Annotated in this window: 49 protein-coding genes and 4 tRNA genes; 48 read left to right on the top strand and 5 right to left on the bottom strand. The window is 48.2% G+C overall.

Annotated elements, in window-relative coordinates; all coding sequences use genetic code 11:
* The 10 genes from HP568_RS25565 to spoVG form a co-directional block, all read left to right on the top strand.
* The coding region (locus HP568_RS25565) for a TatD family hydrolase (RefSeq protein WP_173630570.1) at positions 1–275 on the top strand (275 nt) is incomplete at its 5' end.
* 358 nt (positions 276–633) lie between these two features.
* A complete protein-coding gene (locus HP568_RS25560) occupies positions 634–1,731 on the top strand; it encodes a resuscitation-promoting factor (protein WP_048035561.1) in 1,098 nt (365 codons plus the stop codon).
* A gap of 171 nt (positions 1,732–1,902) precedes the next feature.
* Positions 1,903–2,451, top strand: coding sequence for a ribonuclease M5 (gene rnmV / locus HP568_RS25555; RefSeq protein WP_048035562.1), 549 nt, complete (start codon positions 1,903–1,905; stop codon positions 2,449–2,451).
* Positions 2,452–2,454: 3 nt separating this feature from the next.
* Entirely contained in the window at positions 2,455–3,348 is an 894-nt protein-coding gene (gene rsmA, locus HP568_RS25550; protein WP_173630569.1) for a 16S rRNA (adenine(1518)-N(6)/adenine(1519)-N(6))-dimethyltransferase RsmA, read from the top strand.
* 216 nt (positions 3,349–3,564) lie between these two features.
* Entirely contained in the window at positions 3,565–3,837 is a 273-nt protein-coding gene (gene veg, locus HP568_RS25545) for a biofilm formation stimulator Veg (RefSeq protein WP_005830485.1), read from the top strand.
* Positions 3,838–3,954: 117 nt separating this feature from the next.
* Entirely contained in the window at positions 3,955–4,134 is a 180-nt protein-coding gene (locus tag HP568_RS25540; protein WP_048035564.1) for a small, acid-soluble spore protein, alpha/beta type, read from the top strand.
* 215 nt (positions 4,135–4,349) lie between these two features.
* Complete coding sequence (ispE, locus tag HP568_RS25535) at positions 4,350–5,228, top strand: 4-(cytidine 5'-diphospho)-2-C-methyl-D-erythritol kinase (protein WP_048035565.1); 879 nt, start codon at positions 4,350–4,352, stop codon at positions 5,226–5,228.
* A gap of 55 nt (positions 5,229–5,283) precedes the next feature.
* Positions 5,284–6,117, top strand: coding sequence for a pur operon repressor (gene purR / locus HP568_RS25530; protein WP_007719934.1), 834 nt, complete (start codon positions 5,284–5,286; stop codon positions 6,115–6,117).
* A 6-nt stretch (positions 6,118–6,123) separates the two neighbouring features.
* Positions 6,124–6,504, top strand: a complete 381-nt coding sequence (locus tag HP568_RS25525) for a RidA family protein (RefSeq protein WP_007719935.1) — start codon at positions 6,124–6,126, stop codon at positions 6,502–6,504.
* Between the two features lie 191 nt (positions 6,505–6,695).
* Positions 6,696–6,983, top strand: a complete 288-nt coding sequence (spoVG, locus tag HP568_RS25520; RefSeq protein WP_007719936.1) for a septation regulator SpoVG — start codon at positions 6,696–6,698, stop codon at positions 6,981–6,983.
* Between the two features lie 48 nt (positions 6,984–7,031).
* Here the strand turns inward: spoVG and HP568_RS25515 are convergent, their stop codons facing one another.
* The gene (locus HP568_RS25515; protein WP_048035566.1) at positions 7,032–8,048 is read right to left on the bottom strand and encodes a CobW family GTP-binding protein; all 1,017 of its coding nucleotides are present in this window, start codon (positions 8,046–8,048) and stop codon (positions 7,032–7,034) included.
* Between the two features lie 195 nt (positions 8,049–8,243).
* Between HP568_RS25515 and glmU the strand changes: the two genes are divergently transcribed.
* The 27 genes from glmU to nadA all read left to right on the top strand — a co-directional run bounded on the left by glmU (position 8,244) and on the right by nadA (position 39,590).
* Positions 8,244–9,629 carry a bifunctional UDP-N-acetylglucosamine diphosphorylase/glucosamine-1-phosphate N-acetyltransferase GlmU gene (glmU, locus tag HP568_RS25510; RefSeq protein WP_048035567.1) on the top strand — a complete coding sequence of 462 codons (1,386 nt, stop codon included), beginning with the start codon at positions 8,244–8,246 and terminating at the stop codon, positions 9,627–9,629.
* Positions 9,630–9,650: 21 nt separating this feature from the next.
* Positions 9,651–10,601, top strand: coding sequence for a ribose-phosphate diphosphokinase (locus HP568_RS25505; protein ID WP_007726399.1), 951 nt, complete (start codon positions 9,651–9,653; stop codon positions 10,599–10,601).
* 92 nt (positions 10,602–10,693) lie between these two features.
* Positions 10,694–11,302 (top strand): 50S ribosomal protein L25, encoded by a 609-nt coding sequence (locus HP568_RS25500; protein WP_173630568.1) that lies wholly within the window; start codon positions 10,694–10,696, stop codon positions 11,300–11,302.
* Between the two features lie 106 nt (positions 11,303–11,408).
* Positions 11,409–11,978 (top strand): aminoacyl-tRNA hydrolase, encoded by a 570-nt coding sequence (gene pth, locus HP568_RS25495; RefSeq protein WP_056495933.1) that lies wholly within the window; start codon positions 11,409–11,411, stop codon positions 11,976–11,978.
* Positions 11,979–12,039: 61 nt separating this feature from the next.
* On the top strand, positions 12,040–12,270 hold the full coding sequence (locus HP568_RS25490) for an anti-sigma-F factor Fin (RefSeq protein WP_007726431.1): 231 nt from the start codon (positions 12,040–12,042) through the stop codon (positions 12,268–12,270).
* Positions 12,271–12,416: 146 nt separating this feature from the next.
* Positions 12,417–15,965 (top strand): transcription-repair coupling factor, encoded by a 3,549-nt coding sequence (mfd, locus tag HP568_RS25485; protein ID WP_048035570.1) that lies wholly within the window; start codon positions 12,417–12,419, stop codon positions 15,963–15,965.
* Positions 15,966–16,005: 40 nt separating this feature from the next.
* Positions 16,006–17,073, top strand: coding sequence for a peptidylprolyl isomerase (locus HP568_RS25480; RefSeq protein WP_048035571.1), 1,068 nt, complete (start codon positions 16,006–16,008; stop codon positions 17,071–17,073).
* Positions 17,074–17,308: 235 nt separating this feature from the next.
* The gene (gene spoVT / locus HP568_RS25475) at positions 17,309–17,851 is read left to right on the top strand and encodes a stage V sporulation protein T (protein WP_048035572.1); all 543 of its coding nucleotides are present in this window, start codon (positions 17,309–17,311) and stop codon (positions 17,849–17,851) included.
* Positions 17,852–17,959: 108 nt separating this feature from the next.
* Positions 17,960–19,624, top strand: a complete 1,665-nt coding sequence (locus HP568_RS25470) for a putative polysaccharide biosynthesis protein (RefSeq protein WP_048035573.1) — start codon at positions 17,960–17,962, stop codon at positions 19,622–19,624.
* Positions 19,625–19,633: 9 nt separating this feature from the next.
* Positions 19,634–21,106: a bifunctional methyltransferase/pyrophosphohydrolase YabN gene (yabN, locus tag HP568_RS25465; protein WP_048036018.1), complete on the top strand. Its 1,473-nt coding sequence runs from the start codon at positions 19,634–19,636 to the stop codon at positions 21,104–21,106.
* Positions 21,093–21,386, top strand: coding sequence for an RNA-binding S4 domain-containing protein (locus tag HP568_RS25460; RefSeq protein ID WP_012683879.1), 294 nt, complete (start codon positions 21,093–21,095; stop codon positions 21,384–21,386). Before yabN ends, HP568_RS25460 begins: the two co-directional genes overlap by 14 nt.
* 110 nt (positions 21,387–21,496) lie before the next feature.
* Positions 21,497–23,632, top strand: a complete 2,136-nt coding sequence (locus HP568_RS25455) for a GDYXXLXY domain-containing protein (RefSeq protein WP_173630567.1) — start codon at positions 21,497–21,499, stop codon at positions 23,630–23,632.
* A 178-nt stretch (positions 23,633–23,810) separates the two neighbouring features.
* Positions 23,811–25,844, top strand: a complete 2,034-nt coding sequence (locus HP568_RS25450; RefSeq protein WP_173630566.1) for a copper amine oxidase N-terminal domain-containing protein — start codon at positions 23,811–23,813, stop codon at positions 25,842–25,844.
* A gap of 103 nt (positions 25,845–25,947) precedes the next feature.
* Positions 25,948–26,232, top strand: a complete 285-nt coding sequence (yabP, locus tag HP568_RS25445) for a sporulation protein YabP (RefSeq protein WP_007726414.1) — start codon at positions 25,948–25,950, stop codon at positions 26,230–26,232.
* A complete protein-coding gene (gene yabQ / locus HP568_RS25440; RefSeq protein WP_173630565.1) occupies positions 26,229–26,801 on the top strand; it encodes a spore cortex biosynthesis protein YabQ in 573 nt (190 codons plus the stop codon). The genes yabP and yabQ overlap by 4 nt, the downstream gene beginning before the upstream one ends.
* Positions 26,802–26,819: 18 nt before the next feature.
* Positions 26,820–27,128, top strand: a complete 309-nt coding sequence (locus tag HP568_RS25435; RefSeq protein WP_007726411.1) for an FtsB family cell division protein — start codon at positions 26,820–26,822, stop codon at positions 27,126–27,128.
* 41 nt (positions 27,129–27,169) lie between these two features.
* Positions 27,170–27,541: a S1 RNA-binding domain-containing protein gene (locus HP568_RS25430; protein ID WP_048035577.1), complete on the top strand. Its 372-nt coding sequence runs from the start codon at positions 27,170–27,172 to the stop codon at positions 27,539–27,541.
* A 285-nt stretch (positions 27,542–27,826) separates the two neighbouring features.
* Entirely contained in the window at positions 27,827–30,301 is a 2,475-nt protein-coding gene (spoIIE, locus tag HP568_RS25425; protein WP_173630564.1) for a stage II sporulation protein E, read from the top strand.
* A 120-nt stretch (positions 30,302–30,421) separates the two neighbouring features.
* Entirely contained in the window at positions 30,422–31,183 is a 762-nt protein-coding gene (locus HP568_RS25420) for a vWA domain-containing protein (protein ID WP_048035579.1), read from the top strand.
* Entirely contained in the window at positions 31,173–32,108 is a 936-nt protein-coding gene (locus HP568_RS25415) for a serine/threonine protein kinase (RefSeq protein ID WP_235617713.1), read from the top strand. The genes HP568_RS25420 and HP568_RS25415 overlap by 11 nt, the downstream gene beginning before the upstream one ends.
* 15 nt (positions 32,109–32,123) lie before the next feature.
* The gene (locus tag HP568_RS25410) at positions 32,124–32,873 is read left to right on the top strand and encodes a threonine/serine exporter family protein (protein ID WP_048035581.1); all 750 of its coding nucleotides are present in this window, start codon (positions 32,124–32,126) and stop codon (positions 32,871–32,873) included.
* 5 nt (positions 32,874–32,878) lie between these two features.
* The gene (locus HP568_RS25405) at positions 32,879–33,331 is read left to right on the top strand and encodes a threonine/serine exporter family protein (protein ID WP_173630563.1); all 453 of its coding nucleotides are present in this window, start codon (positions 32,879–32,881) and stop codon (positions 33,329–33,331) included.
* Positions 33,303–34,730, top strand: a complete 1,428-nt coding sequence (gene tilS, locus HP568_RS25400) for a tRNA lysidine(34) synthetase TilS (protein WP_048035583.1) — start codon at positions 33,303–33,305, stop codon at positions 34,728–34,730. Before HP568_RS25405 ends, tilS begins: the two co-directional genes overlap by 29 nt.
* Complete coding sequence (hpt, locus tag HP568_RS25395; RefSeq protein ID WP_048035584.1) at positions 34,727–35,266, top strand: hypoxanthine phosphoribosyltransferase; 540 nt, start codon at positions 34,727–34,729, stop codon at positions 35,264–35,266. Before tilS ends, hpt begins: the two co-directional genes overlap by 4 nt.
* A gap of 69 nt (positions 35,267–35,335) precedes the next feature.
* The gene (gene ftsH, locus HP568_RS25390) at positions 35,336–37,288 is read left to right on the top strand and encodes an ATP-dependent zinc metalloprotease FtsH (protein WP_048035585.1); all 1,953 of its coding nucleotides are present in this window, start codon (positions 35,336–35,338) and stop codon (positions 37,286–37,288) included.
* 351 nt (positions 37,289–37,639) lie between these two features.
* Positions 37,640–38,509 (top strand): HAD family hydrolase, encoded by an 870-nt coding sequence (locus HP568_RS25385; RefSeq protein ID WP_173630562.1) that lies wholly within the window; start codon positions 37,640–37,642, stop codon positions 38,507–38,509.
* A gap of 136 nt (positions 38,510–38,645) precedes the next feature.
* A complete protein-coding gene (gene nadA / locus HP568_RS25380) occupies positions 38,646–39,590 on the top strand; it encodes a quinolinate synthase NadA (protein WP_017246967.1) in 945 nt (314 codons plus the stop codon).
* 60 nt (positions 39,591–39,650) lie between these two features.
* Here the strand turns inward: nadA and HP568_RS25375 are convergent, their stop codons facing one another.
* From HP568_RS25375 to HP568_RS25365, 3 genes are all read right to left on the bottom strand, one after another.
* Positions 39,651–40,943 (bottom strand): FtsW/RodA/SpoVE family cell cycle protein, encoded by a 1,293-nt coding sequence (locus HP568_RS25375; RefSeq protein ID WP_173630561.1) that lies wholly within the window; start codon positions 40,941–40,943, stop codon positions 39,651–39,653.
* On the bottom strand, positions 40,940–41,275 hold the full coding sequence (locus HP568_RS25370) for a PadR family transcriptional regulator (RefSeq protein WP_173630560.1): 336 nt from the start codon (positions 41,273–41,275) through the stop codon (positions 40,940–40,942). Before HP568_RS25370 ends, HP568_RS25375 begins: the two co-directional genes overlap by 4 nt.
* Positions 41,276–41,386: 111 nt before the next feature.
* Complete coding sequence (locus HP568_RS25365; RefSeq protein WP_048035589.1) at positions 41,387–41,878, bottom strand: PCYCGC domain-containing protein; 492 nt, start codon at positions 41,876–41,878, stop codon at positions 41,387–41,389.
* Positions 41,879–42,070: 192 nt separating this feature from the next.
* On the opposite strand from HP568_RS25365, the gene HP568_RS25360 reads away from it, so the two are divergent.
* From HP568_RS25360 to HP568_RS25330, 7 genes are all read left to right on the top strand, one after another.
* Positions 42,071–43,036, top strand: coding sequence for a metal ABC transporter substrate-binding protein (locus HP568_RS25360; RefSeq protein WP_173630559.1), 966 nt, complete (start codon positions 42,071–42,073; stop codon positions 43,034–43,036).
* Between the two features lie 132 nt (positions 43,037–43,168).
* Positions 43,169–43,939: a metal ABC transporter ATP-binding protein gene (locus HP568_RS25355; protein WP_007729940.1), complete on the top strand. Its 771-nt coding sequence runs from the start codon at positions 43,169–43,171 to the stop codon at positions 43,937–43,939.
* 35 nt (positions 43,940–43,974) lie between these two features.
* Positions 43,975–44,814 (top strand): metal ABC transporter permease, encoded by an 840-nt coding sequence (locus HP568_RS25350; protein ID WP_173630558.1) that lies wholly within the window; start codon positions 43,975–43,977, stop codon positions 44,812–44,814.
* Positions 44,815–44,853: 39 nt separating this feature from the next.
* Positions 44,854–45,279, top strand: a complete 426-nt coding sequence (locus HP568_RS25345) for a Fur family transcriptional regulator (RefSeq protein ID WP_016740938.1) — start codon at positions 44,854–44,856, stop codon at positions 45,277–45,279.
* 115 nt (positions 45,280–45,394) lie between these two features.
* A complete protein-coding gene (nadB, locus tag HP568_RS25340) occupies positions 45,395–47,017 on the top strand; it encodes an L-aspartate oxidase (RefSeq protein WP_173630557.1) in 1,623 nt (540 codons plus the stop codon).
* A complete protein-coding gene (gene nadC, locus HP568_RS25335) occupies positions 47,004–47,852 on the top strand; it encodes a carboxylating nicotinate-nucleotide diphosphorylase (protein ID WP_048035593.1) in 849 nt (282 codons plus the stop codon). Before nadB ends, nadC begins: the two co-directional genes overlap by 14 nt.
* Before the next feature lie 12 nt (positions 47,853–47,864).
* Positions 47,865–48,632, top strand: a complete 768-nt coding sequence (locus tag HP568_RS25330; protein ID WP_048035594.1) for a type III pantothenate kinase — start codon at positions 47,865–47,867, stop codon at positions 48,630–48,632.
* On the opposite strand, the gene HP568_RS25325 is transcribed toward HP568_RS25330, so the two are convergent.
* Positions 48,627–49,058, bottom strand: a complete 432-nt coding sequence (locus tag HP568_RS25325; protein WP_173630556.1) for a GNAT family N-acetyltransferase — start codon at positions 49,056–49,058, stop codon at positions 48,627–48,629. The genes HP568_RS25330 and HP568_RS25325 overlap by 6 nt on opposite strands.
* Before the next feature lie 757 nt (positions 49,059–49,815).
* Here HP568_RS25325 and HP568_RS25320 point away from each other — a divergent pair.
* From HP568_RS25320 to HP568_RS25305, 4 genes are all read left to right on the top strand, one after another.
* A tRNA-Ser gene (locus HP568_RS25320) sits at positions 49,816–49,908 on the top strand.
* 16 nt (positions 49,909–49,924) lie between these two features.
* Positions 49,925–49,998, top strand: a tRNA-Glu gene (locus HP568_RS25315).
* A gap of 33 nt (positions 49,999–50,031) precedes the next feature.
* A tRNA-Val gene (locus tag HP568_RS25310) sits at positions 50,032–50,107 on the top strand.
* Positions 50,108–50,184: 77 nt separating this feature from the next.
* Positions 50,185–50,261 (top strand) — tRNA-Met (locus tag HP568_RS25305).
* Positions 50,262–50,290: the final 29 nt, after the last annotated feature.

Below are 50,290 nucleotides of genomic sequence, written 5' to 3'. Positions count from 1 at the left end.
TCGATATGAATTTTTATATTTCGTTCGGTGGTCCGCTTACATTCAAAAATGCCAAGCAGCCAAAAGAAGTAGCAGCGAAGGTACCGCTAGACAAGCTGTTGATAGAGACAGATTGCCCATATCTCACTCCGCATCCTTTCCGTGGAAAGCGAAATGAGAGTGGATATGTGCGTTACGTCTGTGAAGAAATGGCGAACATTCATGGGTTGTCTTACGAGGAAATGGCACAAATTACCGCAGACAACGCCACACGTCTTTTTCGCATGAACGGTTAATAAAAACGGGAAATCACGATTCATCACGTGATTTCCCGTTTTTTTGTGTGAAGTAACCGGGTTCTACTCTATTTTGTCGACGCATACGATGAACAATGTGTCGAACGATTATTGTCCATCCGACATGGCTTCTCGACAGGTTTCTGCTACCATTCGCCACGCCTATTTTGCTAGTCTGATACCATTATCGTTTCAGCCAAGAGGGAGGGTAAATTTGACAAAGCCGGGAAAGTGAAATACAATCAAAGCCGACCTTGTGAAGTACCGGCCACTTCCAGAATATTAGTGCAATTACATCGACCCTTACCTGGCTAGACAAGAAGAGCCTTGCGCTTTTCTAGGAAAAGGAGTGTGGGAAATGGAGTTACGCGCGATATGGGAAAGGTATAAGAATCGGGGGCTAGTCATGTTTGGCTGCCTTGCTCTTGTGCTCGTTCCCATGATTGGCTATTTCTCTGCCCAGGCTACTCAGCCAAAACAGGTCACTTTTTCGTTGGACGGAGAAAGCAAGACGGTCGCTACAAAAGCCAAGACCGTTGAGCAGTTCTTAACCGAGCGGAACATTACGGTAACGGAAAAGGATTCCCTTCAACCGACACCTGAGACGAAGCTAAAAGACGGAGCACTCATTACTTTATATACGACCTGGTCCATACCAATCCAGGTTGACGGGCAGAAAAAAACGATAGAGACACTTAGTCGTGATGTTGCTGGTGCGTTGAAGGACGGCGGCATCGTGCTAGGTGAGAAGGACCGGGTAGAACCGGCATTGACCGCTACACTTACCAAGGACTCCTCGATCAGCGTAAAGCGGGTTGTTGAGAAAATGGTAAAAGTCGATGAGCGAGTCAACTTTCAAGAAATACGCAAAAATGATCCAGCGCTGGAAAAAGGTAAGACTCGCGTATTACAGAGCGGGCAAGAAGGTAAGGCAATTGCACACTATAAGCTAGTCATGGAAGATGGAAAAGAAGTCTCCCGTGATCTGGTCAAAAGAGATGTACTTGTACCGAAGAAAGATAATGTCGTAGCCGTGGGTACCGCAATCCCAACGTTGCAGAAAAAGGGTCAACCAGATCGGGTCCTGGTTGCTTCAGCAGCGGGTCCGGTCTCGCGTGGTGGAAAAGTGTTTAGGCCGAAAAAAGTACTGAACGGGGTTACCCTGACTGCATATACTCCTTCGGGAGGTGGCAAACACCCAAGCTCTCCAGGATATGGACGCACATCGACAGGGGTAAAAGCCAAGGCAGGTCACACAATCGCTGTAGATCCTAAAGTCATTCCGTATGGATGGTGGGTGTACATTGAAGGTGTTGGGTATCGTCGAGCTGAAGATACGGGTGGTGCCATGAAAGGTGGCAAAATCGACGTATTCGTAGGCACGGAATCCGAGGCGAGGAAATTCGGTCGTAAGCGAAACAAAACTGTATATATCATTGGACCACAGAAGCCTTAGGACAGGAGCGATTGCTCCTGTTCTTCTGTTTCCTCCATGGTTATTGTGATAAGCTGTTTGTTAGTTAGACGATCCTGTTTTACCAAATGTTACATGTATTTTTTGCTTTGGGTACGGTTTTTTTTGGAACACTAGTATCGTACCGACTTTGTACGAAAGTGGGAGCACATGATGAAGATCAAGGAAGTCATCGTGGTCGAAGGACGAGACGATACCGCAGCAATCAAACATGCGGTTAATGCCGATACGATTGAAACTGGCGGTTCTGCCATTCATAAAAGAACGATTGAAAAAATCAGGCTGGCGCAACAAAAACGCGGTGTTATTATTTTTACAGACCCCGATTATCAAGGGGAGCGCATCCGAAAAATTATCAGCAAGTCAGTTCCAGGCTGCAAGCACGCATTTATTACCCAGGAGGACGGGACCAAAAAGGGCGACATCGGCGTTGAGAACGCGACACCTGACGTGATTATTCGTGCGCTCTCAGAAGTACGTACCGAAATGGCGGAAACGGCTGGAGAGATTACCTCTGACGATCTGTTGGCAAATGGCCTGACGTCCGGAGTAGATGCCAAAGAACGCAGAATTAAGCTGGGAGAAGCATTGGGGATCGGATACGCCAACGCCAAGCAAATGCTGCAGCGGCTCAATGCCTTCCAAATCAGTCGAGCAGAATTCGAAGCGGCCATTACGGCCATCAACAAAGAGAGGGAGTAAGCCATGACCCAAATAGCGGGCAAGGATATTGCCACACCTACGCGCACAAAAGAAATATTGGAGAAGTACGGCTTTGCTTTTAAGAAGAGTTTGGGCCAGAACTTCCTGATAGACACCAATATTTTACATAACATTGTTTCAGAGGCAGACCTTACCAAGGAAAAGGGAGCGATTGAAATCGGGCCCGGTATCGGTGCGTTGACGGAGCAATTGGGACGAGCAGCCAAAAAAGTGATGGCGATCGAAATCGACCAGCGTCTTCTGCCTATTTTGCAGGACACGCTGTCACCCTATGAAAATATTGAAGTCGTTCATGGGGACGTACTGGAGCTGGATTTGAAGAAGTTAATAGAAGAAAAGATGACAGGAGTGGAAAAGCTGAGCGTAGTGGCGAATCTGCCTTACTATGTGACGACACCGATCCTGATGAAGCTGCTGGAAGAGAGATTGCCTCTCGAGAACATCGTGGTCATGATTCAAAAGGAAGTGGCAGAGAGAATTGCAGCCAAACCAGGAACGAAAGACTATGGCTCTCTTTCAGTCGCAGCTCAATTCTATGCAGACACAGAAGTAGCAATGATAGTGCCTGCAAGTGTGTTCATTCCGCGTCCGAATGTCGACTCGGCAGTGATTCGCTTAAAGGTAAGAGATCGTCCGCCAGTGGAAGTAGACGACCAGGATGTGTTTTTCCGGGTGGTACGCAGCTCGTTTGCACAGCGCCGTAAGACGTTGTTGAACAACCTAATGAACGGACTGTTTCCTAAAACCCAAAAGGATGAAGTAATACAGATGCTCACTGACATCGGGATCGATCCAACCCGGCGTGGTGAAACACTCAGTTTGGACGAATTTGCCCGCCTAGCGAACGAAGGTATGCGCCGCGGACTGATTACGTAAATCGTGTAGACAACCCCCTTATTTTTGGGCGTGATCCCCCAAGAATGGGGGTTTTTGCGTGTTTATGCCCTTTATGCATAACATTTGACAAATATCTACGTTTTTTATGAAAAAAACCCCGTTGACAAAATATCTGCAGGGTTGCTATAATTTTTTATTTCTTTGACAAAATATAAGGGAGCTGTTATAATAGATGTAAGCGAGGTGGATGGAACAATGGCAAGAAACGCGTTACTTGACATTAAACGCAGTTTAGACGGACACATTGGTGAGCGCATCCTGCTGAAGGCTAATGGCGGTCGCCGCAAAACCGTTGAACGTAGTGGCATCCTCGAAGAAACTTACCCATCTGTGTTTGTGGTAAAGCTGGATGACGATCAACTCTTTGAGCGGGTATCTTACAGCTATGCTGACATCTTGACGGAAACAGTAGAATTGACGGTGTGCCGCGAAAACGAGCACATCCGCATCACATTTGTACAACAGTAGAGCCCTTTTGGGTTCTACTGTTTTGTTTTTTATATCGAAAAGCTCTGAACATTTGGTTGAGGCAATAAAAAGAACGGTATAGAGCACACTAAGTCTGTCAACGAGAAGGAGGGTGCTATGGGTCGCAAACGAGGACTGATGTCAGAGCAGTTTAAGATGGAACTGGCCAAAGAGCTTGGGTTTTACGATACGGTAAAAGCCGAGGGTTGGGGAGGCATCACGACACGGGACGCGGGTAACATGGTCAAGCGCGCTGTTCAGCTTGCTGAGGAAGCATTAGCCGCTAAGCGATTGTAGCGTTTGGTTTGATCGTACAGGCGTTTCTCACCATATAAACACTCGTTGACAAGGCCGGGGCATCCCCGGCTTTTTTCTATAAAGAGAGCTGAATTTTCGAAATACCCATAATGATCTCGATCCTATTCTTTTTAATTGATCAAGTGGCATGGGTGAGTTTGCCTATGCTACAATAAGAGACTAGGAAATTTAGAAAGTAGGCAGAGGTGAACTACGTGCGTATCTCGGTCAAAGCTCCGGCCAAAATTAATTTGACTCTTGACGTGCTTGCCAAACGGCCGGACGGTTATCACGAAGTAGAAATGGTGATGACAACCGTAGACTTGGCAGATCGTGTGGACATGACTCTACGCGAAGATGGTGAGATTACGCTGGACTGTTCTGCCAGCTTCGTACCGGATGATATCCGTAACCACGCATATAAAGCGGCAACGCTCATGAAAGAAAAATTTCAAGTACGCCAGGGCGTACACTTGTATATCGATAAGCAAATTCCGGTTGCGGCTGGATTGGCAGGTGGCAGTAGTGATGCAGCGGCAACACTACGCGGCTTGAACCAATTGTGGAATCTCGGGTTGACCAGAGATGAGCTGGCTAAAATCGGCGCGGAGATTGGCTCTGATGTGCCATTTTGCGTTTATGGAGGAACAGCACTGGCGACGGGGCGTGGCGAACAGATTGCGCATCTGGGAGCTCCTGCACCGTGCTGGGTCATTCTAGCCAAGCCGCCTATCGGAGTATCTACCCCGGATGTATACGGAAACCTGCGTGTGGCTCAGATCGATAATCATCCCGATACCAAACAAATGCTGCAAGCCATCGCTACCCAAGACTTTTCACTCATGTGCCAATCTCTTGGGAATGTGCTGGAGAACGTCACGCTCTCGCTCCATCCACAAGTAAAACAGATCAAGGATCTCATGATCGCTTCGGGGGCAGATGGTGTCCTGATGTCTGGCAGTGGCCCTACTGTGTTTGCTCTTGTGCAAAAGGAAGCGAAAGTACATCGGATTTACAATGCGTTGCGAGGTTTTGTCAAAGATGTGTTTGTTGTCCGAATGTTAGGCGCTCAAGATGGGGAAATACTTGCATAAACCCGTATGGAAATGATACATTAACAGCATAATATTCGGTTTTGGAGGAAGAGCCATGAAGAAATTGCGCAGAAGTGCACGTCTGGTTGACATGACGCAGCACTTGCTCGCCCATCCCCATACGCTGACTCCTCTCACTCTGTTCGCGGAACAATACGGCGCAGCGAAATCATCCATCAGTGAAGACTTGTCTATCATCAAAGAGGCTTTTGAAGTCCAAGGGGTAGGCTTGTTGAAAACGGTGGCGGGAGCGGCAGGCGGAGTGAAGTATATTCCACAGGTCAAAACGGAAGAGGCCCTTCACTTCATGCGCGAACTGATCGGTCAACTCGCTAATCCAGAGAGACTTTTGCCAGGTGGATACTTGTACATGTCCGACATTCTCGGAAATCCACAAACGATGGCGAAGATCGGAAAGCTCTTTGCAACCGCTTATGCGGATAAAAATGTGGATGTCGTCATGACGGTGGAAACAAAGGGGATTCCACTTGCGTATGCGACGGCTATGTTTTTGAATGTGCCTGTTGTGATTGTGCGCCGTGACAACAAGGTGACGGAAGGTTCAGTAGTGAGCATTAACTATGTATCGGGTTCCAGTAAACGAATTCAAACCATGTCACTCGCTCGCCGCGGTTTGGCCGAGCAGTCTCGTGTCCTCATTGTGGACGACTTTATGAAAGCTGGCGGGACATTGCGGGGCATGATTGATCTGTTGCAGGAATTCCGTGCAACCGTAGTAGGATGCGGCGTACTGGTAGAAACGACGGCGGATGTTTCTGAGCGTTTGGTAGATGAGTATGTATCGCTTGCAAAACTTCAGGATGTAGACTTCAAGGGCAAGCAAATTGAAATAGAGCTGGGCAGTTTTTTTGAAAATAGAGGGGAGTAGATAAGCATGGCAATCTCTTTTGTTTCAACTGACAAGGCTCCTGCCGCTATTGGTCCTTACAGCCAAGCTGCGAAGGTAGGTCCATTTCTTTTTGCATCGGGTCAAATTCCGCTTCGTGCAGACGGCACTTTGGTAGAAGGTGACGTCGTGGAGCAAACCCATCAGGTTTTTTCCAACATTCAAGCGGTACTGGCAGAAGCCGGTGGCAACCTGACGAACGTAGTGAAGGCGACTGTATTCATCAAGGATATGAATGATTTTGGTCAACTGAACGAAGTGTACGGCCAATATTTTGGCGATCACAAGCCAGCTCGTTCCACTGTAGAAGTGGCACGTCTGCCGCGTGATGTAAAAGTCGAAATCGAAATCGTAGCTTATATCGAATAGAAAAAAATGGAAAACAGCCTGATGCCACGCGCATTGGGCTGTTTTTTGTACTTGCGGAAAATGTTTCCAAAAAATGACATATAAACATATTTATATATTTTTTCAAAAATTGCATAATGATAAGCAGGAATATTTACCCAGCGGGTGGAAATAATCCTAAACGCGTTACATAGATAAAGGGAGTGAACTAGATGGAAGTAACAGACGTAAGACTTCGCCGAGTGAATACGGATGGTAGGATGAAAGCGATTGCATCCATTACAATCGACCATGAATTTGTGGTTCATGATATCCGTGTCATTGACGGAAACAATGGTATGTTTGTAGCTATGCCGAGCAAGCGTACACCAGATGGAGAATTCCGTGATATTGCACATCCGATTTCTTCAACTACCCGTGAAAAAATCCAGGCAGCAGTACTCACAGAATACGACCGCGTAGGTCAAGAGGAAGAAAGCACTATCGAAGCTGGTGCTTAAAAACACACAAAGCACCCTGTCACTTGCGGCAGGGTGCTTCGGCGTCCGTTAACCATAACATTTTTTTAGATCGTTTAAAATAATTTCTCGGTCCATTCCTTCCCCGATGAAGACAGCTACCATTTTCGGTCCGAAATTTTCAAAAGGGAACAGGAGCACCTGATTATCGGTATGCTGAAACGAGATCAGCTCGGGCTTTCCGTGGAATTGAACGTAGCCTTTTGCTCGATAGACGTTTTTGGGGAGATCGTATAGAAAGTCCTCGAATTTTTTCGCGTCTACGGGTCCGGTGAATACATAGGAAAACGTTTCGATACTATTGTAGAGAGAGGGCTGGCTTGTTTTTAGGCCAAGGGATTGCTTGAGCCTGTCCATCGTGGACATTCGGCCGATGCTTTTCTGTACGGCAATGGGGCGGTTTGGTTCGTTGTCTGGCGATCGCTCATGAACGGTGCGTTTGACAGACAAAAGCCGGGAGACTTCTATTTCAGCCTGAACAGTAGCGTGTATGGATGCAGTTGGATTGATTTCACTGAGCTTTTGACGAACCCGCTCTATGACATCAGGACTGGTCAAATCGGTTTTGTTCAAAAGAAGCAGGTCTGCGTAACGCACTTGGTTTCGAATCGTTTTGACCAGAGTGGAAGTCGAGGAGAATCGTGAGTTGAGATCCAGAAAGCGAGAGGCGTCGACAACACTAATGGTCCCTTTTAACTCCAGTCGATCATACAGCTCTGGATGAGTAATCGTATCGATGACATCAAGTGGATCGGCTACGCCAGTAGTCTCGATGAGGATTCGGTCTGGCGCAATGGCGTTCATAATATCTTTCAAGCCCTCCGTTAGCTCGCCCTTGATCGAGCAGCAGATGCAGCCATCGAGCATTTTTTTGACAGGAAAGCCGAAGCCTTGCAATTGTTCCCCGTCAATATCTTCCTCCCCCATTTCATTCATCAAGACGACGACTTTCTGGTCTGTGATGCGCAAATGAGTCAGCCACTTTTGCAAAAGGGTGGTTTTTCCACTACCTAAATACCCAGTCAGCAAGTATACCTCCGCGCTCATCTTATCCTACCTCCTTCAAATAACCCCTTTCGCCCAACAATATATCACATTTCTGTCAGAAAATTAAATGTTGTCTGCCATGTGTCTAACTACTGGCAATGCAAGGAATCAGGGATAATCCTGTATCGATTGTCTTGAAATTCACATATGAATTAGGATATAGTCATTGTGGAACTTCTACGATGGAGGGTTGACATGTCTAAGATCCATGCCGTGGTTCTGGCTGCTGGTCAGGGTACGCGGATGAAATCGAAGCTGTACAAAGTCCTGCACCCTGTGTGCGGAAAGCCTATGGTTCAGCATGTAGTCGATACGATGGCGTCCATGCAGGTTCAGGATATCGTTGTCGTCGTAGGTCATGGTGCTGACGCTGTCCGTGCCAAGCTAGGCGAGGACGTTACTTATGCACTGCAAGAAGAACAGTTGGGAACGGCACATGCCGTTTCGCAAGCAGCGCCGTTTTTACAGGATAAAGAAGGAACTACGTTTCTTTTATATGGAGACGTTCCCCTCTTGTCAGCGACTACGTTGTCGGCCTTGCTGACCTATCACGAGGAGCAGCAAGCGGCTGCAACTGTATTAACCGCCGTATTACCTGATGCAACAGGTTATGGGCGTATCGTGCGCAATGAGGCGGGCGAAGTATTGCGAATCGTGGAACATAAGGACGCTACGGAAGCGGAACGGGCGATCAGAGAAATTAATACGGGCATATACTGCTATGACAACCGAAAATTATGGAAAGCCTTGGCGGAAGTGAAAAATGACAACGCACAAGGCGAATACTATGTAACAGACGTTGTCGGTATTTTGCGTGATGCAGGTGAAAAGGTAGTTGCATACGAAGCGATTGATCCAGAGGAAACAATGGGTGTGAACGATCGTGTACAGCTATCGGAAGCAGAAGCCTACATGAAAAAACGTATTATGACTGGTCACATGCGAAATGGTGTGACAATCATTGATCCAGCTTCTACGTACATCGAAGCTGATGTGAAGATTGAGGCAGATACCGTGATCCACCCAGGCTCTTTCCTGCGTGGACAAACAACCGTTGGAGCTGATTGTGTAATCGGCCCCCAAGCAGATCTGACGAATGTGGAAGTAGCGAGTGGCGTGACCATTTCTTACTCAGTGATGGTTGATTCAAGTGTGGAAAGCGATTCATCTGTAGGGCCATTTGCTTATGTTCGACCAGGATCGCAGATTGGAAGCAATGCCAAAATCGGTGATTTCGTGGAATTGAAAAATGCGAAAATTGGTGACGGTACGAAGGTTCCTCATCTCAGCTATGTAGGGGATGCGGAGATCGGAGACGGAGTCAATATTGGCTGTGGAACGATTACCGTCAACTACGATGGCGCAGTGAAGCATAAAACAACAGTAAAAGATGGAGCATTCATCGGATGCAACAGTAATCTGGTTGCGCCTGTTACAGTTGGACAAAATGCTTATGTAGCTGCAGGATCGACTATTAATCAAGATGTGCCAGATAATGCGCTTGCGATCGCACGTGAGCGTCAAGTAAATAAAATCGATTACGCGAACAAAATGCCTCGCAAGGGCAAAAAGCAATCATAACGGGAGGTTCTTGAGAAGATCATGGCTAACTACCGCGACCCAAAACTGAAGGTATTTACGTGCAACGCAAACCCGGAACTGGCAAAAGAAATCGCCGAACACATCGGTGTACCACTCGGAAACGCACAAGTAGTGCGCTTTAGTGATGGCGAATGCCAACTCAAACTCAATGAAAGCGTTCGCGGTTGTGACGTATTTGTCATTCAGCCAACATCTGCTCCCGTTAATGAGCATCTGATGGAGCTTTTGGTCATGGTCGATGCATTGAAACGCGCTTCGGCTAAGAGTATTAACGTAGTAATTCCTTACTACGGTTACGCTCGTCAAGATCGTAAAGCACGTGCACGTGATCCAATTACGGCCAAGCTGGTTGCAAACCTGATCGAGACTGCAGGTGCACAACGTGTGATTACGATGGATCTGCACGCAACACAAATCCAAGGCTTCTTCGATATTCCAGTGGATCATCTGCTGGGTGTGCCTATCTTGGGTAAACACTTCTCTGAAAAAGGTCTGAAAGATATCGTTGTCGTATCCCCAGACCACGGTGGAGTAACTCGTGCTCGTAAATTGGCAGAACGTCTGGAAGCGCCTATTGCCATTATTGACAAACGTCGCCCAGAACCAAACGTAGCCGAAGTAATGAACATCGTAGGTAACATCGAAGGCAAAACAGCGATCATCATCGACGATATTATCGATACCGCTGGAACGATCACACTGGCTGCAAGTGCACTTGTAGAAGCAGGCGCACGTGAAGTATATGCATGCTGCACGCACCCGGTTCTGTCCGGTCCTGCTATCGAGCGTATTGCTAACTCGAAGATCAAGGAACTGATTGTGACCAACTCGATCCCGCTGACCGAAGAACAAATTATCGATAAGATTACCGTTCTTTCCGTAGCGCCAATCATTGGTGAAGCAATCATTCGTGTTCACGAAGAGCTTTCCGTAAGCAAATTGTTCGATTAAAATACCAATCCCCCTATTAGGGGATTGAACTAAACCTCCGATGGACAAGCTAGAGAGGAAACTTTTACTAGCGGTCCGAAGGAGGTTTTTTTGTGGAGCAATTACAGGCACAGTCTCGTGAAAAAAAGACAGGTAATGCTGTAAAGGTACTGCGCAAGGAAGGTTGGGTTCCTGGTATTATGTACGGCAGCGAAGTGGGCAATCAGCCGATTCAGCTCAAAGGAAGAGAGCTGGATGCTGCCCTGCGTCACCAGACGACGAACAAGCCATTCCGGTTGAGTGTAGACGGGGACACGCACGATGTCATGGTATATGAGCTGCAACGGCATCCTTTACAGGGGAACATTTTGCATGCAGATTTTAAGAAGATCAATATGAATGAAAAAATACACACGTCCGTTCCTGTCCTCATGACAGGAGATCCAGAGCTGGGTGTAGCTACCCTTATCCGCCACAGTGTGGAAGTGACGTGCTTGCCAGGTAATATACCAGAGTCGTTCCTGGTAGATGTCGACGGGTTCAATATCGGCGATGTCGTTTTGGTAGCGGATCTGACGGTCCCACCAGGAGTGGAGCTGGGGCTTGATTCCACGGAAGTGCTGATCAGTGTCTTGCCGGTTAAGGCCAAGTCCGAAGAATCGATTGATGCGGAGCAAGAAGCAGAAGCAGTGGCCGAAAAAGCAGGAACCGCTAACGAATAAAATCATGGCAGGAAAAAGAAAGGGCGAGGTGATTTCATCTCTGCCCTTTTCCTTTTGTTCAGGTGACCATTCGAGTACAATGGGAAGAGAGTAGGAGGGAATAAGCGTGAAAGTCATAATCGGATTGGGTAATCCAGGCAAAAAATATGAAGACACCAGACATAATGCTGGCTTTATGGCCATAGATAAGATTAGCGACAAATGGGGAATTCCTGTTACGCAAAACAAATTTCGTGCACTCGTGGGCGAAGGCCGAATCGAAGGCGAGAAGGTACTGCTTGTGAAGCCGCAGACGTACATGAACCTCTCCGGTGAATCCGTAGCGGAAGTCCTCAAGTTTTACAAGCTGATTCCGGACGATCTCGTCGTCATCTACGATGATCTTGATTTGCCGACTGGACATCTTCGTCTGCGAGAAAAAGGCAGCGCTGGTGGGCACAACGGCATCAAGTCGATGATTCAGCATTTGGGCACACAGGAGTTTAAACGAATCAAGGTCGGAATCAGTCGTCCTGAACCAGGGCGTAGCGTCAGCGACTATGTTTTGAATACGTTTCCAGTGGCGGAAAGATCCGACATTCAAGAAGCAGTGAGCTTGGCTGCTGATGCATGCGCCATGTGGACAAGAGAGTCGTTTTTAAAGGTCATGAACCATTACAACAGCTTGAAGAAGTAGTATGATTTCCCACCCAATCGTCCATACTAACCGATAGGAACAGTATGGGGGTGGTATGTGCATGAGCATACGCTATACATGTCGTTGCTGCGGCATGAAGATTGCAGAATTTGACGAATCGCAAGTAACAGAAGCGCAGCTCGGGTTTGATTCCTTGACCCCGGAGGAACGTGCTCTTATAATATCGAGAGAACAAAGTGGAGATACGGTCGTCAGCATCACGTGCGACTATTGCCGTGAAGCGCTGATTCAGCATCCAGAGCTTTCACTAGTCGGAAACCCACTTCAATAAGTGGATACGCATTAGGAAGGCTTGCACTGACAAGGCCTTAGCTTGGGGAGCTAAGGCTTCTTTTCGCATGGCTGACCTACGGTTGTTGTGAACGTAAGCGAGGCTCTGATTTTAGTTGACAGAAGAATTAGAGAGGGGATTAGTGAATGCAAGTCATCATTAACCCGATGAAACAGGACACGAACGTCGGGACAATCGTGGCTGGTTTGGAGAAGGGGCTACATGAGCAGCTTGTCTCTGGCTTAGCTGGTTCCGCCCGGCAAGTATTGATGGCGTCATTGCAACAAATGGCAGATCGTCCGGTCTGCGTAGTGACGCATAACATGTACCAAGCACAAAAAGTATACGAAGATTTGATCGAGTTGGTTCCCTCTGATCAGGTGTTGCTTTATCCCGGTAATGAGCTGATTGGCTCTGAGCTTGCCATTGCCAGCCCGGAAATGCTGGCGCAGCGAATCCATGTATTCAACCGTCTGGCCCAAGGCTTTACGGGTTTTTTGGTTGCACCATTTGCTGGCTTGCGTCGCTTGGTCGTTCCCCCGCAGGTATGGAAGGAAGCGCAAATTCAGTTGTCCGTCGGTGATGAGCTCGATATCGAATCCTTTTTACTCCGATGTATTGAGCTTGGCTATGAGCGAGTGGACATGGTTGAGCGCAAGGGAGAAATGAGTATTCGCGGTGGAATTATCGATCTGTATCCGATCGATTCGGAGTGGCCAGTTCGGATTGAGCTTTTCGATGTGGAGATCGACTCGATCCGTACGTTTGACATGCTCTCCCAACGATCATTGGAATCCGTTCAGACGTATATTCTCGGTCCGGCAAAAGAAATGATCGCTTCAACGCCGTTATTGCAGGAATCGGCTGTTCGCTTAGAACAAAAGCTGGGGGAAACCCTCGCCAATTTGAAGGATGGGGCTGCCAAGGAAAAAGTCATGGAGCGAATCGGCTCTGATGCGGAGAGAATGAAGCAGGGACAGCGTTTTGCACAGCTTTATTCATACATCTCTGTCATTTACCCGACCGGTGATACATTATTGTCCTATATGCCTTCCGATACCTTGTTGATCGTTGATGAGCCTTCCCGTGTGTTGGATACGGCAGCACAATTGCAAAAAGAAGAAGGGGAATGGCTGACAGGACGCATCATCCAGGGCGAATATATGTCCAATCTCAGCCTGTCGCGCACGTACGACGAGATCGTGTCGACGAAAAAGCGCCAGATCGTTTACCTCTCCCTATTTTTGAGACAATCACCGAAGACCCAGCCGCAAAACATCGTAAATCTGACTTGTCGTACCATGCAAAACTTCCACGGGCAGATGAACGTACTAAAAACAGAACTGGCTCGTTGGAAGAAGTCCCAGGATCAGATCGTCTTTGTCGCAGCTGATTTGGAGCGTGCGAAGCGACTGGAGCGTGTCCTGCATGACTACGAAATGGAAGCGGATGTTTTAACAGAAGCAGTGGAAACGGTGCCTCCTGGGCGTCCTACAATCATTTTAGGAAACCTCCAGACAGGCTTTGAGCTGCCGCTAAACAAGCTGGTTGTTATTACGGAAGGTGAAGTATTTACCGCGAAACAGCGCAAGGCACGCAAAGTTCAACAGACGATGAACAACGCGGAGCGTATCAAAAACTACCTCGAACTCAAGCCTGGTGATTTCGTCGTCCACGTCAATCACGGGATTGGAAAATACCTCGGAATTGAAACCAAGGAAATTCTCGGAATTCATAAAGATTACCTTCATATTCAATACGCCGCAGGAGACAGTCTGTTTGTTCCGATTGATCAAATCGACCATGTGCAAAAGTACGTGGCGAGCGAAGAGGCACAGCCGAAGATATACAGCTTGGGTGGCAGCGAGTGGAAACGCGTCAAAAACAAAGTCCAGTCATCTGTAAAGGATATCGCCGAAGATTTGATCAAACTGTACGCAGCCCGCGAATCGGCTGTCGGTCATACATTCTCTCCAGACACGACGGAGCAGCGTGAATTTGAGGCGATGTTCCCGTATCAGGAAACGCAAGACCAGCTCCGCGCGATTTCGGAAGTGAAAGCGGACATGGAGCGTAAACGTCCGATGGATCGCCTCGTTTGTGGGGACGTGGGTTACGGGAAGACAGAGGTTGCGATTCGTGCTGCCTTCAAGGCTGTCATGGACGGAAAACAGGTAGCCGTTTTGGTTCCTACTACGATTCTGGCTCAGCAGCATTACGAGACGTTCCGTGAGCGTTTTGCGGAATATCCGATCCGCGTGGAGGTATTGAGTCGATTCCGTTCGCGCAAAGAGCAGAATGCCACACTAAAAGGACTGAAGGAAGGCACAGTCGATGTCGTCATCGGTACGCACCGTCTGCTTTCCAAAGACCTGACATTCCGCGAGCTTGGTCTGTTAATCGTAGACGAGGAACAGCGCTTCGGTGTGAGCCACAAGGAAAAGCTGAAGCAGATCAAAACGAATGTGGATGTCATGACTCTGACCGCTACGCCGATTCCACGTACCTTGCACATGTCGATGCTCGGTGTGCGTGATTTGTCTGTCATCGAAACGCCGCCAGAAAATCGTTTTCCGGTGCAGACGTATGTGATGGATTACAGCCCTGCTCTCGTTCGCGAAGCGATTGAGCGTGAGATGGCTCGTGATGGGCAAGTGTTCTTCCTCTACAACCAAGTACAAGGAATCGAACAGATGGCGGAGCAGATATCTATGCTCGTTCCTGACGCACGCATCGCTGTAGCCCATGGGCAGATGAACGAAAGCGAGCTGGAAGGCGTCATTCTCGACTTTTTGGAAGGGAATTTTGACGTATTGGTCAGCACGACAATTATTGAGACTGGGGTGGACATCCCGAACGTCAATACGCTGATTATTTACAATGCAGATAAGATGGGCTTGTCCCAGCTATATCAGTTGCGTGGACGTGTAGGTCGTTCCAATCGAATTGCGTACGCTTACTTTACGTATCAACGGGACAAGGTGCTGACAGAGGTAGCGGAAAAACGTCTGCAAGCCATCAAGGAATTTACCGAGCTCGGCTCTGGTTTCAAGATCGCGATGCGAGACTTGTCCATTCGTGGAGCAGGTAATTTGCTGGGGGCCGAGCAGCATGGTTTTATTAATACGGTCGGATTCGACTTGTACAGCCAGATGCTGAAAGAGGCCATTGATGAGCTGAAGGGCGAAGTCAAACAAGAAATTGTCACACCTGTGGAGATCAATCTGCAACTGGATGCCTATATTCCGTCGATGTACATTACAGACAGCCGACAAAAAATCGAGATGTACAAAAAGTTTGTCGCGGTGTCTACCTTGGAAGACGTCGACGATTTGGCGGAGGAGCTGCTAGACCGTTTTGGACCAGTTCCGAAGCCGGTTGATAATCTGTTGACCATTTCCCGTTTGCGTGTGTATGCCCTGAAGCACCACATCACTGAAATTAGCCAAAAGAATCCAGACGAGATTAAATTGTTCCTGCACCCTAGTCAGAACAACAACATCGATGGTGGAGCTCTGTTTGCGCTTACCAGTAACTGGAGCAAGAGGGTTGGGCTGTCGGGTGGACAACAGATCACGATTGCTGTTAAAGTAAAGGGGTTAAAAGAAGATGAGGGCGTGCAGTTGGTTGAAAAGCTGCTGCGTCAATTTCACCAGGTGCGAAGAGACACCGGTACGGAGAGCCCTGTGTCTTAACTGACAAAATGGGCTTGCCCGGGAAGGGAGAACCTTATTTATGAAACGTTCTGTAGCGATTCTATCTTCGGCTGTTCTGGTCGTGGCACTCATGACTGGTTGCGGCGGAAAAGCAGAAGAAGCGAAACAAGACTCAAAAACTCCAGCGAATCAGACAGATGGCAGCAATCAAGCTGCTAATGATCCTTTGGTACAATTCCCTAAACTCACTCTGCCTTACACAGCCGACCAGAAAGCTGTCATTGTAGAGTATCAGGGGGGAACTGTAACAGGAAAAGAGTTCGAAGAGTTCCTGCGTGTTATTAACTTCATGAACCCACAACAAGGCACCATGATTGAAATGGCTGATAGCAACACACTGAAAGCTTATTCGCGTGAGTATACAGCTACCAAGGTTTTGGCTGGCCGTTCTGACGATGCCATGAAAAAAGAGTCCAAAGAACTCGCTGAGAAAACCTTCGAGAAAATCAAAACGCAGTACATGGGCTTTTTGGGCAAGGATGAAGCTCAGTTCAACAAGCTCATGGAAGGCCAAGGCGTAACGAAGGACATGATCGTCAATCAGATGGACCTGATCAACCAGTCCATCAATGTGATGAAAAAGAATATCGACGATGCTACGCTGAAGCAAACCTATGATCAAATGGACAAAGCTTCCCGTACCGTTGCTTCTGTTCGCCACATCCTGATCTCTACCGAAAAGCGCACACCAGAAGAGGCGTTAAAAATCTCCAACGACTTGGTAGCACGCCTCAAAAAGGGTGAAGACTTCGCGAAGCTGGCAACAGAGTTCACAGATGACCCAGGCAGCAAGCAGTCTGGGGGCTTGTACGAAAATGCGGATGTAACGCAATGGGTACCAGAATTTAAAGAAGCATCCCTGACGCAAAAAGTCGGTGAAGTTGGCCCGCCAGTAAAAACTGATTTTGGTTACCATATTATTAAGGTCGAGAATCGCAAAGAAAAGACCTTTGATGAGATGAAAGAACAGCTCCGCGCGAGTTCTTTGGAGAAAGCCTACGATGCTTTCGCCAAGAATGAGCTGGACAAGCTGATTACGAAATTCAACATCCCGCAGTCCAAAAATGATGCTCCGGCGAAGAAATAACAAGTCCGAAGAAAAACAGGGAATTCGTTTCCCTGTTTTTTCGTTTTCTCGCATATTCTTCAAACATGGGCAAATACTATTATCACTCGCTACCACCCGGGGGAGAGTAATTAAAGTAACTGGTAAAAATTGATACCATCACCCATAGTTAAAATTAGAATTTGAGGAAAAAATACAACTAACCTACCACCATCTATTCACTACCCACTTCTCAGGGAAAGCGAGGCAACAAGACATGAAAGCAACTGGTATCGTTCGTCGAATTGACGACCTCGGTCGGGTCGTGATTCCTAAGGAGATTCGTCGTACACTGCGCATTCGTGAGGGCGACCCGCTTGAGATTTTTGTGGATCGTGACGGAGAAGTCATTCTCAAAAAGTATTCACCGATTGGCGAATTGGGTGATTTTGCAAAAGAGTACGCGGACTCTTTGTATGAAAGCATGAATCATACCGTACTGATTTCAGACAGGGATAGTGTCATTGCTGTGGCGGGGGCCTCCAAAAAGGAATACTTGGAGAAACCAATTGGCAGTATTGTTGAGAAATGCTTGGAGGAAAGAAAGACCCGACTGGAGAAAAACACAGGCTCTTATGAAATTTGTCGTGACATGAACGAGACATATGGCTCGTTCGTCGTCGCACCGATTGTAGCAGGAGGCGATCCAATCGGGTCCGTGATCCTCCTCAACAAAAACGAGTCAACCAAGATGAGTGATTTGGAGATCAAAATGTCGGAAACAGCGGCCGGTTTCCTGGCAAAGCAGATGGAGCAGTAGAATCGATCAGCAAAAACAGCCTCGTACCCCGGGGCTGTTTTTCTTGTGCCTATGGCCTTGTGGTATAATGAACGAAGTTTTAGGTTGGAGAGGAGAAATTTCACGCACATGGCTCAAGAAAAAGCTTCCGTTCAATTTGTGAAAGGCGCGGCGATACTTGGAATTGCCGGTCTTGTCTCCAAGCTTTTAGGCGCTGTATACCGCATCCCATACCAAAACATTGCCGGAGATATCGGCTTGTACGTATATATGCAAGTATACCCGCTGTACACCGCGTTGTTGATTCTAGCGACGGCGGGTTTCCCCATTGCCATCTCCAAGATCGTTTCAGAGCGCGTCGCTGTCGGGGATGCGATCGGGGCGCGCAGGGCGTTTCGAGTAGCCAGTATATCGCTGGTCGTTCTCGGGATCTTTTTCTTCTTACTGTTATATGGTGGGGCACCTGTTATTGCCCGTATGATGGGTGATGAGCATTTGATTACCCCGCTCCGAGCGGTAGCTTGGTCACTGCCGTTGGTGCCGATGGTTGCGATCTTGCGCGGCTATTTTCAAGGGCATCAAAATATGATGCCGACTGGCGTCTCTCAGGTTGCTGAGCAGTTCATTCGCGTGATTTTCATTCTGGCTGCTGCATTCTGGGCGATGAACGTGTATCAGGACCCTTACCTGGCTGGTACAGGTGCCGTTTTTGCTGCTTTTCCAGGTGCCATTGCTGCTATTCTCGTCTTGCTTTGGTATTGGAGAGCGGACAAGAAGATGGGGCATCTGTCCATCGGTCACGTTGAGCAATCGGCAGCGCAATCATGGACCAATCGTCAAATTTTACGTCATCTCTTGACCTATGCCGTTCCGATTTGTATGGGCGCACTGGTTCTGCCGCTTGTTCCGCTTGTAGACTCGATGACCGTCGTCAATATGCTGCAATGGAGCGGTACCCCGGAGGACTTGGCCAAGCTATTGAAGGGTGCATTTGACCGTGGTCAGCCACTCATTCAGTTTGGTACGTTTTTCGCCACGTCCTTGTCGTTGGCATTAGTGCCTGCGATCAGTGAAGCTGTTGCCCAGCGTCAGCATCAATTGATCTCTCATCGTTCCGAAGTCGCCATTCGACTGACCTTCCTGTTGGGATTGCCTGCTTCCTTTGGACTGGCTCTGTTGGCGGAGCCGATCAACGTCATGCTCTACGGAGACAGCAACGGTACCGAGGCCCTCGCTGTACAGTCCTTCACAATTATTTTCGCCACAGTGAGTATTGCCAGCGCGGGGATTTTGCAAGGCTTGGGACGCGTAATGCGACCTGCCCGCAACCTGTTTATTGGTGTATTGGTGAAGCTCATCCTCAATCTGGCGCTTGTTCCGTTCTGGGGTATCTCTGGTGCAGCAGTGTCCACTGTTTTAGCTTATATGGTCGCTATGGGACTAAACGTTCTTGCGGTAATCAAATACACGGGAGCACACATTGGATTCCGCCAAACGGTGAAAAAGCCATTTGTGTCCGTCGTGGTGATGTCGATTGTCGTGCTGATTGTGGAGTGGCTCGCGAATACTGTGCTCGGCGGTGCCGGACTTTCAAATCGCTTGTTCTATACGCTGGTAGGTTTGATTGCTGTTGGTTCAGGGGCATTGGTCTATTTGCTGGCGCTTTTGAAAACGGGTGGACTCACGAGAAACGATATTCAATTTTTGCCAAAAGGAAAGCGAATTGCTTCACTGTTAACGAAATATAAGCTCCTCCCAGCGGAGAAAGCAAGAATGAACGAAAAGGAGGCGTGACGAGTGGAAATGAAGAATAAGACCATTACCGTAGTCGGTCTTGGTGCCGGAGATTTGGACCAGCTCCCTTATGGCATCTATCGTACGTTAAAAGCTGCCAAACAGCTATATTTGCGCACGAAAGAGCATCCGGTCGTAGCCGAGTTGATAGCAGAAGGCATCGCGATTGAGTCCTTTGATGATGTATATGAGCAGCACGATACGTTTTCCGACGTATACACCGATATTGTGGAGCGGCTTTTTTCACAGGTAAACGAAGCAGGCAGTCTTGTCTATGCTGTGCCTGGTCATCCTTTGGTGGCGGAACGTACTGTGCAGCTCTTGTTGGCAGAGGGACCAAACCGTGGCGTAGAAATCGAAATTGGCGGTGGACAGAGCTTTATCGATCCGTTGTTTGCCCGCCTACATATTGACCCGATCGAGGGATTCTCTTTGCTGGATGGGACGGCGCTCGCTGCTCATCAAGTATCTCCGGGTCTGCATACGATTATCGCGCAAGTGTACGATGCTTTTGTGGCTTCTGATGTGAAGCTGACCTTGATGGAAGTGCTGCCGGACGATTACGAGGTGACGGTAGCGACAGCCGTAGGGGTAGCGGGGCAAGAAATCATTGAGACAGTGCCGTTGTATGAACTGGACAGACTCGATCATTTCGGGAATTTGTCTTTGGTGTATGTACCGCCGACGAAGGACGAGAAGGTATCGTACCGCCAATTCTCCTACTTGAAGGAGATCGTGGCGATCCTGCGCAGTCCGGATGGATGCCCGTGGGATCGCGAGCAGACACATCAAAGCATCCGCAAAAACTTGATTGAAGAGACGTACGAGGTTTTGGAGACGATCGACGACGATGATCCAGATGCGATGTGTGAGGAGCTGGGTGATTTGTTGATGCAAATCATGCTGCATTCGCAGATGGCAGCCGAAGACGGATATTTTTCGGTAGATGATGTTGTTGCGACGTTGAATGAAAAGCTGGTTCGCCGTCACCCTCATGTATTCGGGGAAAAGAGCGCGAATGATTCCGAGGAAGCGCTGGCGAATTGGCAGGAGATCAAAGCACAGGAAAAAGCAGCAAAAGGCATCGATGTAACGGTTCAATCGCAGTTGGCGGGAATACCGCGTGACTTGCCAGCACTGATGTATGCGTACAAGTTGCAGAAAAAAGCAGCCCAAGTCGGCTTTGACTGGGACGATATTGCAGACGTGTACAAAAAGGTAGAAGAGGAGTACCGCGAGATCCAAGAAGCATCAGAGGAAGAACGTGCTGGCGAGTTGGGTGATTTGCTATTTGCGGTCGTCAATCTGGCGCGCTTCCTGAAGCTCGATCCGGAGGAAGCACTCGCATTGACCAACAACAAGTTCAAGAAGCGCTTTTCCTATATTGAAGGCAAGCTGCAAGAGGCGGGTCGTACCTTCGAGCAGACAGACCTGCAAGAGATGGACAAATGGTGGGAGGAAGCCAAACATGAGACTCGATAAATATTTGAAAGTGTCTCGACTGATCAAGCGACGCACGCTCGCAAAAGAAGTGTGCGACAAACAGCGTGTGGAAATCAACGATCGCCCTGCAAAGGCGTCCAGTAACGTGAAAATCGGCGACAAGCTGGCGATCCGTTTCGGACAAAAAATCGTGTCTGTAAAAGTAGAAGACATCAAGGAAAACCCGCGTAAAGAAGAAGCGGCTTCGCTGTATACCGTCATTGGCGAAGTTCCCGTTCCGCGTGATGAAAAAGAAGAAGACGCCTACCTCAAAGGGTAATGTGCGCACGAAAAGAGACTGCCGGGATGGCAGTCTTTTTTTAGGCTTTTTTTCCAATCAGAGGATATAATGAGAGTACCTGAAGGCATTTCCGAAGGGATGTGTGCTGTATGCAACAAAACGGAGTTCGAACAGGCTACTTTTTGTCCATTTCGCTTCTGCTATCATCTATCCTGTACTTTTTTGCCTCGAACTGGCCGCTCATGGTCAGGGAGCAAAAGATTGGCGTCAGCGTAGCAATCCTCGTTCTTTTTTATTTGTTATCCTATGGACTGCGTTTCATCAAACGACATACGTTTTTGAGCAATTGGCTTCTGGTGGCTGGAGGATTGGCCTTTGGTATCAGTGTGGCTTTGTTGGGGCAAATATACAATTCACATGCCGATAGCTATATGCTGTTCGTTGTATGGCTTATTCCGAATTTACTATTCGCGATTTTGACGCGGTATCAGCCATTCTATGTCATCAGCTATGTCCTCGCTCATTTGGCGATTTACTTCTTTCTCCATCCATCCGTCATTCGTGTAGCGCGTGAAGACGAGTGGTGGTTCATGATTTTTTGGTTGATTGCGTTGGGAAATATGGTCTTGTTCTGGCTAACCACGACAGGAAGACTACATTCTAAACCGATCTACTACTTATCTTTTCTGACCTTTTCCATCAGTCTTTTCTGGTCATCTTTCACGGATGTATACGGTCTGCTCCCAGAGCTTTTATATGTCCTTACCGGGGGAATCCTGTTTGTCACGTTTTTAAAATGGGTGCCGAGTCGCGGGCTTCTGATTGTGACGGCCTCACTGCTCTCGCTGTTTGTGCTCGTTAAATTCATATCCTACATGGTGATGTATTATTCAGAAGGCTTCTTTGTTTTGATGCTGCTGCTGACCGTACTCATTATTTGGGGAGCAGTTGCAGGGATTAATTGGCTGCGCAAGGAATCAGCGTATCAAAAAAGCAAATGGGTTGTGTTTTTCCAAGAGGCATTCACGGTTCTCGTCACGACCATTGCCGCATCTATTGGAGCGATTTCGATAGCGGGTCTGTTTTTTCTGATCATGGAAGACGAAAGAGTTATTGATTTGCTGTTTTTCCTTTCCTTAATTGGCTTTATTGGCCCTGTGGTGTTTATGAGCGGGATGAATGCAACGGTACGATATACGCTGCTCACAATGGGGTATATATTGGGTGTCGGTTCTGTTCTGTTTTTAGAAGGAGTTTACTGGATCGTTTTCCTGTTGGTACTGTTATTCGTGTGGAAAGCTGTCTCGGCCATTCCGGCGCGGCTTTTGACGCAGCTGACCTTTTTAGTCGTCCTGGCTACGAAGCTGGATGAGTACCTGCCTTCCTTTGAATATGTGCTCTTGATCATATTTGCTACGCAGTTGGCGATGCATTACGTAAAGCAATTGCCAGTCGTTTTGCAAAACAGCTCGTTGGTGTATGCCTTACTTTCGTTTTTGATCCTGACAGAGAAAGGGTTTCAGTCGGGCTTCGTGAATGTGGGAGTGAATCTGGCTTATTTCGCAGTCAGCACGTATTTGTTGTACCGGACATTGCATCAGCAAAATAAGGTGAGATTCGGAATCGTGCTCGGTTTCTGGTTTGCCTTTCTCCTCATGAAGTACTACGACATGCTATGGAGCCTGCTGCACAAGTCACTGAGCCTGCTTTTGCTCAGCCTGGTATTTTTCATCGTTACCATGTGGTGGGATCGAAGGTCGAAAATCGAGTGGCCGAGAAGCGAGCCTTCCCTTTTTGTGAGAAAAGCGCTTGTGTTGCTTCCTGTCATTTTGCTGCAATTTGTTTTCATTGGCTATCAAGTATGGAGCAGTGAGACGATCCTGGCCAACGGAAAAACGGTAAAGCTGGAGTTAGTCCCAATCGATCCACGTTCGTTGCTGCAAGGTGATTACGTCAGACTTGGCTACACCATTTCTGCATTGGACCAAGAACAGGTTGACTCAGGGGATAAGATTCGAGTCGTACTCCGCCAACAAGCAGATGGCTTGCACAGCTACAGTGGCTATTATGAACTCAATGGTCGATGGAATCGAGCCTACGAGCCTCAGCCATCGGATGTGATCATTAATGGAAGCACAATCGGTGGCAATCAAGTGGAATACGGCATAGAAAACTATTTTGTCCCGGAAGGAACCGGACTTGAAGTGGAGCGGAATGCCAAATACGCTATCGTGAAAATTGGCGAGAGAGGCGATGCCATCCTGGAGAGTCTGTCGAACCAGTAGATAGTACGAAGAAGAAGCTGCCTGTGTCATCGGGCAGCTTCTTTTGCGTGAGGAAGTAAACGCTCTTTCTTTGGAACCCATGTGCAACACGGAAATATCATTCGTTACCAGTCTGTAACCATTTCCTGCCGAACATTTCCTATCATAGTAAGGAATTGTAGAGAAGGAGGCGTTACCGTTGAAAAAAAGCGTAAACAAAGGGATCTCAGTGCTTCTGGCCACTACGGTGTTGGCAAGTCCACTGATGCTCGAGCCAAAAGCGGCTTATGCTCTCTCTATTGAGGATGTTTCTGCAGACGATTCAGATGTGGATGAGGAAACAGAATATACGATTGAGTTTGAAATCAATAAGGAATTAACGGCAGGGGATAGTATCTACGTTAGATTCCCTTCAGATTATTCGGTAGATAAAAAGCTGAGAACATCAGACATCACGCTTGAAGATGACGATGATGATGAGATCTCGATCGACAGCGTATCCGTCAGCAAAAATGTAGTTGAGATCGAAGTTGATGAAAGGATCAGAAAAGGCACTGTTCTCACATTGACTATTGATAACATCACCAACCCGGAAGACAAGGGCAGCTATGAGATCGAAGTAAAAACGAGCGAGGAAAACAGCTACAAGGGTAAAAAAATCAGCATCGGCAAATCTTCGAGCAGTAGCAGTAGCAGCAGCAAGGGCGACTTCGAGGCATCTCAGAGCAGTAAAAATGCCGAGGACGGAATCTCTTTAACGCTCGGAAAATTTAATCTCTCCTCAAAAAGCAAGCTGAAAGAGGGGAAATACATTTACGTCAATTTCCCTTCAAGGGACATGCTGCCAAAGAGCATCAGCAAGTCTGAGGTGAAGGTAAACGGGTACAAAGCAGATCATGTCTCCAATCTCGATGACGACTCCATTCGGATTGAAATTCCGAGTGGTGCAGATGGCGATAGCTACATAAAACTAGAATTCACTTCTTCAGCGGGAATAGTAAACCCATCCAAACCAGACAAGTATTATTCGTATGAAATTGAATATGACAGCAAGAAATACAAGTCAAAAGATGTAGAGATTACAGGCATAAGCAATACGCCATTCAGCGTTTCTTTGTCGGACAGTTCAGCGGGAGCACGCACGAGCTATACGTTTGAAGTGGATCTTTCCTCCAAGCTGGGATCGAACGCAGAAATCGAAGTTGAATTCCCAAGTGGAGTAACTGTTCCGCCGATTCTTACCAGCAATAGCGTCACTGTCAATGGTTCTCAAGTGACGAATGTAAGCGTGTTGGGAAATAAGATTTATTTCCGCACGCCATACGGATTCAATAGCACAAATCGCGCGAGCATCAAGTTTGCCTTCGAAGGATATTTGACCGCTCCAAAAACAGCGGGAACATATACCGTGACGGCCAAAATCGACAACAAGACTTATAAGTCGAAGGAATTTCAAGTTTCCGGAGTGACTCCACCAGTCGCGGTGGATAATACATTGGCAACGGTTGGGCTGACGAGAGCGACTGCCTCTACTCCTGCTGGTATTTCCATCGGCATCAAAGCCATGGGTGCTCCGATTGTTCGCAATCAGGGCTTCATTGAAGTCGTACTTCCTGTTGGCTTCCGTGTTCCAGCCTACTTGCCAGCGAACACAGTAACGGTGAACGGTGTGGCCGCTAGCTTTGTTGGTGTGCGCGGACAAAATCTGATTATTATCCCTGCCCAGGATATTCCGGCAAAAACAGCAGCTCAGGTCAATATCGCCGAGACAGCTGGCATTGTGAATCCGGCTACGCCAGGTGTGTACAGCATCGGCGTATACAACTCCGAGGAGAGAGGCTTGCTCTTCTCTCGTCCAGCGACCATCGTGTCTCTGAATGGCGTAAGCTTCAAGCAGAACGTCGCTTCGTTTACGAAGGCTGGTAAAACCACTAAACTTGCAGTGGCACCTTATACCGTAAATGGCAACACGCTGATGCCAACTACGTTTTTCCGTGATGCCCTCGGGTTTTCGATCAGTTACACCAAAACGACAGCCAAAGTCGTGAGCGGCAATACGGTCATGCAATTCAAGGTCGGTTCAAACATAGCGACCATCAATGGCAAAAATGTAACGCTGCCTGCAGCGGTTCAGTTGAAAAACAACGTTCCTACTCTGCCTCTTAAAACCATCACGGAGCGTACCGGTTACAAAATCATCTATGTGAACGGGAACTACACCGTTTACAAGTAAGGACAGTCTGGCAACCCCGTATTTATACGGGGTTTTCTTTTGTTCTAACAGGACATCCCTCCCCATACGATAGTACAAGAAGGGTACGTGAGGAGGGAGTATCATGAACGATCACACGAGACGGCCACGTCATGAAGTCGTGATGATTAATCGTCGCAGCTTAGCGATATCGGGAGTAAAAAACGTCGAAAGCTTTGACAGCGAAGAATTCCTCTTGGAGACGGACGGCGGCTTTTTAACCATACGAGGCCAAAACCTGCATATGAAAAATTTGAGTCTGGAAACCGGAGAAGTAGCGATCGAGGGGCTCGTTCACGAGATGGCCTATCTGGAGCAAGGGCAGGCCGGCGATCGGTCGAGAGGATTCTTCGGCAAGTTATTCAAGTGAACATCGCGATCCAGTTACAGACGGTATTGGCCATGTCGACGTGTGGTGCACTGATGGGTATGGGATTCGATACGTATCATGTATTTAAGGGCAAGGCCAGACTGCCACTCTGGTTGGTCTTTTTCTTTGACATCCTTTTTTGGGTGGGCAGTATGGGCGCTGTCTTCTTGATTTTGGTGAAAGTGAATGACGGGATTATTCGGTTTCCGATATTTTTTGGAATGTTATTTGGCGCGTGGCTGTACTTCTTAATAGGTAGTAAGAAGTATATCCTTTTCTTGCACCGCGTGATAAAATTCTGTCAGTGGTTTTACCGTACGGTCGTAAAAATTATAGACTTCCTGCTTGTACGTCCTGTGCTCTTTCTTTTCCGAGTGATCATCATGGTGCTGACATTTTTGTATTCCGTGTTGCTCGCGATTCTCGGCTTTTTGTGGAAAGTGACGCGTTTTGTCACCTCTCCTTTTGCCAGATGGGGTCAACATTTGGGGAAAAAAATGTATGGAAAAACAACAGGATTTTGGACCAATTGGAAGAATTGGTTTCACTCAAAGAGAAAGCGGGAGTAGATTCGAGGTGGCGTACTGATGAAGGAAGCAAGAACCTCTTCCATTAACCGAAAAGGGCAAAGAAGGAGAATGCGTCTCTTTTTCTTTGTGATCCTGTGCTTTTTCGTCTGGACTAGCTATACCTTGTTTTTGCAAAGTGGCGAGTTGTCCAAGAAGGAGACAGAGCTGGAAGCCCTGAAGCAAGAATCAGCGGTCTTGCAGCAAAAACAAGAGGATCTGACCTATGAAGCAAGTCGGTTAAACGATCAGGAGTACTTGGCAGAGCTGGTCCGTAAGCGAATTTTGTTTACCAAGCAGGGCGAAAGCATCTATATCATTCCGGATTGAGTATACAGCTGATCTTCAACGAGAGGGAGGCATTCCACATCATGGAGATCGAGGTCGGGAGCATACTGGAAGGAAAAGTCACCGGTATCACCAAATTCGGAGCGTTTGTTCAGCTACCAGGCGATGTGACCGGACTGGTCCATATTAGTGAAATTGCTGACGTCTACGTCCGGGACATCCATCAATTTTTAAAAATCGGAGACACGGTAACAGTAAAAGTCCTCAGTCTCCGTGAGGGCAAAATTGGCCTTTCTATCAAAAAAACAATGGAAAAGGAACGGCCACCCCGTTATCAGCGGGAGCGACGTGAAGGCTTTGAAGAAAAGCTGAACCGCTTTTTGAAAGAAAGTGAAGACAGGCAGTCCTCCTTGAAGAAAAGCGTAGAGAAAAAGGGCCGCGGTCGATCTTTTTGATTCGGAAAATTATGACTTTTCTTTCTTTATGAAAAGCGCACTTTGACTGTAAAAATAGGAAGGTCATTTCGAAGTCTTGACGAATAAAGTATCCTAAGCCCGTTTCGCAAAGCGCGAATCACCTGTCAGCCGACGTTATCCGCCATAACGTCGGTTTTTTTTGTCCATTTGCGTTACTGAATTTGTCGCACGATTCTGTGAATATTCATTGGATTTTTGACAAATTTTACAATGCCCCCTCCGTATAATGGAGAAACACATTGACCAAGAACGGGGTGGAGCGAAATGATTGCGAACAAAAACGTAACACAAGCCGGACAGGCTTGGACGCGGCAAGTGTCCGATCGAATGGGTACCACTGCCCAGACGTGGGGAGAAAAAGTAGCAGATTTCATAGAGAAGTGGAATGTTCTCCCCATCCTCATGGGCTTCTTATTAGGACGAGCTCTAATCGTGGAGGAGCTAACCCCCTTTGCTATACCGTATTTCATTGTCATGTTTTATATTCGTCGAGATTGTTTGCTTGTCACGGGGATGGCTCTTATTATCGGCGCTTTTACCCAGTCGGTGCCTGTTGGGCTGGAAACCGCCTTGAGTGTGATACTTGCCTTGTTTGCCTGCAAACTGATGAATAAAATGCGCAAGAAGGATTTTTCACGGACGCCTTTGCTGGTCGTCGGGACGATTTTCATCAGCCGTCTGTTGTATGCGGTTCTGACCAATCAGGTAACGACCTACGAGCTCGTGATGGTAGCGGTGGAAGCGATTCTTGGCTTTGTACTGACGCTCATCTTCATCCAGTCCTTATCGATCATTCATTTGGCGAAGCCTTACGAGCCTCTCAAAAATGAAGAGATCGTTTCGTTAGTCATTTTACTGGCTTCCTTGATGACGGGTACTGTGGATTGGATGGTCGAGGGCATTTCGATGGAGCATGTACTTACACGCTATTTGCTGCTCGTCTTTGCTTTTGTCGGTGGTGGCACGATCGGTGCGGCTGTTGGTGTAGTCACAGGTCTTATCCTCAGTCTGGCTAATGTGAGTGCTCTTTTACAAATCAATCTGCTCGCTTTTTCCGGTCTTCTGGCAGGCTTGCTAAAGGAAGGCGGCAAAGTGGGCGTTTCGGCAGGCTTGTTGATCGGTACGGCTATTCTTGCGATTTACGGTGGAGCAGAAGAGACACTCTACTACTCCTTGGTTGAAACCTCTCTGGCTATTGTGCTCTTCATACTGACCCCTGCTGCTCTTTGGAAAAAAGTAGCCCGATTTATCCCCGGGACTCCTGAGAATTTACAGTCCCATCAAGAATACATGCGCAGAGTTCGCGATGTGACAGCGGGCAAAATCCAGCAATTCTCCGATTTGTTTACGCAACTCTCCCATAGCTTTGCCCAGACAGCCGATCCTGAAGAAATAGAAGAACAGGCCGATGCCTTTCTTAGCCGTGTATCCGAATTCACCTGCCAGAAATGCTGGAAAAAAGAACAATGCTGGGAAAAAGATACGCAGTCGACTTATGAGGGAATGCGCTTTTTAATGGAAAAAGTGTACGAGAACGGTACCTTGGCTGGCGTTACACCGCCGCGTGATTGGGAGCGCAAGTGTGTCAAAACCGAAAAGGTCATGACTGTAATGGAGCAGGAATACGATCGCCAGCAGTCGTTTGACCAACTGAAAAAGCAGGTAAAAGAAAGCCGGATGCTCGTAGCTGACCAGCTATCGGGAGTCTCGCGAGTCATGAGTGATTTTGCCCGGGAAATACAGCGGGAGGGAATGGAACTGAGCTTTCAGGAAAAGCAGGTCTCACAAGCATTGGAGGGCTTGGGGCTGTCGGTACGCCGCGTAGAAATACACAGCTTGGAAGAAGGGAAGGTCGATATCGAAATCAGTCAGCCGACTTGCTATGGTCGCGATGAATGCGCGAAGATCGTGGCTCCCATGCTCACGGAGATTTTGGGGGAAAACATTGTGGTTCGCGAGCGGCATTGTGAAGCGCAAAAAGACGGTTCATGCACGATGTGCCTTGCTTCCGCCAAAACGTATGAGATCGATATCGGGGTCGCAGGTGCGGCCAAAGACGGCAAGCTATTATCCGGTGACAGCTTCCGCACGATGGATTTGGGTAATGGAAAAATGGCGCTGGCGATCAGCGATGGAATGGGAAATGGCGAGCGGGCATCCATAGAGAGTCAATCCGCCCTCGATATGCTCCAGCAGCTTCTGCGATCTGGTATGGACGAAAAAATTTCGATCAAAACCGTTAATTCCGTGCTCGCCCTGCGCTCCAAGGAGGAAATGTTCGCGACGGTTGACTTGGCTCTGATCGATTTGCAAACAGCTCATACGCGTTTTGTAAAAATCGGCTCTACCCCGAGCTTTGTCAAAAGAAATAAAGATGTCATCACAATCACCGCCAACAATCTGCCAGTGGGAATTTTGGAAGAAATCGAGGTGGATGTCGTATCTCGTATGCTCAAGCCAGGTGATTTACTCGTGATGATGTCCGATGGCATCTATGAGGCGCCTCGCCATATTGAGAATAGGCAAGCGTGGATGAAGCGAATCATTAGCGAACTGGAGACGAATGATCCACAGGAGGTTGCTGATTTACTGTTGGAAAAAGTCATTCGCCAGCATTCTGGACAAATTGTTGATGACATGACCGTGTTGGTAGCGCGAATTGACCGATTTGTACCGCAGTGGGCTGCCATCGCAGTGCATGGAATGGAGAAGCTCGAGCGTCCACGGATTGTAAGTTAGGAGTATGTTTTCTCTATTACCCGTCGATACTGTTGCTAAAAATATCCTGCGAAGTGAAGTGGATGAACGTTCGCTACACGGAGCTGGGACTGACAAAACAGATCGAATGGGGAGATTATTGTGAAAGAAGCGACACTTCGTCAAATATTGGTAGTGACAGACGGCTGCTCCAACTCGGGGATGAGTCCCGTTGCTGCGGCGGCACTGGCAAGGGAGCAAGGAATTACGGTCAATGTGATTGGCGTAATCGACAAGAGTGAGCTGGGTGAAAAAGGGGAAAAGGAAATCAGGGATATTGCGGAAGCGGGTGGTGGACTCTGCGACATCGTGTACCCCCAACAGCTTGCGCAAACGGTACAAATGCTGACGCGAAAAGCAATGACACGCACCATTCATCAAGTGGTCAATAAAGAATTAAAAGAGATTTTGGGCGATTCCGGAATAGAGGAGCTGGCACCTGATAAAAGAGTGCAGGTTGCTGGCATGGTTGACGAGCTGGGTGAAAAAAGCAGCTTGAACGTCGTGATGCTAGTGGACACCTCAGGAAGTATGAAGCCAAAGCTGTCGGCTGTTCAGCAAGCGATACACGATTTCAGTATTAGTCTGCATTCGCGGAGTGGACAAAGCAGGATGGCGGTCGGTTCATTTCCGGGGAAACAAAAGCATCTCGATATCCGCATTCCATGGACAGAAAAGGTCGAGCAGGCCCATCAAATTACGAGTGATTTGGCGATGAGCGGAATTACTCCTACAGGACCTGCCATCGTAGAGGCAATTGCCCTGTTTGAGCAGGACAAGCTCCCACGCTCGCTGCAAGAGCGTTATATCGACCAAGACGAAGAGGACGACTCGAACGGAATGCTGCGTGACCATGTCTTTTAAGGCAGCCACCCCCGACCTGCCCAAGCACTTTACTGGCAAGTGGAACAAAAAATCGTACCACGTCTTACGGGAGTTGGGGCGTGGTGCGAACGGGACCGTGTACCTGGTATCCCAAGGTGGCGTACAGCGCGCGGTTAAGGTCGGTGTGGAAGGCATAGACATTTTAATGGAAGTGAATGTGTTGAAAAGCACACAGCAGGGGCGGGATTCCAAAGTGGGACCGCTCCTGTGCGACGTGGACGATCTCGTTGTAAACGGGAAGGCCTGTACATTTTATGCCATGGAGTATCTTCAAGGCTTGCAATTGGATGAATATATCAAGCAAGAGGGTACGGACTGGGTGGCAGTGATGATGGTTCAATTGCTGGCGCGGCTGGATGTTTTGCACCAGCATGGCTATATTTTTGGCGATTTGAAACCGCAGAATGTGATGGTTACCCAAACGGACAAGCAGGTACGCTTGATTGATTTCGGTGGAGTGACCAAGCTGGGCAACGCCGTTCGGCAGTTTACAGAAGAGTATGATCGAGCTTTTTGGCATGCAGGTGATAGACGGGCTGAAGTAAGTTATGACCTGTTCTCGACAGCCGTGATGATGGTGCGTCTGACGGTTGGAGCGGAAACGTGGAAAAACAGCCTTGGTGACCCACGTCACACGATATTGCTCTGTGATATAATACGAAAAAGTGACAGCCTGTATCCTTACCGGGAGCCTTTATTGAAGGCGTTTCACGGTAAGTTTGCGACCGCGAAAGAAATGCGAACGGAGCTGTTGGCAGTCTTGCGAGATAGCATGAGCGCCAAGCAGCAAAAGCCGCAAAAGAAACCGCGGACGAAAGGGAGTGCAGGAGCGGGTATTAGCGGTCTTTTTGTCGCCTCGCTACTCCTGTTGGCTGGCACTTTGTATTACGCATGGTTTATGTGAAGGATGTGACGGTTCGTGTCCTCAGATTTGGTGATGGATACTTGCTTGTTGGCAGGCTCGATTATTTTGAAAAACGGTGGAGAGACATACCGGACGGAAGAGACAATGGCATTGATTGCGAAGGCAGCGGGGATGGATGACGTCAACAGCTCAGCTACGCCTACGAGCATCATCCTGTCCTTTCGTTGCAGTGGATTCGATCATACAAGAATGGTTCGTACCCCCAAACGTACGACCAACCTCAATAAAATTACGCTCGTGAATGATGTTTCCCGACAGTTTGTCGGTGGGAAAATTAATTTGGAGCAAGCCTATCGGACGCTGCGTGAGATCGATCAGAAAAAGCAGATCTATCCGAAATGGTTGCAGCATCTAGCAGCCGCTACGGCCAGCGGCTCCTTTTCCATGCTTGCAGGGGGAGATTGGGGCAGTCTGATTCCCTCTGCGATGGCCGGGCTGATTGTGAACCTGAGCCAGGAATATTTAGAACAGTTTGTCCGGATGAAGTTTTTTACGGAGTTCTCTGCCGCTTTACTAGGAGGACTTTTCGCGTTGTTGACTGTGACGATCTTTCCGCAGTTGCATTTAAGCATCATTATTATTGGTGCGATGCTTCCGTTGTTTCCGGGGATCGCCATCACTAACTCGCTTCGGGATTTGATGGCTGGTGATTTGGTTGCAGGTGTTTCACGCGGAGTAGAAGCCATGCTAACTGCTGTCTCCGTAGCGGTAGCCACAGCCATTATTCTTTCGTTTACGAGGTGAGTACGATGTTGTTACAAGGATTGGCGCTTAGCTTCGCCTCTTCAGTAGCGTGGTGTGTGCTGTTCAATGTGCCGGTTCGAACAATCGTAGCGGGTGGTTTCGCCGGAGTGATCGGTTTTCTCGTCTACTCCATTCTTCCTGTCTACGGTGCAGAGGTCTTGTTGTCGACGTTTGTTTCAGCTGCTGCTGTCTCTTTGCTCAGTCAGCTCTTATCTATTATACTGCGGGTCCCTTCTACGAATTTTAGTGTCGCGGGCATTATTCCACTGGTACCGGGATCGTTGGCTTACAAAGCCATGCTTGCCTTCGTGAATAATGATTATGTCGGAGGGATTACTCTGGCGACCAAGACATTGATGGTGGCCGGCGCGATTGCTTCTGGACTTATATTTGGAATTTCGGTTCTGACGATTTGGAAAGGAGCCCGCTATGCTGGCAAGCGTGCGCAACGAGATTGAGTCCGAGGGGCTTTTGCTTCCAGGTGAGACTGTTGTTGTCGGAATTTCCGGCGGCAACGATTCTACCGCACTGTTGCATATATTGGCTTCTCTCAATAAACAATACCAGTATCATTGGAAGCTGCATGCTGTCCATCTGAACCACGGCTTTCGTGGGGAAGAAGCAAGACAGGACGCACTCTATGCAGAAGAGCTGTGTCGTGAACTCGGCGTGGCCTTCCACCTCTTTGAGTATGACGTCCCCGCTTATATGGAAAAAACGGGACTGGGCGGGCAAGAAGCAAGTCGCGACATTCGCTATCGGCTGTATCGAGAGGTAGGTCTGGCGCAAGGAGCGACCAAGCTGGCATTGGCCCATCATGCTGACGATCAGGTGGAAACGATTCTTTTTCGTTTTGTGCGAGGCAGTAGGCTACAAGGTCTGACAGGGATGCCGAAGCGAAGAATGCTTGCGGATTGCCCGATTGAGCTCGTGCGTCCGCTCTTGCATAAAACGCGTCAAGAACTGGAAGGCTACTGTCGGGAACATCATCTCTTCCCCCGTGAGGATAGCAGTAACCAATCGCGCAAGTATACGCGCAATCTGCTGCGCCTGGATGTCATGCCCATATTGGAAAAAGTGAATGACAAGTATCGGGAGCATATCTTGGCTACCGCGGAGGCAATCCGGCAGGACGAAGCGCTTTTAATGAGGCTGGCTATTGAGCAGTTGGAAATGGTAACGATTAGGAAAAAGCCAGAAGCATTTTTGATGGACAATGACAAGTTTCAAACTTGTGACGTTGCTTTACAAAGGAGAATGATTACTCTAATATTAAGTTATCTCTCAAAACATACCGAATGGTCTTCGCAACATGTGGAGACCGTTTTGCACATGCTAGGGGGAAGTCGCCCTTCTGCGGAATTGCATTTGCCGAATGACCTGGTAGTCGACCGGGTGTACGAGCGAATCACATTTCGTCGTAGAAAGCGACAGGATCGCATACATACGTATAGTTACGAGCTCGCCGTTCCCGGTGTAACCTGGATTGACGAGAGCAAGGCCACGGTACATATTACTTACCTGGAAGGTCCCATGGATTGGGAGCGACTTCCGGCGAATGAAGCGGTCTTTGATGCCGATCAGTTGCCAGGATCGCTGTATTTGCGTAACCGAAAACCTGGAGACCGCATCACCCTGTTTGGCTCAGCAGATGGAAAGAAGCTAAAGGATTTATTGATTGATGCCAAATTTCCGCGAGCTTGGCGTGACAAACTTCCGCTTTTGACGGCGGGCGATGAGGTGATTTTGGTACCAGGTGTGCGCCGTTCCGCCGTAGCGCCTGTCAATGGACAGACCAGGCGTTTTCTACACGTGCGGGTAGAGTTTGGAGAAGATTGGCGGGAGGTTTTTTCATGAATCAAGACATCGAGAAGATTTTGCTATCAGAAGAGGATATCGCGGTAAAAGTTCGAGAATTGGGTGAGACGCTGGCTGCAGAATACAAGGATAAAAATCCGTTGGTCATCTGCGTGCTGAAAGGTGCAGTCATTTTCATGGCTGATCTGATCCGTCACATGAACATTCCGTGCGAAATGGACTTCATGGCAGTTTCCAGCTACGGAAGTGGAACAGAGTCCTCTGGCATGGTGAAAATCTTGAAGGATCTCGATACATCTGTGCAAAACAGACACGTACTGGTTGTAGAAGACATCATGGACAGTGGACTGACACTGAGCCGCTTGGTAGAGCTGTTGCGCCATCGGGAAGCTGCTTCTGTAAAAGTGGTGACTCTCTTGAATAAACCAGAGCGTCGCAAGGTGGATATTTCACCGGATTACAAGGGTTACGATGTTCCAGACGAATTCGTTGTGGGATATGGCTTGGACTATGCTGAGCACTACCGTAATCTGCCTTATATCGGTGTATTGAAGCCTGAGGTCTACACGAAGTAGGTTTGTTGTGGAGACCGTACTTTCTATGATAAAATGTGAAAAGTGTCTGTTCGTGAGAGGAGGTAAGGAATGAATCGCTTTTTTCGTAATACCGGGTTCTACCTACTGATTTTTCTTGTCACGGTCGGGATCGTGAATTTCATCCTCTCCGGTACTGATAAGGTTGGGAAACTTACATATCAGGAATTCCGGGTACAGCTAAAAGCTGACAACGTCACTGAGTTGGCGCTTCGACCAGAGAATGGTACTTACAGGGTCGAGGGTACGTTGGCAAAAGCTATTCCGGGACAGGAAAGCAACAAATTTTTTACCAATGTTCCTTTGTATGACTCAGATGTTGTTAAGCTAGTCGAAGAGAAAATCGATGCACAAAAGGTGAAGAATGTAGCGTTCAATCCTGCGGAGGGCAACAGCATTTGGCTCACGTTCTTGACCTCTATCATTCCTTTTGTCATCATCTTCATCCTGTTTTTCTTTCTTCTGAACAATGCCCAAGGTGGCGGAAGCCGAGTCATGAACTTCGGTAAAAGCCGCGCGAAGCTTTACAACGAAGAAAAGAAACGCGTTACCTTTGACGACGTAGCAGGAGCGGACGAAGAAAAGGCTGAGCTGGAGGAAGTCGTTGATTTCCTGAAAGACAACCGCAAGTTCAATGCGGTTGGCGCTCGTATTCCAAAAGGGGTACTGCTCGTAGGTCCTCCGGGTACAGGTAAAACCTTGCTCGCACGCGCTGTTGCAGGCGAAGCTGGTGTACCGTTCTTCAGTATCTCCGGTTCTGACTTCGTGGAAATGTTCGTTGGGGTGGGTGCATCCCGCGTACGTGACCTGTTTGAAAATGCGAAGAAAAATGCTCCTTGCATTATCTTTATTGACGAGATTGACGCCGTGGGTCGTCAACGCGGAGCTGGACTCGGCGGCGGCCACGACGAACGCGAGCAAACTCTCAACCAGTTGCTCGTAGAGATGGACGGTTTTGGTGGAAACGAAGGGATCATCATGATCGCTGCGACCAACCGACCTGACATTCTCGACCCAGCTCTCTTGCGTCCGGGACGTTTTGACCGTCAAATTACAGTGGATCGTCCTGATATCAAAGGCCGTGAAGCGGTATTGAAGGTTCATGCCCGTAACAAGCCGATTGGCGAAGACGTGAAGCTGGAAGTGATTGCTCGTGGTACATCGGGCTTCACGGGTGCAGATTTGGAGAACTTGCTAAATGAAGCGGCTCTCTTGACTGCCCGCAGAAACAAAAAGCAAATCACGATGACGGAAGTAGATGAAGCGATTGACCGCGTGATTGCAGGTCCAGCGAAGAAGTCTCGCGTAGTGAGCGAAGACGAACGCCGTCTGGTTGCCTTCCATGAAGCTGGTCATACGATCATCGGATATCACCTGAGAAATGCAGAAATGGTACATAAGGTAACAATCATTCCGCGCGGCCAAGCTGGCGGATACACAGTGATGCTGCCGAAGGAAGACCGTTTCTTTGCTACCAAGACAGACCTGCTCGACAAAATCGTCGGCCTGTTGGGTGGACGTGTTGCGGAAGAATTGGTGCTCGGGGATATTAGTACCGGGGCGCATAATGACTTCCAACGCGCGACTGCTATCGCTCGCAGCATGATTACCGAATACGGAATGAGCAAGCTCGGACCGATGCAATTCGGTAAGAGTCAAGGTCAGGTATTCCTGGGCCGCGACTATGGCAATGAGCGTAACTACTCTGATAAGATTGCCTACGAGATCGATCTCGAAATGCAAAATATTATCAACGAGTGCTACGCAAAGTGTACAGAATTGCTGACGAAGCACCGTGATCAGCTCGATCTGATTGCAAACACGCTGCTCCGTGTAGAGACTCTCGATGCTGACCAGATCAAGCAATTAATCGAAACAGGTAAAATGGATAACGATCCAGATGCAAATAAAGATGTGGTCGTGAATATTCAACCGAAGCTGGAAGAAGTAGAAGTAAAAGAAGAACCAAAGCAAGAAGATACAAACGAAGAACCGAAACAATAAGGGGCGCCTCAGGTGCCCTTTTTTGCTATAAATATTATGGGTGTTTAGCTCCTAAGTTTTAAAGGTTTCGATGAACCAATAAAGCTAGTGAGAAGAAAAAGCACAGGGCTCGTAGCCCTTGACAACGCCAACCCAGTCGGAACTTTAAAAAGGGGACCACGCTTGTCGAACACTTCTTCCTTGAGAAACTTCCGCCCGTAGGGTGGCTTTGGCTCGACGGTCCGCTTTTTAGAGTGGAGACGGCCAGTGAATCCTCATGCTGGCGTGTCAGAGTCGAAGAGAACTGTGCTTTTTCTTCTCCTCCACTATGTTGACTCAATAGCAAATCAAAGCGAATGAGAGGGATTGGATATGTTGCTTACACCAGGCATGGCTGCATTTGACATGGATGGAACCTTACTGACTCACGATTCAAAGCTGACAGAAGGGACGAAAGAAGCACTTCGCCAATTGCAACAGCAAGGCTGCAAACTCGTTTTGTCTACGGGCAGGATGTATGGCTCCGCTCAAATGCCGATTGATTCCTTTCCTTTTGACGGGTATGTCTGTAGCAATGGGGGCGCTGTTTTTGAAGGGGATGGCACGCTGGTCCGTCGATGGCTCCTTCCTACTGAGATGGTAATCGGTGCGATCCATGCACTAAGGCAAGAAACAATTTATTATGAGCTTCATGATACCAACAGCAATCCCTGGATGATCAAAGAAGACCGTGAGCGTTTGGAAGCGACGATGAGTGAGGACGCATCTGTGGAAGGATTCTCGATCTTGAATTTTCCTTACTACAGGCTCGCTCGTGTAGAGCCATTGGCAGAGATGCTGGAAAAAGTGGAGTCCGGGGAAGTAGAAATCGTCAAATTCTTCATCTGGCATAATGAACCGGATCGTCTGGAGTGGGTGAAAGAGCAGCTGAAGCCATGGAGCGAGCAAGTGACCATCACTTCATCCGGAAAGCAGAATGTCGAGGTGATTCCTCAAGGGGTTTCCAAATGGGAAGGGCTTCAATACTTCTGTGAGAAATGGGGAATCTCCCCAGAGAAAGTAATGGCATTTGGCGATGCAGAAAACGATCGTGAGGCATTAACGGGCGCAGGGTATTCCGTCGCGATGGAAAACGCTTCTGACGAGATCAAGCAGGTGGCCAAATATATCGCCCCACACCACAATGAGGAAGGCGTTGCCCGCTTTATTCGGGAGCGTGTTCTCGGAGAAAAAGGCGAGTAAGAGTATGAAAAGCAGAAGCTGTGTCTGTACAGGCCGGTTTCTGCTTTTTTCGTTCAAAATGTACCACGTTGACAAGGTGAGGTTATACGCTTACAATGACCGTAAATTATGACACCACCGTAGGGGGATTTTTTCCATGGACGCTTTAGCGTTAGAAAAAAAAGCCCAGCGCAACGCTGAGTTACGTGAACGACTGCTGCAGTTGAAGAAAGAGCGTAATGCCATCATTCTTGCTCACTTTTACCAACGTCCCGAGATTCAGGAGGTCGCTGACTTCATTGGAGATTCCTTTGGATTGGCGCAGAAAGCGAAAGAAACGGATGCCGATGTGATTTTGTTCTGTGGGGTTCACTTTATGGGAGAAAGTGCAAAAATTCTCAATCCCCAGAAGACCGTCATTATTCCCGATGAACGGGCTGGCTGTCCAATGGCGGACATGGTGAACGTAGACGGACTCCGCAAGCTCAAGGCACAGCATCCAAATGCAAAAGTAGTGGCTTACATCAATACCTCTGCGGATGTGAAAGCAGAAACCTACATCTGCTGTACGTCGTCCAACGCGAAGCGCGTGATCGAGTCGATCGACAGTGATGAGATCATTTGGGTGCCGGACAAAAACCTCGGCCACTATGTATCCCAATTCACGGACAAGAAGATGATCATTTGGGAAGGGTACTGCAATACGCATGACCAACTGTCTGTAGAAGATATCATGACGTTGAAGCAGCAGCACCCAGAGGCTGTGGTTGTCGTTCATCCGGAGTGCCGCCCAGAAGTGGTATCCCTGGCTGACTACGTTGGTTCCACGACCGGAATTTTGAAATACTGCCGTGAGTCTTCGCACAAAGAGTTTATTATCGGAACGGAAGACGGCACACGCTACATGCTGGAAAAGGACAGCCCGGACAAAACGTTCATTTTCGCTTCCAAGTACCTCGTCTGCCCGAATATGAAGGTGAACAACCTGAAGAAGTGCGTCGAGGCGCTGGAGAATATGAAACCGGAGATTTTTGTTCCGAAGGATGTTGCTGATGCGGCACGTGCTTCCTTGGAGCGGATGCTAGCGGTAGCGCCAGCATAAGGGGCAGTCTCATAAAAGGGAAAAAGGAGTAGAGCACAGGGGCTTTACTCCCTTTTTCTTTTAAGAAGCTTTGGTCAATGGCTGGATGTCTTTCCGGCGGTAAATGTTCAGGACGAGCCCCATCAAGGCCATTTGTAGTACGGTATGCACGGTGCCAAACCCGACGAATGGCAGATTCACAGATATTGGCGGAACCAGACCGACCGTCATGAAAATACTCCAGAAAAACGGGGTGAAAAAGAGAACAATCATGCCGGATAACAGCAAGGAGCCATAAACATCTTTTACCCGTTTGATGGCATGGAGGAAACGAAGCATAAGCACAACGCCCAGAATGAAAAAGGCCATCCCTACAATTGGTCCAAAAATATATACCATGTAAGCAAAAATAAAGTCAGATTCAAGGGCGGGCAATGTATCTAGAGAGGCCCCGAAGCCTTGGCCCCATAAGCTCGCTGACTCGACGGCTTTCAAGGATTGAATGATGATATATCCGTTTCCATCCGGGTCAAGATAAGGATTCAGGTAGTAAATCAGACGATCTAACTGATAAGGTTTAGCGAAGAGGTAAACCATTCCACCGACACACGCAATAACCATAGCGAGGAAGCCCAGAACAACAGGCTTAGTAGGCTTGGCAGCGATCACGAGCGCGATAAAGCCGCCGACGTACAAGAGAACGGCAAATTCGTACTCGCCAAACGCGAGAAGCAGGCAAGGGGGCAGGAAGTACGCAAACGCTTTGACGATCGAATAGCGATTGTTCTCCTTCCACTTGCTGAAAATTCCTGCGAGGGCGACGGTGAATAAGAAGGGGCTGATCCCAATAAAATCGATGGGAAAGCTTCCAATATCGAGATACTGGATACCATTCATAGGCTTTCCTTCTAGAAGTGTATAGAGGAGTATAATCAACGTGTTGAAATACAACGCCTCACTAAAAAGCTTCAATTTACTGTAATCCCAAAAGAGAATACCCACGAGGACGACTGTTCCGATCACGATGCCGAACAGTTGTCTCTCGATCAAATTTTTACTATCTTGCGCGATATGAAGCGAATATAGTGTAACAAGCCCGATGGCGATCAAGGTTCCTACAATCGAAACAATTCCCCACTCCATCCGCGGTTTATGCGCCTGATGGAGGTGACGCCCTACATCGACAGGATCACCCATCTCCGCAATGGCAATCCGAGTCGCTTCATCTTCCCGATATCCAGCCTCACGATAATCCTCGATCTTTTCGGCGAAATGATTCTCCAACTCTAGCGTAATGGCTGGATGAACCTCTTTATTCTTAATCTGACCGCAAACCTCTTTTATGTAATGCGCAATTCGCTTGTTTTCGCTCATATAGGCTGTCCTCCCAATACGGAGTCAACAGCGGTACGAAAAGATTCCCACTCCTGTTTTTTCTCTTTCAGATGCTTCTTGCCTTCGCGGGTGATTTGATAATATTTGCGTTTTCGCTCTCCTTCCCCCTCACTCCAAAATGCTTCCACCTTTCCATCAGACTCAAGGGTATGGAGAATGGGATAGAGGGTGCCTTCCTTGAGAGACAGCACACCATTCGAGCTAGTTTCCATCGTTTTGATCATCTCATAGCCGTACATCGCCTTTTGTTCCAGCAAGGTAAGAATGAGAATGACCGTACTGCCTTTCATCAACTCTTTGTTAACTGCCATAGCTACCTCCTTATACCTCGGATTTCGATACCTCGAATATCTATGCATCATTCTATCCCATAAAAGGGAAAAAAGAAAGACCTCCTCGTCGGGAAGTCTTGTTATATGTGCTTAGGACGGCATCGGGGTAGGAGTTGGTTTTCCGTAGCCTTGCCCATAGGTTTGGTCTATGTAGTTACGAATTTCTTTTGTAGATTTGCCTTCTTCTTTCATCTTGCCGGAAATAACGGCGATTTCCATGCATACGCCGCAGCGAGTGCCGTGGTCATCCCAGACGATGGAGCCATCAGACTTTTCTTCTTTGATGAAGCAGTTGCCATTATGCCCGTGTCCAGCACTTTCACCACAACCACAATAGCATGGAATGGATTTGAGCAGCTCACGGTTGGCCGCAGCAACTTTGTAGGAGCCAATAATGACAGGGTCTTGGTTGTCTAAAAATTTCGGTAGCTGATCAGCGGAAGCAGTCAATTCCTGCAAATCACCATTGGGGGCGTGCTGCGTGTGATCGCTATGATTCTGTTCAGCTTGGTCAGTAGAGCCACAGCCAGTAAGCAGAGCTGCGGTGATAAAAGTAATGGCTAACCATGATTTACGTTTCATCTTGGACATACCTCCTGCCAGTTATTTTATCATAATGAGATGGAGAAATTGTGAAGCTGGGAGAGAAGATGTGCACTTATAACATTTAAATCGGAATAAATCCTATTTACTTTTTAGGCTCCTCTCCGTATAATGAAAAACGACGAGAACGTAAATCGGAATCATTTTGAATTGGAGCAGGAGGAAATAGAGATGAAAAGAGCTATGTTGGCAGCCCTCAGTTTCATTACGGCAGTGGGGCTTGTGGGATGTGGGGCAGCGAACGAAACGACTGGTACTCCGCAAACTGGCAGTGACGCGTCCGGGAAGCCAAAAGTATACACGACAATTTATCCATTGGAATATGTAGCGAAGCGAATCGGCGGTGAGCACGTGGAGGTAACGAATCTGGTTCCCGCTGGCGTAGAGCCTCACGACTTCGAGCCAACCGCAAAAGACATGGTCGCTCTGTCGGGAGCAGATATCTTCGCCTATAACGGCAGTGGTTTGGAGCTGTGGGTAGAGAAGGCTGTAACCAACCTCGACAAAAACAAGACAACGATCGTCAATGCGACGGAAGGTCTCGAGCTGATCAGTGCAACTGAGCATGAGCATGAAGGAGAAGAGCACGCGGAAGAGGCGGGGCATGACCACGGGGACCTAGATCCTCATGTATGGCTCGATCCGATGCAACTGAAGGCGCAGGCAGAGAAGGTTAAAAATACGCTCGTGCAAAAGGATCAAGCACACGCTGTCGATTACGAAAAGAACTACACACAATTAGCAACAGACCTGGAGCAGCTTGATAAAGAGTTCAAAGACATGGTTACACAAGCGCCGAAGAAAGAATTCATGGTTTCTCATAGCGCATTCAGTTATATGGCAAAACGCTACGGGCTGGAGCAAGTATCGATCTCTGGTGTCAACCCTTCTGAAGAGCCATCCACGGCTGAGTTGAAGAACTTGGTGGAGCATATAAAAGAACATAACATTTCGTATGTGCTGTTCGAGACGCTGGTTTCTCCGAAGGTAGCGGAAGTGATTGCGAAGGAAGCTGGCGTGAAGACGGCTACGCTCAATCCGCTGGAAGGTTTGACGGAAGACGATGTAAAGGCGGGTCGTGATTACTTGTCCATCATGCGCGACAATATGAATACATTAAAGACTGCACTCCAATAAGTTTTCCCTCGAAAAGATGTCGCTTACCAGGCGGCATTTTTTCAATAGTAGGATGCTTGTGGTTCGGGCAAAATCGTAGTACGATGAAGGGAATCAAATAAGAACAAATCCGATTTAAGGGATGGATATTTCATGGAACCAAATAAACAAGAGGTGCCTGTCATTAAGCTCACAGGCGTCTCCTTTCAATATGAAGACAAACAGGTTCTCGATGAGGTTGAATTCACACTGGAACGCGGAGACTTTGTGGGTATCGTCGGGCCGAACGGATCAGGGAAATCTACGCTGATGAAGCTGATTTTGGGTCTGTTGACGCCAAACAAAGGGACAGTGGAGCTGTTCGGGCAACCACTATCCAAGTTTCGTGAATGGAATCGCATTGGATACGTCGCTCAACAGGTCGCGCATGGAGCGGGTGGATTTCCGGCGACGGTGCGAGAAGTCGTGTCATCTGGATTGGTCGGCAAAGTGGGCCTTTTTCGCAGACTGACGAAACAGCATCATGAGAGTGTACGGGCTGCGGTGGAGCGTGTCGGCTTGTTGGAAAAGCTGGATCAACGCATCGGCAACTTGTCTGGTGGGCAATTGCAGCGCGTATTTATAGCGCGAGCTCTCGTAGCTGAACCGGAGCTGTTGATCCTCGATGAGCCAACAGTCGGGGTCGATCAGGAATCGATCGATCAATTCTACAGCTTGCTTCGTTCACTAAAGGAAGAGAACGGATTGACGATGATGATCGTCAGTCACGATGTGGGAGTCATGTCGCAATGGGTGACCAAGGTGGCTTGTGTGCAGAAGAAAATTCACTTCCACGGAACAGCGCACGATTTTGAGCATAACCAAGAAAAAATCTTGCAAAGTATGTACGGTGATTCGGTCAGACTGCTGTCTCATCATCATTAAGCTTTGTAAATAGGTAAGAAAGAAGGAATATGCACATGCTTGCTGATTGGTGGCAGTATGACTTTTTGCGTTATACCCTGTTTTCAGGGATTTTAATTGGCCTGATCTGCCCTATTTTGGGCACGTTTCTCATTGTTCGTCGCTTGTCGATGATGGCAGATGGCTTGTCACACGTCACGCTGTCCGGCGTAGCTGCCGGGATGCTCATTTCCAAAAAGGTCGCCTTCTTCTCCGCAGTCAATCCGCTGTTTTTCGGGATGTTATTTGCGGTGATCGGTTCGTTGTTCATCGAGCGGCTGCGGAAGGTGTACAAAGCGTATCAGGATTTGGCGATTCCGATTATTTTGTCCGCAGGGCTTGGGCTGTTTACGGTATTGATCAGTATTGCAGACGGTTTTAATGCAGATTTGTATTCGTACTTGTTCGGAAAAATCGTGACGGTGTCCATCGAAGACCTGTATGCGCTGATTGGTGTGGCAGTTGTCGTTTTGGGGACGGTCTTGTTGATTTACAAGGAGCTTTTTGCGGTCTCCTTCGACGAGGAATTCGCTCGCGTCTCTGGCGTGGCAAGGCGCTCGATCAACTTATGGTTCATGGTGCTCGTCGCTCTGACGATTGCGGCCTCCATGCGTATTGTCGGTGTCCTGTTAATCTCGGCGCTGATCACGCTCCCGGTGGCTGCCAGTTTGCAAATCGCGAAAAGCTTTCGTCAAACAATTTTCTTGTCGATTTTGTTCGCGGAGTTTTCCGTGTTGAGCGGTTTGTATTTTGCCTATCTCCTTGATTGGGCATCTGGTGGTACAATTGTACTGATGGCAGTATTGGTTATGCTGGCAGTATTAAGTGTAAAGAAGCTGCGGGTCGCTTTCCGGTAAGAGTTATCCGGATATGACAAAAGGAAGGAGTGTTTGTCGATGAAAGTAGAAGAAGCGCTGCAAATATTGAAAGAACATGGTTTCAAGTATACCGGCAAGCGGGAGGAGATGATTCGAATCTGCGCGGCCGAGAAGCGATACCTGTCTGCCAAAGATATTATGGAGAGAATCAAGGAGCAGTATCCAACACTCAGCTTCGATACCGTCTATCGCAACATTTCCACTTTTGTTGAGCTGGGGATTCTGGAAGAGACGGAGCTGGACGGGGAAGGCAGATTCCGTTTGGCCTGTTCGACAGATGGACACCATCATCACCATGTAATTTGTACCGAATGTGGAAAGACTTCTTCTTTGCCGGGATGTCCGATGAATATCATTTCCGCTGTACCGGAAGAGTTTCAAGTGACGGGGCACAAGTTCGAGGTATATGGCACGTGTAAGGAATGTGTAACGCATTCGAATTAATCGGATAGAGAGGAGTGCTCGCTTTTGCGGGCACTCTTTTTTTGCATCTCCTTCAAGCGTGTATTTGCTATAATGGGTGGAAAATCATCAGTTACAAGAGAGAAGGGACACAGTCATGATTCCCCGTTATATTGTGGACTTTGATTTGCACACCTTACCTCGGATGAGGGCAGATGTAGCTGTTATTGGAGCAGGAATTGCTGGGTTGTATACGGCGTTGCAAACGAGTGAGTATGCGGATGTGGTGTTGATCAGCAAGAAGGGACTCGATGATAGTAACACACGCTGGGCTCAGGGAGGAATCGCTGCTGTAACAGCCCAATCTGATTCTCCTGCCCTTCATCGACAGGATACGTTAATCGCTGGAGCAGGTCTTTGCTCGTATAACGCTGTGGAAATCCTGGTGCACGAAGGCCCTGATCGCTTGCATGAACTGATTGCATATGGAACGGAATTTGACCGTGATGAACAAGGGCAGTACGAGCTGACACAGGAAGGCGCGCATAGCAAACGACGTATTTTGCATGCGAATGGAGATGCCACTGGGGCAGAGATCGTCCGCGCTTTGTCCAAGCGTGTGATGGAGCAGCCAAACATTCAGGTTTTGGAATATCATTTTGCAGTAGATGTCATCACGCAGGATGGCGAATGCGTGGGTGTCCTCGTCCGGAAGCCGGATGGCGAACTGTTTTTCCTGGAAGCGACAGCAACGGTACTGGCTACAGGCGGAGCAGGTCAGCTTTACCGTTACACGACGAATCCACAAATCGCTACGGCAGATGGGATTGGCATCGCGTATCGGGCGGGGGCCCGCATTAAAGATGTGGAATTTATCCAGTTTCATCCGACTGCGCTTTACTATCCGGGAGCCCCGCGCTTTTTGATCTCGGAAGCCGTTCGTGGAGAGGGTGCTATTTTACGTAACAGCAATGGTGATCGCTTCATGGACAAGTACCATCCACAAAAAGAGCTGGCGCCGCGTGATATTGTGGCACGGGCGATTGTCTCTGAGATGGAACAAACGAAGTCTACGTTCGTGTATCTCGACATTACCCACGAATCAGAGGAGCTTATTAAGCGGCGTTTTCCGACGATTTATAATTTTTGCTTACAATACGGTCTCAATATGGTGACAGATTGGATTCCAGTAGCTCCTGCTTGCCATTATATTATGGGTGGGGTCCAGACTGATTTAAACGGGGAGACTTCGACGAAGCGGCTTTTTGCATGCGGGGAAGCATCCTGCACAGGGGTACATGGAGCGAATCGACTGGCCAGCAACTCGTTATCGGAAGCGGTTGTATTCGGTCACCGGATCGCGGAGCGGATCAAGCAACTGGCTGATATGCCGAGCATCCATCCTTTCCAGGTTGTTTCCAAGCAAAAACTTCCCCAAGCGTTCAATACACGTGAACAACGATTGAAAATGCAAAAGCTCATGCTGCGGCATGTTAGTGTGAAGCGCGACGAAAAAGGATTAACGAAAGCATTAGCAGAGCTTGCACGAATGGAGCAATACTACCAGTATGAGCCTGAGAGCCTGGAAACGTTTGAATTCTTCAATCTGCTGAATGCTGCCGTCTTGACAACGAGAGCGGCACTTTTACGGGAAGAAAGCAGAGGTGGGCATTATCGTACTGATTTTCCGAATAAAGACGACTTGGTGTGGCGCAAGCATTTGATCCAGTCTGTAGAAGATGGTGTCCAAGAGGAGTGTGAGAAGCATGATGTGGAATAAACGGGAGCTTCAGCGAAAAATAGAGGAATGGCTACAGGAAGACGTGGGATTTGGTGATGTGACGACAATGAGCACGATTCCTGAATCGGAGCAGGGTGTCGGCATTTTATATGCCAAGGAAGCGGGAATCGTGGCTGGCTTGCCGATTGCGGAGCAAGTATTTGCCACGGTTGATTCGACCCTCGTTTTTGAGGCAAAAGTAGAAGAAGGAGCAAGGGTGGAGGTTGGTCAGCAAATCGCCGAAGTCAGCGGTTCGGTTCGTTCAATTTTGAGCGGGGAGCGGCTTGCCCTTAATTTAATGCAACGTTTGTCTGGGATTGCTACGAAAACGAGTGAATACGCCACAGCCGTCGCAGGGACAAAAGCCCGGGTTGTGGATACGAGAAAGACCACGCCAGGCCTTAGGGCTTTGGAAAAATACGCGGTTCGTGTCGGGGGAGGCTACAATCACCGTTTTGCCTTGTATGATGCCGTGATGATCAAAGACAATCATATCAAAGGAGCGGGTGGTATCGCACAGGCTGTTGCAGCGGCACGCGCGGTTATTCCTCATACGATGACAGTCGAGGTAGAAGCCGAATCGTTCGAACAGGTTCAGGAAGCATTGGCAGCAGGTGCAGATACGATCATGCTCGACAATATGTCCCTCGATCAAATGGTGGAAGCCGTGGAGTATATCAATGGACGGGCCGTTGTAGAGGCATCTGGTGGTGTGAGTTTGGAGACGATTGGTGACATTGCAAAAACGGGTGTAGATATCATTTCGGTAGGGGCGCTGACTCATTCTGTCAAAGCGTTTGATATCAGCCTCGATCTGAATACACGCAAGCGGTAAGGAGCGACCACGATGTTATTGGTGATCGATATAGGCAACTCCAATATTGTGTTGGGCTTGTATGAAGGCGACGAGCTCCAACACCATTGGAGAGTGTCCACAGATCGTAACAAAACGGAAGACGAGTACGGCATGCTCGTCAAAAGCTTGTTTAGTAGCGTGGGGCTTGGCTTTGAACAGGTGAGAGGCGTCATTATCTCGTCTGTCGTGCCGCCTCTAAACCTCACGATTGAACGTATGTGCGGGAAATACATGCAACAAAAAGCGCTGATTATTGGACCGGGTATCAAGACGGGACTGAACATCAAGTATGAGTATCCGCGAGAGGTAGGTTCCGATCGAATCGTGAACGCTGTTGCTGCGATTCATCATTATGGAGCGCCACTCATTGTTGTCGATTTTGGTACAGCGACGACCTTTTGCTATGTGGACGAGCGAGCGCAGTATTGGGGCGGGGCGATTGCTCCCGGCATTGGGATATCGACTGAGGCACTCTTCACTCGTGCTGCCAAGCTGCCGCGAATCGAAATCGCCAAGCCTGCAAGTGTAGTTGGTCGTAATACGATAGCGGCGATGCAGTCCGGCATTTTCTACGGGTTCGTCGGTCAGGTCGAAGGCATTGTACGTAGAATCATGGACGAATACGGTACGCGACCTACCGTAGTTGCTACGGGAGGGCTGGCAGCACTTTTTGCCAATGAGACCTCTTGTATCCATGTCGTGGATCAGAATCTAACGCTAAAAGGACTTCGTTTGATCTATGAGCGGAATCAATCATAGTGGATGGCGAACGTACTTGCAGAAAAACATTTCAGGATCATCAGCATCTAGGTGAGTCAGGGTTCCGCAGTGAGCGTATCCGAGCTTCTGACAGAGGCGTTGGATTCTTTCGTTGGAAAGGTTAGTAGAAGTAAACAACTTCTCCGTAGGGGAGATTGTTTCCAGAAAGCGCATCATCTCCTCGCCAACCCCTCGGTTCTGATAGTGAGGGTGAACAATGAGTAGATGAATAAAGCTGTTCTTAAAAAACGATTGATTGATGATGGCAAAACCGACGATATTCATGTCGATTAACGCCAAGTAGCAATGCCCGTGCTCGATGGCTTCTTTAAGTTCAGATGAACGACTGGTTGAACCGAGCACCATAGCATCAATCGTACAGACAGCAGGAATGTCTTGAGGAGTAGCTAGACGGATCGAGGTCATCCAATTCAAATCCTTTCTACTTGTAAATCGCTGCTAATGTTGTATGGAATGGAAAAAGGGTGTTAAACTACTGGTAGAGATATGGATAATCCGACATATAAATAAAGGAGCCAATACCGTTGCAGCGGCAAGGCTCCTGAGACAAGTAGCTGTGGCACACCCACGGCGCGCATGATTACAAAAACAGCGAACCCACCGTCAGGCGGTCAACCTTAGGCGGTGGGTTTTCGCTTGTTACGCCACTTTCTTATCCATCGGTAGAGCTTCCTGCTGCTAAACCAGAGGCTTAGCAAGGTTGCCAGTACTTTTAGGAAAAGGTAAAGCGTGCCGAGCGAGACCATCAGCATCACCCCCTTTACAGGAAGCTGTGCCGTGGTCTTCCACCGCCAGTCTTGTCTCAAGTTAAATTATACCATTTGAACAATCCCTATGGTGAGTTCTCTTGTTAGTGTAGATACGAGCTGGCTCGACAAAAAGAGTGGTATTCGGCGAGTAACATTGCTACTGACAGGTAATGATATGTACGTAATTCACATCCGTATATGGGGACAGAGAAAAAAGTTGAGATTTTCATTACTTTTCGTTGACAGCACATGCTCCACGCGCTACAATGGCTATTGTGCCTAGCAGAAAAGTTATGTCACATTGAACTTTTTAAGTTTCTTTTAAAAAGTTCTTGCGTTTCTGATGAATGCATGCTAACATATGAATTCTGGAAGGCAAACAAGCGGATCACTTTGATCCACTTCAAATATACGGATGGATGTCCGAGCGGCCGAAGGAGCACGATTGGAAATCGTGTAGGCGGTGTCGAACCGTCTCGTGGGTTCAAATCCCACTCCATCCGCCATCACTTTCTTAGAAATGGCCCGTTGGTGAAGCGGTTTAACACAGCAGCCTTTCACGCTGTCATACAGGGGTTCGAATCCCCTACGGGTCACCTAGCAAAACGCCCTGCAATCGCAGGGGTCCTGGAGGCTTAGCTCAGCTGGGAGAGCATCTGCCTTACAAGCAGAGGGTCGGCGGTTCGATCCCGTCAGCCTCCACCACTTATATTAATGGACAGGGAAAGTCAGCTAAAAGCGCCAGTTTTGTGGCAACACTGACACTCAGTCGTCCTGACTATCGCGGGATGGAGCAGCTCGGTAGCTCGTCGGGCTCATAACCCGAAGGTCGCAGGTTCAAATCCTGCTCCCGCAACCAAATCTTCTACTTGTACTTCGTTGAGTAAT

The sequence above is a fragment of the Brevibacillus sp. MS2.2 genome (genome assembly GCF_013284345.1).
Lineage (GTDB): Bacteria > Bacillota > Bacilli > Brevibacillales > Brevibacillaceae > Brevibacillus > Brevibacillus brevis_C.
This window is presented reverse-complemented; position numbering and strand designations above follow the sequence as displayed.

Bases quoted from the DNA above. Each gene is read 5' to 3' on its own strand.
- HP568_RS25460 (WP_012683879.1), top strand. From the start codon at position 21,093: ATGAGACTCGATAAATATTTGAAAGTGTCTCGACTGATCAAGCGACGC.
- nadC (WP_048035593.1), top strand. From the start codon at position 47,004: ATGATGTGGAATAAACGGGAGCTTCAGCGAAAAATAGAGGAATGGCTA.
- mfd (WP_048035570.1), top strand. From the start codon at position 12,417: ATGCAAGTCATCATTAACCCGATGAAACAGGACACGAACGTCGGGACA.
- rsmA (WP_173630569.1), top strand. From the start codon at position 2,455: ATGACCCAAATAGCGGGCAAGGATATTGCCACACCTACGCGCACAAAA.
- HP568_RS25405 (WP_173630563.1), top strand. From the start codon at position 32,879: ATGTTGTTACAAGGATTGGCGCTTAGCTTCGCCTCTTCAGTAGCGTGG.
- HP568_RS25365 (WP_048035589.1), bottom strand. From the start codon at position 41,878: ATGAAACGTAAATCATGGTTAGCCATTACTTTTATCACCGCAGCTCTG.
- spoVT (WP_048035572.1), top strand. From the start codon at position 17,309: ATGAAAGCAACTGGTATCGTTCGTCGAATTGACGACCTCGGTCGGGTC.
- spoVG (WP_007719936.1), top strand. From the start codon at position 6,696: ATGGAAGTAACAGACGTAAGACTTCGCCGAGTGAATACGGATGGTAGG.
- hpt (WP_048035584.1), top strand. From the start codon at position 34,727: ATGAATCAAGACATCGAGAAGATTTTGCTATCAGAAGAGGATATCGCG.
- HP568_RS25525 (WP_007719935.1), top strand. From the start codon at position 6,124: ATGGCAATCTCTTTTGTTTCAACTGACAAGGCTCCTGCCGCTATTGGT.
- HP568_RS25350 (WP_173630558.1), top strand. From the start codon at position 43,975: ATGCTTGCTGATTGGTGGCAGTATGACTTTTTGCGTTATACCCTGTTT.
- HP568_RS25515 (WP_048035566.1), bottom strand. From the start codon at position 8,048: ATGAGCGCGGAGGTATACTTGCTGACTGGGTATTTAGGTAGTGGAAAA.
- HP568_RS25435 (WP_007726411.1), top strand. From the start codon at position 26,820: ATGAAGGAAGCAAGAACCTCTTCCATTAACCGAAAAGGGCAAAGAAGG.
- HP568_RS25430 (WP_048035577.1), top strand. From the start codon at position 27,170: ATGGAGATCGAGGTCGGGAGCATACTGGAAGGAAAAGTCACCGGTATC.
- HP568_RS25355 (WP_007729940.1), top strand. From the start codon at position 43,169: ATGGAACCAAATAAACAAGAGGTGCCTGTCATTAAGCTCACAGGCGTC.
- rnmV (WP_048035562.1), top strand. From the start codon at position 1,903: ATGAAGATCAAGGAAGTCATCGTGGTCGAAGGACGAGACGATACCGCA.
- HP568_RS25455 (WP_173630567.1), top strand. From the start codon at position 21,497: ATGCAACAAAACGGAGTTCGAACAGGCTACTTTTTGTCCATTTCGCTT.
- nadB (WP_173630557.1), top strand. From the start codon at position 45,395: ATGATTCCCCGTTATATTGTGGACTTTGATTTGCACACCTTACCTCGG.
- HP568_RS25375 (WP_173630561.1), bottom strand. From the start codon at position 40,943: ATGAGCGAAAACAAGCGAATTGCGCATTACATAAAAGAGGTTTGCGGT.
- yabN (WP_048036018.1), top strand. From the start codon at position 19,634: ATGAAGAATAAGACCATTACCGTAGTCGGTCTTGGTGCCGGAGATTTG.
- HP568_RS25490 (WP_007726431.1), top strand. From the start codon at position 12,040: ATGAGCATACGCTATACATGTCGTTGCTGCGGCATGAAGATTGCAGAA.
- HP568_RS25480 (WP_048035571.1), top strand. From the start codon at position 16,006: ATGAAACGTTCTGTAGCGATTCTATCTTCGGCTGTTCTGGTCGTGGCA.
- HP568_RS25345 (WP_016740938.1), top strand. From the start codon at position 44,854: ATGAAAGTAGAAGAAGCGCTGCAAATATTGAAAGAACATGGTTTCAAG.
- HP568_RS25325 (WP_173630556.1), bottom strand. From the start codon at position 49,058: ATGACCTCGATCCGTCTAGCTACTCCTCAAGACATTCCTGCTGTCTGT.
- HP568_RS25470 (WP_048035573.1), top strand. From the start codon at position 17,960: ATGGCTCAAGAAAAAGCTTCCGTTCAATTTGTGAAAGGCGCGGCGATA.
- ftsH (WP_048035585.1), top strand. From the start codon at position 35,336: ATGAATCGCTTTTTTCGTAATACCGGGTTCTACCTACTGATTTTTCTT.
- HP568_RS25540 (WP_048035564.1), top strand. From the start codon at position 3,955: ATGGGTCGCAAACGAGGACTGATGTCAGAGCAGTTTAAGATGGAACTG.
- spoIIE (WP_173630564.1), top strand. From the start codon at position 27,827: ATGATTGCGAACAAAAACGTAACACAAGCCGGACAGGCTTGGACGCGG.
- HP568_RS25415 (WP_235617713.1), top strand. From the start codon at position 31,173: ATGTCTTTTAAGGCAGCCACCCCCGACCTGCCCAAGCACTTTACTGGC.
- nadA (WP_017246967.1), top strand. From the start codon at position 38,646: ATGGACGCTTTAGCGTTAGAAAAAAAAGCCCAGCGCAACGCTGAGTTA.
- purR (WP_007719934.1), top strand. From the start codon at position 5,284: ATGAAGAAATTGCGCAGAAGTGCACGTCTGGTTGACATGACGCAGCAC.
- HP568_RS25560 (WP_048035561.1), top strand. From the start codon at position 634: ATGGAGTTACGCGCGATATGGGAAAGGTATAAGAATCGGGGGCTAGTC.
- HP568_RS25505 (WP_007726399.1), top strand. From the start codon at position 9,651: ATGGCTAACTACCGCGACCCAAAACTGAAGGTATTTACGTGCAACGCA.
- veg (WP_005830485.1), top strand. From the start codon at position 3,565: ATGGCAAGAAACGCGTTACTTGACATTAAACGCAGTTTAGACGGACAC.
- HP568_RS25370 (WP_173630560.1), bottom strand. From the start codon at position 41,275: ATGGCAGTTAACAAAGAGTTGATGAAAGGCAGTACGGTCATTCTCATT.
- HP568_RS25360 (WP_173630559.1), top strand. From the start codon at position 42,071: ATGAAAAGAGCTATGTTGGCAGCCCTCAGTTTCATTACGGCAGTGGGG.
- yabP (WP_007726414.1), top strand. From the start codon at position 25,948: ATGAACGATCACACGAGACGGCCACGTCATGAAGTCGTGATGATTAAT.
- HP568_RS25330 (WP_048035594.1), top strand. From the start codon at position 47,865: ATGTTATTGGTGATCGATATAGGCAACTCCAATATTGTGTTGGGCTTG.
- tilS (WP_048035583.1), top strand. From the start codon at position 33,303: ATGCTGGCAAGCGTGCGCAACGAGATTGAGTCCGAGGGGCTTTTGCTT.
- glmU (WP_048035567.1), top strand. From the start codon at position 8,244: ATGTCTAAGATCCATGCCGTGGTTCTGGCTGCTGGTCAGGGTACGCGG.
- HP568_RS25385 (WP_173630562.1), top strand. From the start codon at position 37,640: ATGTTGCTTACACCAGGCATGGCTGCATTTGACATGGATGGAACCTTA.